This window comes from Arsukibacterium indicum (assembly GCF_019100565.1).
In the GTDB taxonomy this organism is placed as follows: domain Bacteria; phylum Pseudomonadota; class Gammaproteobacteria; order Enterobacterales; family Alteromonadaceae; genus Alishewanella; species Alishewanella indicum.
On record NZ_JAHRID010000002.1, the window covers coordinates 474850 to 532292 of the forward strand.

Genomic DNA, 57443 nt, shown 5'->3' on the forward strand with positions numbered 1-57443 from the left:
GTTAGTAATAGTGCCGATTTAATTGACGCCGTGCAGCAGGAAGTTGCCAGACAACTGGCTGAATTACCGCGTCAGCCTATCGCCCGGGCGGCACTCAGTCATAGCCGGTATATTTTGACGAAAGATCTTAATGAGGCGGTTGCAGTTACTAATGCCTATGCACCAGAGCATTTAATTGTGCAAACGGCGCACGATGAGCAGTTGATTGACCAGTTCAATAGCGCAGCCAGCATTTTTGTTGGCCAATGGACCCCGGAATCGGCTGGCGATTATGCCAGTGGCACTAACCATGTGCTGCCTACTTATGGTTACAGCAAAACCGTTTCCAGTTTGTCATTAACTGATTTTTATCGCCGGTACACCGTACAACAGTTATCAGCCGCAGGAATGCGTAATATTGGCCCTGCTATTGTCACGCTGGCTGAAGCAGAAAGCCTAGAAGCACATGCTAACGCAGTGCGTTTGCGCCTGGCAGCACTTAGCAACAACATAACAAATGACAACAATACTGGCGGAGATAAAGCATGTCTGAGCTAACCGTTTCTGAGGTAAACAGCCTGGCGCGGCAACTGGTTAAAGACCTGGTGCCTTATGCCTCAGCCCGCAGCAGCATGAGTGGCGGTGGTGTATGGCTTAATGCCAACGAAAACGCGCTGGCACCGGCCTATCAGCTTGATGGTACCTTTAACCGTTACCCGTCATGCCAGCCCAAAGCAGTCATTAATGCCTATGCGGCCTATGCCGGAGTGAGCGCCGACCAGGTGCTGGTAAGCCGCGGTGCTGACGAGGGCATTGAACTGTTGATCCGCAGCTTTTGCGAGCCAAAAACTGACAGCATTACCATTTGCCCCCCCACCTATGGCATGTATGCGATAAGTGCCGAAAGTAATCAGACGTCGGTAAATAAAGTGCTGCTTGATAACGAGCAGCTCGATCTGGACGGCATTTTTGCGACTAAGCCAAAACTGGTTTTTATCTGCAGCCCGAATAACCCGACCGGTGATCTGATCCCCCGCCAACAGATCATTGCGGTACTGGAGCATTTCAAAGGCAAAGCGTTAGTGGTGGTGGATGAGGCTTATATTGAATTTGCCCCTGAAGCATCTGTGGTGCCGTTACTTAGTCAGCACCCGCATCTAGTGGTGCTGCGCACCCTGTCCAAAGCCTTTGGCCTGGCAGGACTACGCTGTGGCTTTACCCTGGCCGCACCACAGATAATTAATGCACTGAAGAAAATGATAGCGCCCTATCCTATCGCAGAACCGGTAGCGCAAATTGCAGCCCAGGCGTTATCAGCCTCAGGCATAGCACAAATGCAGCAAAGCGTTGCCAGCATTAATCAGCTGCGAAGCGACTTTATTACCATGGCAGCGCACTGGCCGGGCGTACAGAAAATCTGGCCAAGTAATGCCAACTACGTATTGTTGCAGGTTGCCGATGCGGCAGACTGTGTCGCTGCGCTGATTAAGGCTGACATTCTAATTCGTAATCAGTCCAGTCAGCTGGGGCTGTCGCAGGTAGTACGGGTTTCGATTGGCAGCCCGGATGACATGCAGCGCCTGAGCGCAGCAATGCAGCAGTACTTTGCAGCTGACAATAATGTTTCAAAGAACCAACAAAAGAGAGAACGCGCATGAGTGGCCTGCCTATTTTATTTATTGACCGCGACGGCACCATGGTGGAAGAGCCGCCGGTAGACAAGCAGCTTGATAGTCTGGAAAAGCTGGCTTATGAACCCGGCCTGGTGCCAGCGCTGCTAAAACTACAGGCAGCTGGTTACCAGTTGGTGATGGTAACCAATCAGGATGGCCTGGGTACCAGCAGCTTTCCCCGTGATACGTTCGATGCACCACATGAAAAAATGATGCAGTTGTTAACCTCACAAGGCATTAAATTTGCTGATGTGCTGATTTGCCCCCATTTCGAAAAGGATAACTGCAGCTGCCGCAAACCAAAACTGGGGCTGGTAAAAGACTACCTGCAGCAGGGTAAGGTTGATTTTACCAATTCATTTGTGATTGGTGACCGGCAAACCGATGTACAACTGGCTGACAATATGGGCCTGCCCTCATTTTTGTATAACCGCGATACCCTGGGCTGGCCCGAGATAACCAATCGCCTGCTCAGCCGCGGCCGGCAGGCCACCGTGCGCCGGACAACCCGCGAAACCGATATTGAAATCAGCGTTGATCTGGATAGCAGTGGCAACAACAGCTTTAATACCGGGGTTGGTTTTTTTGACCATATGCTGGAGCAAATCGCCACTCACGGCGGTTTTTCGCTACAGGTAAAAGTTGCAGGCGACCTGCATATTGATGATCACCACAGTGTTGAAGACACGGCACTGGCATTGGGTCAGGCGTTGAAGCAGGCACTTGGCAACAAGCGTGGAATTAACCGTTTTGGTTTTGTGCTGCCTATGGACGAGTGCCGGGCTGAATGCGTGCTGGATTTATCCGGCCGGCCGTTGTTTAAATTCGATGCCAATTTAGGTGAAGGCAGTGTCGGTGGCCTGAACCTGGAAATGGTACCTCACTTTTTCCGCTCACTAAGCGATGCGATGCTAATCAGCCTGCACTTATCCATTACTGACGGCAACAAACACCATATGGTAGAAGGACTGTTTAAAGCCTTTGGCCGGGCGTTACGTCAGGCTATTACCATTTCTGGTGAAGCATTGCCAAGCTCTAAAGGAGTATTGTAATGCAGTTGGTGATTGTCGATACCGGCTGCGCCAATATCAGCTCGGTTTATTTTGCCTTTAAACGGCTTGCGGTTGAGGCGACGATCAGCCGTGATGCGGCAGTAATTAAAGCCGCCGATAAAGTGGTGTTGCCGGGTGTAGGCACTGCCCACAATGCCATGGCGCAACTGCAACATGGTGAGCTTATTGAAACCCTGCAAAGCCTGCAACAACCACTGTTGGGTATATGTTTAGGCATGCAAATGTTAACCAGCCACAGTATGGAAGGTGACGTGCCGTGTTTAAACCTGATCCCAGGCCGGGTCCTGCCGATGGAAAGTGCTGGCTTACGCTTACCGCATATGGGCTGGAATACTCTGCATAATATCAGCAGTCATCCGCTGCTGAGCGGATTTAGCTGCAGTGACTACGTGTACTTTGTCCATAGTTTTGCGGTTGCACCCGGCGAGCATGCCCTGGCACTGGCTAACTATGGTAGCGATTTTGCTGCAGTTATTGGCAAAGATAATGTGGCAGGTGCGCAGTTTCACCCGGAGCGCTCCGGTAAAACCGGCGCCCGCTTATTACAGAATTTTCTGGAGTGGCAATTGTGATTATCCCGGCAATAGATTTAATAGACGGTACTGTGGTACGCCTGTATCAGGGGCGCTACGACAGCACCACTGAATACCAGTACAGCCCGGTCAGCTTACGTAATCAGTATGCCCAGGATGGCAGTGACTGGCTGCATATTGTCGACTTATCAGGTGCTAAAGATGCCAGCAAGCGTCAACTTACTCTGCTGACAGAGCTGATGACAGCATCACCGCTGCATATTCAGGTCGGTGGCGGCGTGCGCTCTGAGCAGGATGTGATTGATTTACTCGACGCCGGTGCCGGAAGGGTAGTCATTGGCAGCCTGGCCATTCGTGAGCCAGAGCTGGTGCAGGGCTGGATCAGTAAGTACGGTGGCGAGCAGATAGTGCTGGCACTTGATGTAGCAATTAATGACAAAGGGCAGAAAACCCTGCCCTCGCACGGCTGGATTGAACAATCCAATATTACTTTAGAACAGGTGCTGGACGATTACATTGCCGCAGGTGCTAAGCATGTACTTTGCACCGATATCAGCCGTGATGGCACCCTGAGTGGCTCAAACGTCGCGTTATACCGCGAGCTGACCGTCCATTACCCGCAAATTCAGTGGCAGGCTTCAGGCGGTATTGGCTCATTAGCTGATATTAAGGCCTTAACCGGTAGTGGCGTGGCCGGGGTGATTTTGGGTCGCTCGTTACTGGAAGGTAAGTTTACCCTGAAGGAGGCCATAGCATGCTGGCAAAACGGTTAATTCCCTGTTTAGATGTGCGTGATGGCAAGGTGGTTAAAGGCGTCCAGTTTCGTAATCATGAAATTATCGGTGATATTGTACCTTTAGCTCAACGCTACGCCGAAGCCGGCGCTGATGAACTGGTGTTCTACGATATTACTGCCTCGAGCGATGGCCGGGTGGTGGATAAAAGCTGGGTGCGGCGAATTGCTGAAGTAATTGATATCCCGTTTTGTGTTGCAGGCGGCATTAAAAGTGTGGTCGATGCCGGCAAAATTTTGGAAATGGGGGCTGATAAAGTATCAGTAAACAGCCCTGCTCTGGCCCGGCCTGAACTGATTAGTGAGCTTAATCATGTATTTGGCCAGCAATGTGTCGTCGTTGGCATCGACAGTTTTTTTGATGTCGCTTCAGGCCAGTACCAGGTATATCAGTTTACCGGCGATGAGAGCCGGACCCAGAAAACCCGCTGGCTTACCCGAGATTGGGTGGCAGAAGTCCAGGCGCGGGGCGCCGGCGAAATTGTGCTAAATTGCATGAATCAGGACGGCGTGCGCCAGGGTTATGATATTGCCCAGTTAAAAAGTATTCGTGATGTCTGCAATGTACCATTAATTGCCAGTGGTGGAGCCGGTACTATGGAACATTTTACTCAGGTGTTTCAGCAAGCTGATGTCGACGGCGCGTTGGCAGCCAGTGTATTTCACAAAGCGATTATTGAGATTGCCGCGTTGAAAGCGAAATTGATTGCCGATGGCGTCAGCATCCGGCCGTAGAGAGAACTTATGAACGAACAACAAATCAGCCAGCTTAGCTGGTCCGAAAACCAGTTACTACCGGCAATAGTGCAACACGCCATTTCCGGTAAAGTACTGATGCAGGGCTATATGAACCCGCAAGCACTTGAACATACCTTGCAAAGCGGCCTGGTTACTTTTTTCAGTCGCAGCAAACAGCGGCTGTGGACCAAGGGCGAAAGTTCCGGCAATACGTTGCAACTGGTCAGTATTGCCAGCGACTGCGATAGCGATAGCATTTTAGTGCTGGCCCAGCCAGAGGGCCCTACCTGCCATGTTGGCACAGAAACCTGCTGGCACGACAATAAGGCCAATAGCCCGCAACTGAGCTTTTTATATGATTTAGAGCAGGTTATTAAAAGCCGTGAAGGGGCGGATCCGGTCAGCAGCTATACAGCCAGCCTGTTTGCTAAAGGGGTAAAACGAATCGCTCAGAAAGTCGGTGAAGAGGGTGTGGAATCGGCGCTGGCGGCAATGGCCGGTGACCGGGAAGAGCTGGCAAATGAAGCGGCCGATCTAATCTTTCACCTGCTGGTACTGCTGCGCAGCCAGAAATTAGAACTGAATGATGTCATCCAGGTATTACAACAACGGCATAAATAAGCGCTGCAGGGTAGCGCTGCAATTGCCCTACCCTGTCAATCTTACTTAATCTATCGACATCCAGTGCTGTACAGCAGAAGCCAGTTCGTCGGGGTGAAACTTGGCGATAAACTGATCGGCGCCAACCTTTTTCACCATTGCCTCGTTAAATACCCCGCTGAGTGATGAATGCAGCACAATATGGACATTTTTCAGATGCTCATGGGCTTTAACCTCGGCAGTCAGGGTATAGCCATCCATCTCCGGCATTTCTATATCAGAAATCAGCAGCGGTACCTGATCGGAGATGTCACCGCCTAACTCTTCAGCTTTGGCTGTCAACCAATCCAGCGCCGACCGGCCATCATTTACCAGCTCAACATTAATGCCAATTGAACTTAGCGCCCGTTTTACCTGATTACGAGCAACTGCCGAGTCATCAGCAACCAGCACAGTCAACGTAGATAAATCACGTTCTGATTTACGCTGCTTAATCGTTTCACTAACTTCCTCATCAGGAGGAGAGATTTCAGCAAATACTTTTTCTACATCTAAAATCTGCACCAGTTTATCGTCAAGCTGGGTTACCGCGGTCAGATAGTGACTGCGCCCTGCTCCTTTTGGCGGAGGCAAAATTTGCTCCCAGTTAATATTAACGATGCGATCAATACCACCAACCAGAAAGCCCTGAGTGGTGCGGTTATACTCAGTCACCAGGATATACGCTTTACTCAGATCCTCGATAGACTTACCACCGGTGGCTTTACTTAAATCGATAACCGTAACCGGTGTACCGCGCAAATGAGCAATACCCCGGACATGAGCATTTGCCCCCGGCATATCTGTCAATTGCGGGCATTGAATAACTTCCCGCACTTTAAACACGTTTATGCCATAGGGTTGCTGCCCGGTTAAACGGAAAATCAGTAATTCCAGACGGTTCTGACCAACAATATTGGTTCTCTGGTCAACCGAACTCATTAATGAACTCATGGTGTTTCCTCACTGCAACCTGGGTTGCTTTAAAATCAGGTCTCAAATTTTGAGCTGACAGTTACCAGCGATTCAGAAAGTACCCGCAAATCGTCTGATATACCATGCACACTCAACTGCAAGCTCTTGGTTTGGGCAAATGAACCTATCATTTTAGCGGTATTACTGGCGATTTGCTCGGCAACCATCGTTTGTTGTTCAGTAGCTGCAGCAATCTGGGCATTTAACATACTGATTTGCTGCACTTCCTGATTAATTTGCTCAATTGAACTGCCGGCATCAGCAGCAAGACTGGCTGAATGTTCGGCATTGCTTACCGCCTGGCTCATGATACTGACCGCGCCACTGACATTATCATTCAGTTGGCGTAAGACTTCCTGCACCATGGTGACTGATTTGGCGGTTTTAGACGATAAGTTACGAACTTCATCAGCGACCACCGAAAATCCCCGGCCGTGCTCACCTGCCCTGGCTGCTTCAATAGCGGCATTTAATGCCAGTAAATTGGTTTGATCGGCAATATCATTGATGCTTTTCAGAATGTCAGTCACATTTTTGGTTTTTTCCGCCAGTTCAGTAATCACATCCTGAGCATGTTTTATTTCATCAGATAAACCCTGCGAGTATTTCACAGCGTGACTGGTTTTATCCAACCCCAGTTTCGCCAGTTCGTTCGCTTTGCCGGCGCCGCTGGCTGCATCGTTTGCAGACTGGCTGATATCCTGTACCGATAACTGCATCTCCGCCATGCTGTGGCTGACGGTCTCAGAGTTATCTGATTGTTCCAGGGTCATTTTCTCCATGTTATTCATGCCTGAAGCCAGGTCTTTAGCACTGCGGTTAAGCGGCTCTATCGTTTTTGCCAGATCATTAAACGACGTTTGCAGCATCTGAATAAACAAATTAAATTGTTTCGCTACCACACCGAGCTCATCATTGCCAGTTACCGGCAAGCGGCTGCCCAGATTGCCTTTGCCACTGGCAAGTTCTGCCAGTGATACCCCAAGTGTGCGGGCTGAGTTGCTAATCCTACTGGCAATAAAATGCCCCAACCCTGCAGTTAACAGGATCAGGACACTGCCAAGTGCCAGAATCACTGTTAAAGCCAAATCCATATTGCCCGACATATCTTCAATTGCCTGGGAAAAGCGCGCATCGGCCTGCTGTTCAAACTCAGCAAACCGGCTGTTCAGACGCTCAAACTGTTCAGTTTTGGTCGCCACACTGGCCTGAATTTTGGCGAAATCAACATTACCGTCAATAAATTGCTGGGCAATACCACCGGCCAGCGTGGCGTAGGCGGCTGCATCCCGCTGCAATTCATCCAACAAACTCTGCTGAGAAGGATTCAGGGTTTTCAGACGGTTCAGGTTTTGCTGTAGCTTGTTGCTATGTTGTTGTGCTGTCGCCAGTAAATCGGGATCTGATAAGGTTACTGCCTGGGTAAAAAACTCATCCAGCGAGTTAAAACCTGAGTGCACCTGAGATGCCAGCTTCGACGTTTCATACATGTAATCCCGCATACTCTGGGTAGTAGCGTTATTTTTAGCGGTAAAATAAACGCTAACCGCTACTACCGTTGAAAATGCAATGACCGCCAGCCCGATAACCAACCAAATCTTCATTACTATCGACATATTTTTCATAACAATACTCTTTTCTGCCCGCCAGCATACTGACAGCAACGCCGCCGTCAGTTCAGGGTAAGAACCACTTTTACTGCATCTGTTACGCTGGCGACATCAACATAGCCAACCGCGTTCGGGTTTTGTGCTACATGTTCAATTACCGCAGCCTCTGTCGCAAGTTCCGGCGGCGGAGTTCCTTTGCCGGTAAATACCAGTTTTGACCAGTGGGCCTTTAACTGAGCGGAAGAGCGACCAACACCTTTTTCATCAAACTGACTGCGTAAAGGCGAGCTTTCGGCAATATTCACTGCAGCGAGTGCCGATGAGCGACCGGTATACAACCGGGTTAACTCATCCGTGGTCAGGGTGACAGAATTGGCCGGGTTAACAATTACTGCAATGTCAGCAATTGCCGGTATTGCTGTAACTGACCCACCAAGCAGTAAAACAATGGCTAAGAATCTGCTTAACATATAGGCTCCTTAAAAAACCAAGTCGATACCGAATGCCAATACACCGTTGCGCTGGCCGGTAGTGTCACTGTCTTCAGAACTATACTGAGCTTTAAACGCAGCCGAAGGATGAAAGTCGTAACGAACCCCCAGGTTCCAGGTGCTGGCATCCCGTTCCTGACTTGCTACCAACCCTTGCACCGGCACCAGCAATTGTGGTGGTAATACGCCTGTATAAGGCTGATAGATGCTGACTACGGCATCATTATTTTCGCGCTCATAGGAAATGTATGGCGTAATGCCATCAAAGCGTTTACCCAGTGAGACATACCAGTTTTTCTGGGTAGCAATAAAACTATTTTCAACTTCCACTCTGGTGTATTCAGCAACAGCGATCCAGTCACTATCATCGTACGTCAGACCAACCCCGATAAAATTAGAGCTTTCATCATCAATATCGATGGCTGTCACCAACGGCGTCAGGCCATTTGCCGCCAGCGCCTGATACAAATTGCCAACAGTAAAACCCGGTGCCAGTGTAACCGGTGAAGTATCAATACTGGTTTTACCTGTTAAATAAGCAAAGCGGGCGCTGAAGGCATCTTTTGCCAGCTCCCAGGTTATTCCGGTTACATTATCAATTTGCGCGCTAACCTGGGCGCCGCTAAGACTGGCATTGCCATCATAACCGCCAAAAATCAGCTGTAGGGTTGAATCGACACTACCAATCTGAGCCGTACGATAAAAGGTCAGCCCCTCTATGGTATCAAACCCCAGCCCATAGACACCTTGCGGCACCCGTAACCAGTCGTAGGCATAGCCAACATCTTTAAAGTCAGAGTATTTATAAAACGGTGTGCGCAGCCGGCCGGCATTAATCGTCATATTGTCACTGAGCTCGTAACTGATAAACGCCCATTCAAAGCCGACATCAAAATCGTCCCGCCCCCGCCCCAGCAACTGCGCCGTAACCGATAACTTGTCACCAAGATCAGATTTTACCTGTAGCGCTATCAGGCTCTCATTTTTGAAATCAAGGGTATCGTCATAACCATATAATCGCTCATCGCTGCCGGTAGTCATACCCGCTTTAATCGAAGCAAAACCATTAATTGTTGTATTGGGATATGCAGTAACAGGAATGAAAGCGACTGCAAGAGACAGGGCTAATAAACTTTTTCTCATTATTACCTCACTGAACAGGACTTACGGTTGATTTCAACTATCAGCAACAAATGTCGACATTACCGGTATGAAACAACTGGCTATTTTTCAGTACTAACCAAAACAAGCTTAGGCTATTACCCACAAAATAGGCATATCTTTTAGTTAATTTTATTTGATCCAGCACAAATTAAGTAAGGCGTTACTTTTTTGATGCTTTTTATTTCGAAAATTAACAAAAGCAACAGTCGGACGCGTAGAACCGGATGATCAACGGATAATTATCCGACTGCAAGTGCCGGTGGCTTGACAAGCTTAGAGCAGGCAGTGAGTATTACGGCGATCCGCGTACTGTGCGCTATAACTAAAAGTAAGAGCAACTATGAAAAAATCTCTGTTAATACTGGCTCTGGCCAGTAGTTTTGCCATGGCTGACGAGGGCATGTGGATGCCGCAACAGCTGCCTGATATTGCCAGTGAATTAAAAGCAGCCGGTTTACAGCTCGATCCGGCAAACCTGACTCAGCTTACCGAATTTCCAATGGCTGCCATCGTCAGCCTGGGTGGATGTTCAGCATCCTTTGTATCACCTGAAGGGCTGGTAGTGACTAATCATCACTGTATTTATAATAGCATCGCGCACAACTCCACCCCGCAGAACGATTTACTGGCCAATGGTTTTCTCGCATCAAACATGAATGATGAATTGCCCGCTGCACCGGGAAGCAGAGTTTATGTTACCAAAGCAGTAGACAACGTTACCGGACAGGTTATTGATGCGGCGACTGCCAAGCTCAGCGGTAAAAAACGAATTGATGCAATTGAACAGAATCAGAAAACACTGATTGCACAGTGCGAGCAGGATGAAGGCCATCGGTGCCGGGTTGCTGCTTATTACGGCAGCCTCGAGTACTACCTGATTAAACAACTTGAGATTAAAGACGTAAGGCTGGTGCACGCCCCTGCTGAGGGAGTTGGCAAGTTTGGTGGCGACACAGACAACTGGATGTGGCCTCGTCACACCGGCGACTATGGGTTTTTACGGGCCTACGTCAGTCCGGATGGTAAATCTGCGGATTACCATGCTGATAACGTACCTTATCAGCCGGACCATTATCTGAAGTTAGCCAGTGAAGGCTTACAGGACGGCGATTTTGTTATGGCGCTGGGTTACCCGGGCCGCACTAACCGGCATCGGCTGCCATCGGAAGTGAGTGAAACCTTTGAATGGAGCTATCCGAATACGGTACAGCAATTTAAAGATACCCTGGCCATCATTGCTCGGGTAACAGCCACTAATAAAGACGCTGAGCTTAAATATGCCAGCCGGGTTGCCGGTTTAAATAACTACATGAAAAACCGTCAGGGCATGCTGGATAGTTTCGCACAAAGTGATTTTTTGCAACGTAAAACCGCAGAGCATCAGGCGCTGACCAGCTGGGTAAACAGCAGCAAGGACAACAAAAAGGCTTATGCCAAAGATTTGGGCACGATTGAGAAGCTACTGGCCGAACAGCATCGGCAATCAAGAGCTGAGTACGCTTTAAATAATGCCACCCCACGACTGTTGAATGTTGCCCGTTCGCTGTACCGTTTGTCACAGGAGGGAACCAAACCTGATGCAGAGCGCAAAGCCGGCTATCAGCAACGTGATATTCCACGTTACAAAGCCTTTGTTGCTGGTATGGAGCGTAACTTTGACGTCAGCGTTGAAAAAGCACTGGATTTACATAACCTGACTAAATATGTTGCCTTACCCAAAAAACAACGCAATGCTGAGTTTGACAGCGCCCTTGGTATTAAAGGCAATATGAGTCAGAGTGAACTGACCGCGCTGATCGACAGCTGGTATGCCAATACCAGCTTAACTGACCTGAGCAAGCGCCAGGCATTAGTTGATGCCAGCCCCGACCAATTTACTCAGAACGCTGATCCCTTTGTGATGGCGGCAGTTGCCCTTTATAAATCTGACTTAAAACAGGAAGCCAAAGACGAAGAGCTTGCCGGTAAAATTCAGCAGGCCTACGCCAGTTATATGCGGGCAAAAATTGCCTTTATGCAGGACAAAGGTCAGGCTGTTTATCCCGATGCCAACAGCACATTACGGGTAACGTACGGCAATGTAACAGGCCGGGCCCATGGTAATGAAGACGGTAATGCCTGGGCGCCATTCACCACATTGCGTGGTATTGCAGCCAAGGCAACGGGTGAAGGTGAATTTAACGCGCCGGCAGAGCAGCTTGCAGCAATAAAAGCTAAAAATTACGGCCCCTATCTGGCACCAGAGCTAAATTCGGTACCCGTTAATTACCTGGCTACGCTGGACATTACCGGTGGCAATTCAGGATCAGCCATTTTAAACGCTAAGGGCGAATTTGTTGGCCTGGCATTTGATGGCACTCTGGATTCAATTATCTCTGACTGGGACTATAACCCGGCGAACACCCGTTCTATTCAGGTGGATTTACGCTTTATGTTATGGCAAATGCAACAGGTGGATAATGCTAAGGCCCTGTTGCAGGAAATCGGTGTTAACTAACTGCTGCTGATGCTTAGCTACCTTTTTGGCATCTTTTAGAAAAACCTCTGCCTGGCAGAGGTTTTTTTCATTAAAAAATACTGAAAACTGGTGAAGTCTGAGCCCGAGGGCTAAAGTAATAGTGACATGGCTAAACACAGTAAGTATTTGCAAAAAGAATCCAGCTTAATTCAAATGCTTGATCCTCTGGCCGCTGACTGGAATAACACGCAGCGCTCGGACCCCGACAATACCGCTCATTCTCTGGCGGCAGAAATTGATTTTTCCCGTTTAAACAGCCTGTTTGATCACATTTTGCAGGCGATGGGCATTGCTATAGCGTTGGTTGGCTTAGACGGCAAAATACTTGCCTCATCTAAATGGCAACGGGCCTGTATTCAGTTTCACCGGGCCAATGAAAACAGCCGGCAACGCTGCACCGAAAGTGATACCGACTTAGCAAGCCAGCTGCAACAAGGCAGTAACTATGCGTTGTATAAGTGCCGCAATGGCTTAACAGATTGCTCAAGTCCGTTGATCATTGACGAAGTACATGTTGCTAATTTATTTATTGGCCAGTTTTTTCTTTCCGAACCTGATATCGGCTTCTTTACCAGACAAGCCAAAGAACTGGGATTTGACATAGAGACTTATCTTAGCGCTATTGCTGAAGTGCCCATAGTGGCCGAAGAAAAACTACCGGCACTACTGAGCCTGCTCACATCGCTGGCCCAGCAAATCGCTGAGCTTAGTATGGCTAATCAGCGTTATATCCGTACTATCTCCTCCGTGGGCAAGCAGGTTGCTGAACGGACTCAGGAACTACAGTTGCAGAACCTGATACTCAGCATGATCAGTCAGGGAGCCAGCCTGGCTGATATACTGACCTGTATGGTGCAGCAAATTGAATTACTGCATCCACAAATGCACTGCTCGGTATTATTACTCGACCCCAGTGGTCAGTTTTTGCAACATGCTGCCGCCCCCTCGCTGCCTGATTTTTACAATCAGGCAGTTGATGGTCTGGCCATTGGCATTGGTCAGGGTTCCTGTGGCACCGCAGCTTTTACCGGAGAGCCGGTGATTGTTGAAGATATTAACAGCCATCCATACTGGCAGTCTTATCTGGCGCTAACCCAGGCAGCCAATCTGGCGGCCTGTTGGTCGCACCCGATAAAAAACGCCGAAGGCAAGGTACTGGGTACCTTTGGGGTGTATCACAACAAACCTTGCCAGCCCAGCAGCAGTCAGCGTCAGAAAATAAGCGAATATAGCCAGCTGGCGGAACTGGCGATTGAGCGTAGCTTGTCAGCAGAAAAAATTCGCCGGCTGGCATTTTATGATGACCTGACCGGCTTGCCAAACCGGCGGTTACTGGAAGAGCGGCTGCAACATGCCATTGTCAGCAGCAAACGCAGTAAAAACTATTGTGTACTGATGTTTATTGATTTAGACGATTTTAAACCGGTAAATGATTTGTATGGTCATAAAACAGGCGATCTGGTGCTACTCGAAGTGGCAAAGCGGATCAGGCAAGTTGTCCGTGAAACCGATACAGTAGGTCGATTTGGCGGTGATGAGTTTATCGTGCTGTTACACGAAATTGCCAGAACAAAAGCACATTGCCGGCGACGTGCAGAACAGATTGCGACAAAAATAGCCGCTACAATTAGCGACCCCCTTAGCATTGAGCATCAGGGAACCTTTACTCATCGTTGCAATAGCAGCACAGGCCTGGTGCTGTTTAGCGGCGAACAAACCGCCGCTGAGTTGCTGCTACGCCAGGCAGATGCGGCAATGTATCAGGCGAAAAGTCGGGGTAAAAACCAGCGTTGCTGGTTTCAGCCCTGAGTGCTGGCTTTCAGCAGACGCGCGGCCAGTCTGACAAAATCTGACGACGTCAGGATGCCGGTAATCTTATTATCAGAGTCAATAACCGGTAAGCAGCCATGGCGGTTGGCAACAAAATAGTCAGCAACTTCGGTCAGTGGCTGCTCAGCGGTGATGGCTGCAAAATCAGTGGCCATTAACTCACTGACCAGCACCTGCTTTTCTTTACGTTCCAGAGCTGCGGCACCGTACTGAGCCATTAAGCCCATTACTTTGGCTATCATTATTTTTTGGGTTAGCATCCCCGCCAGCTCACCATTAGCGTCAATTACCGGAATATGTCGCACATTCTTCTCGCGCATTAAATCGTGTGCATCTTTTAAACTGTCGCTGCGCTGCACACAAAGGGGGTCAGCAGTCATTAATTCAGCAACGGTGGCAATAGTCATAAAAAGAACTCCTTTGCGGATTAATATCATCGTCTGGCTACGCTACAGTTATAGCGAATTTTTCAGGACCTTGCCTGATGCCAGATCACGTTTTAGCGCAGTATCTGTAAGTTATTGACAAATTTGTCAGCTCAACGGCTATTTCCAGTAAACCGCGGCAACAGCAAACGAGTAATACTAACGGCCCCTGGCAGGTAAACGTCTACAAATAAAGTGTTACTAAATTTCACAAATGCCGGTGGCAATAAAAGGTATACTTAGCCCTGATATTTGATAAGGAGAGTCCATGTTTAAGCGCATGTTTCTGATGCTGATTATCGCTGGCCTGATTTTTGGCGGTATTTTCGGCTACAAGGCCGTTGGCAACTATTTTATGAACCAGTATTTTGACAGCATGCCGATGCCGGTAGCCACCATTACTGCAACTACAGTAACAACAGCACAATGGCAACCCTATGTCAGCGCTGTTGGCAGTTTTGCTGCAGTTAACAGTACCGAACTGTCTACCGAAGCCAGCGGCATTGTGACCAGCATTCAGTTTGACAATGCCAGTGAAGTTCGTCGCGGCCAATTATTGCTGACACTGGATGACAGCGTTGATCAGGCTGACTTAACCAGGCTTAGCGCCGCCAGCAAGCTGGCAGAACTGGAACTCAACCGGCTGCAAACATTGCTAAAGGATAAAGGTGTTTCAGAGCTGGATGTCCGCCGCCGCGAGAGCGAAGCAGCGCAGGCCCGAGCTGCTGTCGCCTCGCAGCAAGCGCGGATTGCCCAGAAAACGATTCATGCTCCTTTTGATGGCATTACCGGTATTCGTCAGGTTAGCCTCGGCCAACTGGTATCACCAGGTGACAATGTGGTGTCATTGCAATCGCTTGATCCGATTTATCTTAATTTCAGCTTGCCTGAACAGCAACTTGCCAGCATCAGTAAAGGCCAGCAACTGACGGTCAGCGTTGATGCCTGGACCGGACAGCAGTTCACTGGCGAAATTACCGCTATTGCCCCGGCAGTACGCCAGTCCAGTCGCAGTATTGAAGTGCAGGCAACCTTTGCCAATCCGGAACATAAACTGCGGCCTGGCATGTTTGCCCGGGTACAGATGGACACAGGCGAGAGTAGCGAAGTTACTCTGATACCGCAAACAGCCATTCAGTTTAATCCTTACGGTAACTCGGTATTTGTCATCCGTGACAATGATGGCAAGCTCACTGCGCACCAGAGATTTGTAAGCACCGGCCAGAGCAGAGGCGATGTTATCGCCGTAACAGATGGCCTGACTCCAGGCGACAGGGTGGCTACTTCGGGTTTACTGAAACTTCGCAACGGTGCCGAAGTACAGATCAGTGATAACGAACAGGCATCGCCTACTGCCGACCCGTCCCCAGAACCGGCTAACCAGTAAGGATTTATCATAATGCGCTTTACTGATGTCTTTATTAAAAAGCCGATTCTGGCGTCGGTTGTCAGTCTGTTTATTATTCTGTTAGGCCTGCGGGCCATCATGGATATGAATGTACGGCAGTTTCCGGAAATTCAGAATGCGGTGGTAACGGTTAATACCGTCTACGTCGGCGCTGATGCCGACCTTGTTCAGGGCTTTATTACCACACCGCTGGAGCGGGAAATTGCCTCAGCAGAAGGTATCGATTATCTGGTTTCCACTTCAGTCGCTGGCTCCAGTACCATTGAAGCTTATTTGCGGCTCGATTATCAGCCAAATGAAGCGCTGACCCAAATCGCTGCTCAGGTTAATAAGGTGCGTTCTGAGCTGCCGGAAAATGCCCGCGACCCGGTGATATCTCTGAAAGTAGGTCAAGACACTGCAGCAATGTACCTGTCGTTTTACTCAGAGGTACTGGGTAACAATCAGATTACTGATTATCTGGTGCGGGTGATTGAGCCTCAGCTGGCGACAATCCCTGGTGTACAGCGGGCGGAAATTCTGGGGGCCCGCACTTTTGCCATGCGGATCTGGCTGGACCCGGCCAAAATGGCCGCATTTGGTGTTACCGGCTCTGATATCAGTAACGCCCTGCGCAGCAATAACGTACTTGCCGCCCTCGGCCGCACTAAAGGCCAGATGGTGGCAGTAGATTTAAATGCTGCCACCGATTTACGCAGCGCAGAGCAATTCGCTGAATTAGTAATAAGCGCCGATAGCAACGCGCTGGTGCGCTTACAAGATGTTGCAACAGTAGAACTTGGGGCAGAAAGTTACGATAGCTCAGTTAGCTTTAACGGCCTGGCTGCAACTTTTATGGGCATTGAAATTTCACCTGATGCCAATGCATTAGATGTTATTGCTGCAGTCAGGGACGTGTGGGATCGCGATATTATTCCGCAACTGCCAGAAGGGCTGGATGCGAATATTCCGTATGACTCTACCGAATACATTGAAAATGCGATTGACGAAGTTGTAATTTCAATTGTGCTGGCGCTAGTCATCGTTATTCTGGTGATCTATGCCTTTTTAGGGTCGGTTCGCAGTGTCATTATCCCTGCCGTAGCGATACCGGTATCACTCATTGGCACCTTCTTTTTAATGTTGCTGCTTGGTTTTACTATTAACCTGCTTACCTTGCTGGCCATGGTACTGGCGATTGGCATAGTGGTAGACGATGCCATTATTATGCTGGAGAACATTCACCGTCATATTGAAGAGGGGAAATCCCGGACAGAGGCGGCCATACTCGGTGCCAGGGAGCTTGCCTGGCCTATTATCACCATGTCAACCACGCTGGTTGCAGTGTTTTTACCAATAGGCTTTGTTGGTGGCTTAACCGGCGTGCTGTTTGTCGAATTTGCTTTTACTCTGGCGGCATCCGTTATCTTATCGGGCGTTGTCGCCCTTACCCTGTCGCCGGTAATGTGCGCTTACATACTGAAGGCTCATCAGAGCGGCGAGCAGACAGAAAACTCTCTGGAGCACTGGCTGGATCAACGTTTTGATAAGTTAAGAAGTGGTTATCAGCGACAACTGCATGGCACCCTTAATTATTTGCCGGTGGTGCTGACTTTCGGTGCTATCGTGCTGGTGTCATGTTACTTTTTATTTGTAACCAGCCCGTCTGAACTTGAGCCGGCAGAAGATCAGGGCTTTGTGTTTTCAATTCTGGAGGCAGACAGTTTTGCTACTCTGGACTATCTGGAAAGGAATACCAGCCAATTAAATAAGCTGAGCGATGTCGCACCAGAGATTAAAAATATCTTTATTATCAATGGAACCGGTAGCACTAACAACGCCATTGCCGGCTTTGTGCTGGCACCATGGGACCAGCGCGAACGTACCACCGCAGCAGTGCTGGAGCAGAATATTCAACCCTTTATGGCTGAACTGCCGGGCATTAGCAGTTTTGCCCTGATCCCCCCTTCACTGCCGTCGCCGGGCGGCGGTACTCCGGTAGAGTTTATCGTCGGCTCAACCCAACCCTTTGCAGCCCTGCAAGAGGTTGTACAGGAAATGCTGGGCCGTGCTATGGCTTCTGGCCGCTTTATTTTTGTCGACAGTGATTTAAAAATAAACCGGCCCCGCCAGACAGTGCAGGTGGATCGCGAGAAAGCCGCGCTGATGGGCGTATCAATGCAGCAAATTGCCGCCGATTTAGGCAGTTTAATGTCGGGTGCCGACGCCGGTCGTTTTGCCCTGGATAACCGTTCGTACCGGGTTATTCCGCAGGTAGAACGCAGTGAACGGTTAAACCCGGAGCAACTTAAAGACTTTTATACCCGCAACCGTGATGGTGAGCTGGTGCCAATGTCAGCGTTAGTGACCCTGACCGAGTCGGTCCAGCCGCAGGCATTAAAAGGTTTTCAGCAGCTTAATGCGGTGAAAATATCTGGGGTGCCGCGTCCCGGGGTTCCGCTGGGAGAAGCGCTGGCAGTACTGGATCAGATCGCCGCTGAAGTTATGCCGGCCGGGTTCAGTGTTGATTACGCCGGTCAGTCGCGTCAGTTTAAAGCCGAGGGACAACAACTGGTTATCACGTTCTTTTTTGCGTTGATTGTTATCTTTCTAATCCTGGCGGCACAATTTGAATCCTTTAAAAATGCCGTCATCATTATGGTTACGGTACCAATGAGTGTCTGTGGCGCGCTGATTTTTACCAGTTTGGGCTTTACCAGTATCAATATTTATACTCAGGTGGGGTTACTGACTCTGGTGGGTCTGATTGCCAAGCACGGTATTCTTATTGTTGAATTTGCCAACCAGCTGCAAGTTGACGGGCGTAGTAAGCGTGAGGCTATTGAAGAGGCTACCGCTATTCGCTTACGGCCTATTTTAATGACTACCGCCGCGACTGTGCTGGCCATGATCCCATTACTGATAGCAACCGGCGCCGGCGCCGGTTCCCGCTACGCCATGGGCCTGGTTATCGCCAGTGGTATGACTATTGGTACGCTGTTTACCCTGTATGTGGTACCGGCAATGTACCTGCTGTTAGCAAGGGATTATCAGTTGCAACCAGAACCATCCGGTACAGCAGAGCCACTTAAAAGCTAAGCAAACGCTAAGCGTTGAATAAAGCCTGTCAGAACAAGCTGACAGGCTTTTTTTTGACCAGACTGATCGCTTTTCCCTGCAGCTCCGTTAATAGCCACGACAACTTTGTCCTGAATAATGTAACAGAAGGAAACATCATGAAAGTCTCACAATTACTTACCGGTTCGCTGTTGCTTGCTTCGTTTATGCTGACTGTGCAAGCGCACAATCATAAAAAATCGGCTGATATTGTCGACACTGCCGTTGCAGCCGGCGACTTTACTACCCTGGTAACCGCTGTTAAAGCAGCCGGTTTAGTTGACACCTTAAAAGGTGAAGGCCCTTTCACCGTATTTGCTCCAAATGATGCAGCCTTTGCCAAAGTGCCGGCTGCTGATTTAAATGCTCTGCTTGCTGACAAAGCAGCATTAAGCAACGTATTAACCTATCATGTGGTAGCCGGCAAAGTGATGGCCGCCGATGTTGTTAAACTGGATTCTGCTACTACAGTGCAGGGTCAGGATGTGGCTATTGAAGTTAAAATGGGCAAAGTTTATGTGAATGGCGCTGAAGTTATCGCTACCGATATTAAGACCAGTAATGGCGTGATCCATGTGCTGGACAGCGTGATAATGCCAAAAATGTAACTTGCGCTTTAAAGTTAGTGTTCGGTAATCACCGGTGGGGCTTGTTTGGCCTTGCCGGTGGTTAAAGAGCTCCCCAGTGACGCCACAATCACCAGTAAAATTGCCAGCCACTGCCACACTGTTAGTAATTCAGCCAGAAACAGCAACCCTGCCAGAGCGGCGATAGCCGGCTCCATACTCATAAACACACTGAAATTCTGCGAAGTCATATGACGCAGCGCCACCATTTCCAGGGTATAGGGCACCGCACTGGATAAAATACCAACCAGTAAACCCAGCGGTAATACCTGCCAGCTTAATAGCGCCATGCCCTGGGTTATTGCTCCTGCCGGCACCAGAACCAATGCCGCCACCGTCATCCCCAACGCAACCGTAATACCACCGGAGGCCTGCGAGCCGGTCTTTTTACCAAACAGAATATAGCCGGCCCAACAGGCACCGGCAGCCAGCGCCAGTACTACCCCTAGTGGATCAAGGGCATCAGCCCCACGCATATCAGGCAGTAACAATAAGATACCGGCAAAAGCGCAGGCAACCCAGAATAAATCCCGTTTACGCCGGGATGCCAGTAAAGCAACGGCCAGTGGCCCGGTAAATTCCAATGCCACACCAATTCCCAGCGGAATACGGGCTATCGCCAGATAAAACAGGATATTCATGCCGCCTAAACAAAGGCCGTACACAATAATAGCCTGCCAGTCACGGCCCTTCGGTAACGCCCGCCAGGGCCGGAATACCAGCCACAGCACTATGGCGGAGAAACCCAGACGCAAAGCAGTCGTGCCATCCGGCCCAATCAACGGAAAAAGCTGCTTCGCCAGCGAGGCACCGCTTTGAATAGTGATCATGGCCAGCAGCACACAGCCAATTGCCAGCAATAAGGTTTTATCAACAGTGCGCGCCATAGCAGCAGTCCGGATCGGCTCATCAAGCGGGAGCGTTATATTACCTGACACTGCCCCATCTTGCAGCAGCCTGCTTCGTTTTAGTACAGAATTAATGCCGCTACAAAAACCGTCAGAATATAACCTTCACAGATATTTCAAACCATTGTAAAGAGTTAAGCGCAAACTGCCGGTTGCGTTCCAGCCAGATACCAACTGGCACAGGATCTGCTTAGTTTAAGGTAACCGACTTATTGCCTTTCCGGTTTTCTGTGATTGAGGACGACATGATGAGTAAGCTAACCTTAAGAAATCACCCGCTGCGCGATGTATTGGACAAAGAGCTTCGCCAACGCACTTTTCCGGCGTTGAGCACACCCTGTCGCTTATGCCATTTTACCTTTACTGTTGCAAATGCGTCACGCCAACTGGAATTCAGCCTGATGCAGCAGCAGGCTGAGCTGCAAGGTGCCCTTTTGAAAGAAACCGATCAGGACCTTAATATATCGTTATTTGCCGGCACACTGCGCTGGGAAAGGCACGGTGAGTTTTCAAGCTATACTTTTATTCTGCCCGGCACAGCGCCGGCGCTATTCGACGACCCCCTTAGTTTTCTGCCAAGCAGAGACTGGTTTGATGAATTGCCCGGCCAGGTGTTCCGGGTAGTGCAACTGACGGTTATTCCGGCCGCTGCCCTGCCTGCCAAAGGAGAAATAAACCGGTACTTCAACGATGAAACCTGCATCAGCAGCATGCTGGCGAACGAAAAAGCGCGGATCTGGACTGATTTTCAGAAGCATGCGGAGGGCGCAGGCAGACTATTACTGGTGGACTATGGCTTAAGCCCTGCCCGACTTGGCAGGCTGGCCCAGCAGTTGTTTGACCTGGGTAACTACCGTAAATTGTCCCTGTTGGGATGGCCGGTTGCCCGCCAGGCTTTGCATAAACTGAACAATCTGGAGCAGCAATTATCCGGGCTGACTCAACGCATAGAGCAGGAGCGGGATAACGATGAGCTACTCCTTAATCAAATCAGCCAGCTTGCCGCCCAGACCGAACATTTGATTGCCGAAACCAGCTCCAGACTGGCGGCAACTGCAGCTTACTATCAACTTACTCAGGACAGGCTAAAAGCCCTGGACGAAACGCCGCTTACTGATTTAATTTCGCTGCAGGATTTTACAGAGCGCAGACTTACCCCGGCATTTCGGACCAGTGAGTCGGTACAGGCAAGGCAAACGGCGTTAAGTGCAAGGCTTGGCCGTTCTACTGAACTGCTGCGCACCCGGATAAACTTAAAACTTGAGCAGCAAAACCAGCAATTACTGGTCTCAATGGACAAAAAAGCCCGGCAGCAACTGAAACTGCAACAGGTGGTGGAAAGCCTGTCTTTTGTCGCTATTTGCTACTACGGCGCACAACTGGCGGATAAAGCACTGCAAGCCGCCGCATTCTGGCTGCCGGAACTTAATCTCAGTCTGTGGCGCGCAGTCAGTCTGCCAACAGTTATACTTGCAGTTGCGCTACTGTTACTGTTCCTGAGCAGACAATTAAAAAAGGATCAGACAGACTGAATCACTTGCTTGAGATTTAGCCGGCATAGTGCTTTACTGGCAATCTAAGATCAGATGGATAAAAGCAATTGCAACCATTTACAGCAAAAATCTGCTGGTGCTTGTTATTGCTGTGCCTGCCATTACCCTGCGCGACACAGCAGAACACGGACAAAGATGTTGATCCAAAGCCTAAGCGCCAGCTGAAACTCAGTCCAGAAAGCCAGCAAAGCGCTCAGCCGGTAGCAGCTAAAACTGCTGCAGCCAAAAGTATTGCGGTGTTCAAATCCAGTCAGGCAGATGGCACCGTGTTGTTTTCCGACAGACGGCCGCTAAACAGGCCATATCAGCAACTGCATTTTGATTGTTTCGCCTGCGACCCGGATTCAGCAGTTAACTGGCATAAAACGCCATTGTTTGTCCGCCAGTACAACCGGATTATTGACAAAGTGGCACTGGAGCAGCAACTCGAACCCGCGCTGATCCGGGCTGTGATTCACGCAGAATCAGCGTTTCAGGCTGCTGCCTTGTCTAAGCGTGGTGCTATGGGTTTAATGCAGCTAATGCCTGAAACAGCAGCCATGCTGGGGATTGCAGATCCGTTATCACCGGAACAAAATATTCTCGGAGGCAGTACCTATCTGGCCAGTTTGCTAAAGCAATATAATGGTGACTTAACCCTGAGCCTGGCCGCCTATAATGCCGGGCCAGGTAACGTAAGGCGCCACCAGGGCGTGCCGCCGTTCGCCGAAACGCAGGCCTATATCAAGCGGGTTTTAATATTACATAAGCGCTATAAACAAGCCGCCTGATGGCGGCTTGTAAGTCACAAAAATCTATAAGCTATTGCCGGTTATTTATCGTCTTTATTCTCAAAACCTTCCAGCGTCACACCAGACAAAAAGCCAGCGCCTTTGGTTTCATTGTTACGCAGTTTGATCATCAGACGTAAATCATTCGGCGAATCAGCATGATGAATGGCATCGGCATAACTGATATCGCCACGCTGATACATATCGTACAACGCCTGATCAAAGGTTTGCATGCCCAGCTCTCGGGATTTACTCATTACCGCTTTAATTTCACCTACTTCGCCGCGGGCGATTAAATCGGCCACCAGTGGTGAGTTAAGCAATACTTCGATTGCTGCCTGCCTGCCCTGACCATCAGCGGTAGGGATCAGCTGCTGCGCTACTATTGCCCGCAAATTCAGAGACAAGTCAAACCGCAGTTTATCGTGCATTTCTTTTGGCACTAAATGCATTATCCGATCAATTGCCTGGTTGGCGTTGTTGGCGTGCAGGGTAGCAATACATAAATGGCCCGTTTCGGCAAACGACAATGCATACTCCATGGTGTCCTGACTACGGATTTCACCAATCAGAATAACATCGGGTGCCTGGCGTAAAGAGCTTTTCAGCGCGGCTTCAAATGACTCAGTATCAATTCCCACTTCACGCTGGGTTATCAGGCTTTTCTGATGCTCATGCACAAACTCAATTGGATCCTCAATAGTAAGGATATGCCCCTTAGAGTTTTTATTACGATAGCCCAGCAACGCTGCCAGTGACGTTGATTTACCGGTACCGGTACCACCAACAAACAGCACCAGGCCACGCTTTGACATAATAATGTCTTTCAGAATAGGCGGCAGGCCCAGTTCATCGGCATTAGGGATAGTAGTAACAATGCGCCGTACTACCATGCCAGCCTGATCCCGTTGCCAGAAGGCAGAGATCCGGAAACGGCCGGCATCATTGGCAATGGCGAAGTTACATTCTTTGCTATGATTAAATTCGTGCTGTTGCTTTTCGTTCATTGCATCGAGCACCAGTTCCAGCGATGCAGCATCAGTCAGCGGCGTATCATCAATAGGCGTCAATTCGCCATTTATCTTTGCTGCAACCGGCATACCGGCTGTAACAAACATGTCAGAGGCGCCCATTTTTACCATTTTGGTTAAAAAATCTGTCAGTTCCATGCCGTTAATTCCAATCTGTCAATTTCAACCCGTTTATACCAACTAACGGCTCTAAATCCGGCCCATAGCGCCAAAGGTATTTTTGTCCTGAGCTTTGCTTTGTGCATCTTTTTGCGAAATTAAGCCCCGGTTTACCAGGTTAAGCAGACATTGATCCATGGTTTGCATGCCATGAGCGGCACCGGTCTGAATAACTGAATACATTTGAGCAATTTTGTCTTCGCGGATTAAGTTACGGATAGCCGGCACCCCGACCATAATTTCGTGCGCTGCAATCCTGCCGCCACCAATTTTCTTTAGCAGCGTTTGCGAAATAACCGCCCGCAGCGATTCTGACAACATCGAACGTACCATGTCTTTCTCTTCACCGGGGAACACGTCGATGATCCGGTCAATAGTTTTGGGGGCAGAGGTGGTGTGCAAGGTACCAAATACCAGGTGACCGGTTTCCGCCGCCGTCATTGCCAGGCGAATGGTTTCAAGATCCCGTAATTCGCCGACCAGAATAACGTCCGGATCTTCCCGCAGCGCTGAGCGCAGTGCATTACTAAAGCTATGGGTATCACGATGCACTTCACGCTGGTTAACCAGACATAATTTGTTGTTATGAACAAATTCAATCGGATCTTCAATAGTTAAAATATGGTCATGGCGCATGGTGTTAATGTAGTCCACCATTGCTGCCAGCGTCGTACTTTTACCGGAACCCGTTGGCCCGGTTACCAGCACCAGCCCCCGCGGGTTTTCGGCAATTGTCTTGAAAATATCCGGCGCGCCCAAATCATCTAATGTAAGCACTTCGCTCGGGATAGTCCGGAACACCGCCGAGGCGCCGCGGTTCTGGACGAATGCATTAACCCGGAACCGTGCCAGGTTCGGAACTTCGAATGAAAAATCTGATTCCAGGTTCTCTTCGTATTCCTTGCGCTGTTTGTCGGTCATAATTTCATAGACCAGCGCATGAACTTCTTTATGGGTTAAAGGTGGTATATTAAGTTTACGCACATCGCCATCAACCCGGATAAGCGGTGGCACACCAGCGGAAAGGTGTAAGTCTGACGCCTTATGCTCAACACTAAAGGCTAATAATTCGGTAATATCCATGACAATTTCTACTCCAACTTGCCAACAAATATGAATAACATAGCAGAACAACTGAGCGCCGCCTATCAGAACATCGCAGAAAATTGCGCTAAGCTCAGCCGTGAACTGGCCAGCGTGCAACTGATTGCGGTAAGTAAAACCAAACCGGTGGCCGCAGTCATCTCAGCCTATCAGGCGGGACAGCGGCAGTTTGGCGAGAATTATCCGCAAGAGCTGGTTGCCAAAGCTGAGCAACTCAAGGATTTATCAGCGCTGGAATGGCATTTTATCGGACCATTGCAGTCGAACAAAACCCGGCTGGTGGCAGAGCACGCCAGCTGGGTGCACAGTATTGACCGCCTTAAAATAGCGCAGCGCTTATCAGCGCAGCGTCCTGCCGACCTGAAACCACTACAGGTATTATTGCAGATAAATATCAGTGCTGAGGACAGCAAAGCTGGTATTGGTGCCGATGCGCTGCCGGCTTTAGCCAAAGCTGTTGCTGATTTACCTGGCCTGACGCTGCGGGGATTGATGGCAATACCTGCTCCTGGTGACAGTAAGCGCGCGTTTGCGGCGATGCAAAAGCTGTCAGAAAACCTGCGGCAACAACATCCTGAGGCCACTGAGTTATCGATGGGTATGTCTGACGACTGGCCACTGGCTCTGCAATATGGTGCAACTATGATACGATTAGGCACCGCAATTTTTGGCGCAAGGACTTATGAAAGAAATGAATGACAATACCGTTGCCTTTATCGGGGCTGGTAATATGGCACGTTGTGTTATTGCTGCCATGGTAAATGCAGGCTATCCGGCAACTAACATTATTGCTGCTAACCGCAGCCAGCCCAAACTTACCGCCCTGGCTGCAGACTATGGCATAAATACTACCCTGGACAATATTGAAGCGGTAACCAAAGCAGATATTATTGTGCTGGCAGTAAAACCACAAATGATGCAGGACTTGTGTGAACTACTAGTACAACAAGCCCCGGAAATACAGGAAAAGCTGTTTGTGACAATAGCGGCTGGCATCGAAGTAAAACGCTATGAGCAGTGGCTGGGCGAGGTAAGGTTAGTTCGTGCAATGCCTAATACCCCGTCGCTGGTGGGCCAGGGCGTAACCGGCTTATTCCCCAGTCGCTGCTCGAACTATGAACGGGCCTTTGTTGATCATATGTTCAGCGGTACCGGCATGAATGTCTGGCTGGACACCGAAGCACAGATTAACCACATTATTGCCGTTACCGGCAGCTCACCGGCTTACTTCTTCTTCTTTATGCAGTCGATGCAGCAGGTAGCTGAACAACTGGGTTTCGCCCCGGAGCAAGCCAAAGCCATGGTTGCTAAAACCGCGTTGGGCGCCGCTACCATGGCGTTACAAAGCGATGAAAGCTTTGCTCAGTTGCGGGCTAATGTAACCTCGAAAGGCGGCACTACGCACGAGGCGGTAACCACTTTTGCACAGCAGGGCTTGGAAAAAATGGTTGCCGACGCCATGTATGCAGCAATAAAACGTGCTGAAGAAATGGCGCAACAAATTTAAGCTGCCGGAGACCCCATAATGCAGGCCATGCTGTTTTTAATTAATACTGCTTTTAACTTACTGCTGATGATCGTTATTCTGCGGGTTTGGCTGCAACTGGTCAGGGCTGATTTTTACAACCCGTTCAGCCAGTTTATAGTTAAAGCCACCAACCCGGCGGTATTGCCACTGCGCCGGCTGATCCCAAGCATCGGTGCACTTGATACCGCCACGGTAGTATTGGCGTATCTGGTAGCAGTAGCTAAACTTATCGTATTACAACTGGTTTTGGTTGGCAGTATTCAGATACCGGCAACTTTCATCAGTGGCTTGCTGGTAGTGATAAAAGAAACCCTTAACCTGCTGTTCTGGATTCTTATTATCAGGGCCCTGCTAAGTTGGTTCAGTCAGGGCCATAACCCGATAGAGCTGGTTATGCATCAACTGACAGAACCGTTGCTGAGGCCGGTCCGGCGGATAATCCCGCCAATGGGCGGTCTCGATTTATCAGTTTTAATAATGATAATGGCAATTCAGTTTATTAATCTGTTACTGAGTGACCTATTCCGGGGCCTGTAATTCAGGCCGCGCGTCAGCAAGTAAGCCTTACAACAGGAGTGATATTATGAAAACGTCAGGTTTTTCAGCATTTCGTTATTCAGTGCTATTAGGTCTGTTCATCATGCTGGCGAGCGCAAAGCTTAGTGCAGAACAAATGAAACAGCTAGGCAACTGGGATGTTCACTATATGGCGCTTCCTGCCACGTTTTTAACACCGGAAGTTGCTGTAGAATACGGCATTCAGCGTAGTAAGTTTAATGGTGTTATTAATATTTCGGTACTGGACAGCAAAACACAGCAAGCACAACAGGTTGCCATTAGCGGTATAGCGAAAGATTTATTTGGCCGCCAACGCCAGCTGGAATTTAATCAGGTTATGGAAGGCGACGCCGTTTATTATCTGACGACAGTGCCCTATCAAAATGAGCAGCAGTATAATTTCACTATCACTATTAGTCAGGGTGATCAGCAACAGCAGCTGATGTTCAGCCATACTTTCTTTGTTGATTAAACTTATTACTTACTCTGAAGCCTGGAAAAAATGCAAAAAATTGTTCTCGCCAGCTCCAATAAAGGCAAAATAGCGGAGCTTAGCAGCCTGCTGTCACCCTGTAACTTTCAGATTGTGCCACAGCAGGAGCTTGGTGTGGTAGACGCCGATGAATCCGGCCTTTCATTTATTGAAAACGCGATTATCAAAGCCCGGCATGCGGCACTGGCAACAGGCTTGCCGGCGATTGCCGATGATTCTGGCCTGGCGGTTGATGCGCTCGCTGGTGAACCTGGTATTTATTCTGCCCGTTACAGTGGCGAAGCCGCCACTGACAGTGAGAATATCAGTAAGCTACTTAAGGCTTTGCAGCAAGTGCCACCAGAGCGGCGCAAAGCCCAGTTTCACTGTGTGCTGGTGTTTATGCGCCACGCCAGTGACCCTACGCCGATTGTTTGCCATGGCATCTGGCCCGGCAGTATCAGTAACCAGATCAAAGGTGATGGTGGCTTTGGTTACGATCCGGTATTTATTCCGGCGGGCCAAACCGTCACTGCAGCTGAACTGAGTAAAGCCCAAAAAGCTGCTGTCAGCCATCGCGGCCAGGCCCTGCGCCAGTTGTTAAAACAAATAACAACGCAGCAGGCAGGCTAAATGGGCCTGCAGTTACCACCGCTTTCGCTGTATATCCATATTCCCTGGTGTATTCAAAAATGTCCTTACTGTGATTTCAATTCGCATGCGGTTAAGCAGGGCATTCCCGAGCAGGAGTACATTGCCCATTTGCTGGCCGATTTAGATCAGGATCTGAAACTGGTGACCGGCCGACCTGTCAGCAGCATCTTTATTGGTGGCGGCACGCCCAGTGTGTTTTCGGCCGCAGGTATCCGCGCAATCCTGCAAGGTGTCAGGCAGCGCCTGAGCTGCACCAATGATATGGAAGTGACGATGGAGGCCAACCCCGGCACGGTTGAAGCTGAGCGCTTTGCGGGCTACGTTGCTGCCGGCGTGACCCGTTTTTCAATTGGGGTACAGAGCTTTCAGAGCGCTCAATTAAAAGCCCTTGGCCGCATTCACGACTGTGACGAGGCAATCCGGGCAGCTAAACTTGCCAGTAACCTGCCGCTACACAGCTTTAATCTGGATTTAATGCATGGCTTGCCTGAGCAGGATATCAGGGGCGCCCTGGCCGATTTGCAACAGGCGATAGCACTAGCGCCGCCTCATATATCCTGGTACCAGTTAACCATTGAGCCCAATACTGCCTTTGCCTCACGCCCGCCAGTGCTGCCGGCAGATGACACCTTATGGGATATTCAGCAGCAGGGTCTGGCCTTATTGCAACAGCACGGCTATCAGCAATACGAAATATCAGCCTATGCCAAACCGGGCCATCAGTGCCGGCACAACCTGAATTACTGGCGTTACGGCGATTATCTGGGTATCGGCTGCGGTGCGCATGGCAAAATAACCTTACCAACGCGCAATACAATTGTCCGTACCGTTAAAATAAAACATCCGAAAGGTTATATGGATATTGGCCGCGGTTATCTGGATAGCAAAGAGCAGGTGCCGGCAGAAGACAGACCGTTTGAATTTTTTATGAACCGGTTTCGTTTGCTGGAGCCCTGCCCGCATTCGGATTTTACCGCCTATACCGGTCTGCCTCTGAGCAGCGTAGCACCGGCAATTAACACTGCAGTGGCGCAGCAGTTGCTGCTGGATACGGGGCAGCACTGGCAAATTACCGACAAAGGTGCCCGTTACCTGAACGATCTCCTTACGCTTTTTATTGATTAGTTCAGCTGTAACCATTTTACCGGCGGGCATCAATCAATAACATCTGGTAACGGATAATAATGACAACACAGGACCTACTATGAAAAAGACAACTTTTCGCGCTCTCGCTATCATTCCGCTGGCTGTCAGCCTGGCATTAGCAGGAGGCTGCGGTCCAAAAACCACTCAGCCAGGGTTGACCGGGGAACAAACTGCAACAGCTCAGCTGGATGTTAACGAGCAGGCAAATCAGCTGTTCGAACAAATTTATATGGAGCAGGTTCGTCATGATCCGGTATTGCAAACCCGGTTAGGCATTAAAGACGATTATGACAAATGGCAGGACTTAAGCGACGCCGCCTATCAGGCAGAGCAGGCCATGTTCCGCAGTCAGCTTGAATTACTCAATACTATTGACCCACAACAGCTGGAGCCCAACACCGCCCTGAGTTATCAGTTGTTAAAGCAGGACCTGCAAAACAATCTGGAAGATAGCAAGTGGCGTTTGTACAGTTATCCGGTAAACCAGATGTATGGCATTCATTCACTGGTGCCATCATTGCTGATTAATCAGCACAAAATTGAAGATGTCAGCGACGCAAAAGCGTACATTAGCCGTCTGAACAACGTGCCGGTGTTGTTTGAGCAGCTGCAGCAGCAACTGACTGTGCGCGCTGAAAAAAATATTATTATTCCGCAGTTTGTATTTGAGCATGTTATCAGTGCCAGTGAGAATGTAATTAGCGGCGCGCCTTTTAATCCGGGTGATGACAGCACCCTACTGTCTGATTTTAAAAAGAAAGTTAACGCTTTGCAGCTTTCGGAGGCTGAACAGAAGTTGCTGCTGGATGAAGCCCGCGTTGCGTTGCTAACCAGTGTTGGCCCCGCGTACCAGAGCCTGATTAGTTACCTGCAGGATTTAAAGCAACAGGCTACTACTGATGATGGCGTCTGGCGTTTTGCAAATGGCGCTGATTTTTATCAGAACCGGCTTAAGCGGATCACCACAACCGATTTAACTGCAGAGCAAATTCATCAGCTGGGACTGGCTGAAGTTGCCCGCATTCACGATGAAATGCGCGCCATTATGCAAAAGGTTGGCTTCGATGGCAGTTTAGCCGAGTTCTTTGTTTTTATGCGTGAAGACCCGCAATTTTACTACCCTGACACCGCTGAAGGCCGTGCTGCCTATCTGGCGGAAGCAACCCGGGTGATTGACGATATGAAAGGCCGGCTGGATGAATTGTTCCGGGTAAAACCCAGTGCAGATATGATTGTCAAAGCGGTAGAGCCGTTCCGGGAAAAAAGTGCCGGCAAAGCGTTTTATCAGCGGCCATCAATGGATGGCAGCCGCCCGGGCGTGTATTACGCCAATTTGTATCAGATGCAGGATATGCCGACTTATCAGCTGGAAGCACTGGCCTACCATGAAGGTATTCCAGGCCACCATATGCAACTGGCAATTGCTCAGGAACTGGAGGATATGCCCAAGTTCCGCCGCTTTGGTGGTTACACCGCTTATATTGAGGGTTGGGGCCTGTACAGTGAAGTGTTACCGAAAGAAATTGGCTTGTATCAGGACCCATACTCCGACTTTGGCCGGCTGGCGATGGAGTTGTGGCGTGCCTGCCGCCTGGTAGTTGATACCGGCATTCACGCCAAAGAATGGACGCGCGAGCAAGCCATTGCTTATCTGATTGAAAACACGCCAAACTCAGCAACAGATGCCACTAAGGCAATAAAGCGTTATATTGTAATGCCAGGCCAGGCTACCGCTTATAAAGTTGGCATGATTAAAATGATGGAACTACGCGAAAAAGCCAGAAACGCACTGGGTGAGCGTTTTGATATCAGGGATTTTCATGATGTAGTGCTGCGTAACGGCGCCGTGCCACTGGATGTTCTGGAGCAACTGGTCGACGAGTATATTGCCGCTGCTAAAGGTAACTAATTTACTTAATTAACCTCACTGCATCGCCGGATGTGGTGGAATGATAGATCAAACAGCCGGACATCCCCTGCCCGGCTGTTTTTTTATTAAGTCTGTATTTGTTCCGGTTTAATTTTCATTGCGCTGGTAAAGTTTACAAAAATGGCCTTACTGCTGGCTGCTGTAGTAGGCGCTGTGTACAGTTGTCTCCGAAGCCGCAGCAATAAATAATCTTTGTTGATTTTCATTGATATTGGCGCAACGCCATACTGTACAAGCCTTGTAGCTTAACCTCATGACGAGAGATTGCTGCACATTGTGCTCGCATTGCGCTCGCATTGTGCTAGCGGCATAAAAAGTGCTTCCCATACAAAGAGACTAGGCAATAACAGAGGATTAATTTTATGCCTGTTACCGCTACTGACCCCATTAAAATCATTTTTGCAATCATTCTGCCGCCGCTGGGTGTGTTTCTTGAAGTCGGCCTTAAAGGCCATTTCTGGCTTAGTATTCTGCTTACCCTGCTCGGTTTTATACCCGGTATCATCCATGCACTTTATGTCATTCTGAAACACTAGGAGGAATAATGTCCAGCCCTGAACATAAACAGAAAATCTGGGATCTGATTAAACATATTAAGACAGGTATGCTTACCACCCATCATGGCAACGAACTTCGCGCCCGACCCATGGTATTGGTGCAGGATGAATATGACGGCACGCTGTGGTTCTATACCGATCTCAAATCTGAAAAAGTATTTGAAGTAGAGCGCGACCACGATGTCTGTCTGAGCTTCGCCGACCCTGACAATCAGGTTTATGTATCACTAACCGGCGTTGGCAAGCCAACCCGGAATAAAGAGTTGATTAACAAGTACTGGAACAGTTTTGTTGCGGCCTGGTTTCCTGAAGGTAAAGACTCAGCCAATGTCGGTATGCTGGAAGTTAAAATACTAAAGGGCGAGCACTGGGACAGTAGTAGCAGTGCCATGGTAAAAAGTGTTAAAACAATGACAGCCAAAATTAAAGGTGAGCAGCCCGATTTAGGCGAACATGAGAAGTTCGGCACCAAAAAAGGCAGCTAAGCCGGTCACCAGCCAGAGCCGGATCTGGCTCTGTTGCCTGTTTATGTTGCTTGAGCCAGTTGTAAAGGCTGTTATCTGATACGCCCAAGCGCTCAGACACTTCTTTGACGGAATAACCGCGTTCTGTAATTTGTTTTATTGCTTCGGCTTTGAATTCTGGTGTAAACCGTTGTTTGGTCATGATGCTCTCTTAAAGTTGCATTTTAACCTAAGGAGTGTCTAATGTTTTAGGGGAAGACCACTCTGAGATATAACGGCTACATGAGATCATGTCAGCAGAAACCTCGGTTCAACACTAAGTGAATCGTAGGGCATTTACTGAATTTCATATAAAACCGTGGTCAATTTTACTTGACCACTTCACCTGCTGTAAAATTTCAGAAATTAAGGCGCAGCATAATCTGTATAAACGTAATTGACTGAAATTGGAGCTGCTTATCATTTTGAGTTTTTTAACGTTAAATACCCATCATAATTTTCAGGAAACTTCGTTTTGACGTAATCGTCTATGGCTAAAAATGGTAATTGTTTACTTGCTTCAGAAAGGTACTTGAATAAAGAATCATTATTTCTTGCATCTTCATTATTCCAATAAGACATCATTTCTTCAAACTTTGCTTTAGCAAGCAGTTCCAGTCCAGTTTCATTTGATAACGCAGCGTTAGCATACACTAAAGATTCTAGTGCTTCTTTTACTTGAGACGGCATTTTTTCTCTACCATCTATCCAATACGCGTTTGGGTTTTCGCCAGAACTAAAATTAAAGTCAATATGATAATACGAAACTATTTTTTCGATTTCTTTAACCGTATTTACAAAATTTAAAACCCTAAGTGAATTTATGTTTATAGGATTTTCTGATTTTATTGGATGATTTTCCATTTTGCTGTTCAATAACATAATTGAAATTTCATCAAATCGGTTTAATGAAGTAAAGACCAACTCGCTTTTACTAGGGTAACCTTGTGTTAATAGTGTTTCAAACTCTTCATTGCTTGGACGATTTATTAAATTAAAAAGCAATGAGTTTACACCTATGACTTTATCTTTTTCACTCTCCGAAAGAGACTTGAAATATCTATCAAATTTTAAATCATCTGCCGTTTTCTCCGCTAGCTTTGGATGTGAATTTAAGTCGGTATTTGTTAGTCGTGCAACGTTATTTTGGGGGCTTTCTATAGTGTTAGCATCAATAAACTTACTATCAATGGTGTTAATGGGTTTATTGAAGTAAAGTATAATAAATATAACTGACAGCGGAACTGCTACGTAAAGTCCATATTTTGCCATTTTCATTTTTGGGCTCGATAATTTTCTTTCTGACTTAGCAATTGGCATTGAAATCATCCTTAAAATTCCTGCAAGTATTCTGAACTACAGCGTTTTGTTTTGCTGGGCCGCCAAGAACACGCACGGCACTAACATACAACCCTGCAAAATCTCCACATCTTAGCTCACCGGAGCATGCTGATAGCAGATTTGAAGCAAAAGCATCATCGCAAGAACGTTGAGAGCTACCTGATGCATAGCAGATGTCGTGATTATTACAAGCACTTGTGAAATCATAACCAGCTCTTGGGCTATTAACATTTCCGCTAAAACCGTCTAAACCGCGAACTTCGAGTAGGGTAACTGCTGCTGATTCGAATATCGAGCCTGTACCGCAACCATTCGAAATTGGTGGAATATGCATGTTCCTAATGTAGGAGTACGTTTGGTCTCCGGGCCAATATTGATTGCCACGGAATTGATGACAGGATTGGGGCTCTCTGGAGCGTAATGTTTGACAAAAAGTATTTTGAACTTCTTGGATTAATTGTTCGTCACCGATGGAATCTACTTGGGATTGATATTCAGTTATGGCTGCTGCAATGCTATTTGCTAGATTGGAACACTCTGAACCTGAGCACAAAACACTAAAGCCATTATCATTTGGCCTCTGCCCAACAATAGTAATTCGTTCAACACTTAGGGCTTCAGCAGTAAAAATTGTCAGTAAAACTGAAAATACTAGTGATTTTTGTCTATCCTTACTCACATTAAACATCCTTATTTGTTAACTCATTAAAGCCATTGTGGCTCTATAGATTCAGTTGTTAGGGAGGGTTACTGCTTAGTAAATTTGCAGTTAAATTAATATACTTAAAAAAATCATTTCGTCAATATATTTAACTTTATGTATTTTTAATTTTTCGTCAGATTCTTGGCGTGAAATTTTTATCCTATTCGTCACTTTTAATTTTACTTACCGAATTTTTACAGCTATTGGGTTTTCAATTCGACTAGCTTAATTGGTGTGGCTCTGGAATGTACTAAGTTGCGCTTGTTCGACGCAGATAGACTAAATCAACACAAACGTCAACGTAAGGATTGTTAAATAGGTAGTAATCCTTTTGAACTTCACCGGCTCAGAAAAATGCAGTGACATATCCATTTTACTGTAAATTTCGAGGGCTTTTATTGCCTCATCTTTGTTTGGGATGGCTGCAATTTTGTCTAATATTTTTCGGCTCAAACTATTTTTATCAATGCTACCACCATATAAACTGCAGGCGGGTTCGTTCTCAACGCGCGAAATAGCCTCAGCAACGCTTTCCTCATTGGTTAACGTTGCGCTGGCTTTTCGACAAATATAACCAAATCTTTTCCATGCCATAAGCTTTTAGTCCGTAGGGTAATTAAGAAACGTCTCGCCAAGGTAAAGCTAACAATTAGCTTTTTCGAATTTCTGAATGCAGCTTTAGGACCTGATCACCATCTGATTGCACAATCAGATAAGCCGGGTCGTTGTCACTGGCATCTCTGGTGACCTCTGTACCTTTTATGGTCCTGGTTATTTTATCTCTGAATACTTCCCGGGTATAGCCTTCGGCCGTGCCGTTACCCCTGTCCCACTCAACCTTGGTATTAGTTTGATATGCGTCACTCATCGTTGTGTACCCGTTCTGTCGTCAATTTCACTGCGCTTGCTACCAAAAGCCAGCACCAACGCTGATATGTTAAATGTTAAAATAACCGTCTTGAAAATTAAGATCCCCAATTGGTTTATACCAAGAAAACTGACCAGCAGCGCAAGCAATACAACCAGTACCATAATGATTACAAACGCGAGCAGATTAAAACCGTTAACATGACTAATTTTAACCAGGGCTTTGCTAAACAGCCCATACGCTAATAAAAGACCTAAAACGGCAGAAATAAGATATGACATCATCGAGAATACTGATGGCTGAGCAGCACCTGCAAAAAGCTCAACGACATAAAAGGTCACCGGTATAACAACCAGTAACGTCCAAAACCACTGCCTGGCTGATAAATCTTTCATCTTATTCTCCTTAATTTATGTAGCAGAACTTTCTTTGCGCTTTTTAGTTAACTGAGTCTATTCTTGCACCTTAATGTAAATAAAGTATTTTTAAACTGCAGGGCTTTTATTTCATTAGCTTTTGACTTGCTCCCGTCAGGTGCATCGAAAAGTACCAAACACCGTTACATTATGCATAAATCGCTCTGCTTTTGGCGATTTTCTGAGCGCCAGCATGTTGTTGTCAGCGTTAACTGCGTAAGTCATTTGCCCGGCACCGTGGTTTGTTAGTATGCTGACAGCTTGAAGAAGACGCTGCTGGGGTTGGAGAAACAACATGATTTTAATCAATTATTTTGAGCCGGAAACCAATAACTGGCAAACAATTAGTTTTGCCAGGTTGCCCCAGCAACTAAGTGCCGATGCCAGGGTTTGGCTTAATCTGAACGAAGCGACCCCCGAGGAAATCCAACAGGTGCTGCAACGTTTTGCGGTTTCTCCTACTCTGGCTGAAGACTTCAGCCGCCAGCGCCACCCTCCAAAACTGGAAACACAACCTGAAATCAGCCTGCTTATTTTGCGAGGCTATGCCGACCCTGATTTCAGCGAATATACCAGCAGTGCTCAGGTTAACTTGTTATACTCTAAGCAGGTTTTAATAAGTTTGGTGCGATGCCACAGCCCGTCTCTGCTGGCACAACTTACCCCCGAAATTGTTACCATGCAAAACCAGAACCTGTCCGATTGGGTAAAACACTTTATTTTGACAGTCTCGGGAAGTTATCTGGAAAAGCTGATTGCCTTTGAGGACGAGTTAAGCGAACTGGAAGACAATATGCTGCAGCGGGGCAGCGACGAGCAAATGGCGTTAATGATGCGTTACCGCTCTGTGCTTCGCAAAATAAACCGCAATCTGGCATACCAGAAAGATATTTTCGCTGATGCGCTTTATGAAGAGAAAAGCCCGTTGTTAAACCAGTTCAGCGCGCCGGATGTTCGTGATTTTTATGAAAAGTTCGAGCGGCTACATAGCATGACCGATTTATACTACGATCAACTCAGCGATTTGGTAGAGGGGTACATGTCTACCACGTCGCACCAGATTAACGAAAGAATGAAAGTGCTTACCATGGTAAGTACGATATTTATACCACTGACCTTTATTGCCGGTTTGTACGGGATGAACTTTGTTAATATACCCGAGTTGGCAAACCCTAATGGTTACTTTTATGCGTTATTGGCCATGGCCGTGCTGGGAGTAGGCGGCCTGCTCTGGTTTAAGTTTAAAAACTGGTGGTAATAAGGATTTACAATGGCAGAAAACCCGCTACTGGATATTGAGGATATTGTCCGCGGCAGCTTTACTGATGAAGACAGCAGCTCGCTGATCGAAAAAATCAGTCAGCTGGAGCCGGAAGAAATTGCCCTGGTGTTGGAGGCAATGCCAGTTGAACAACGGGTTAGTACCTGGCTAGACCTGCACCCGGACGATCAGGTTGCGGCCCTCACTTACATGCGGGTTGATGCCCGGGACAATATCTTTAAACAGCTTGATGAGCAGCAACTGCGTACCCTGGTCGAAGGGATGGAAGTTGACGACTTGATTGAGTTGCTGGATGAATTACCACAACGGATCTACAACTATGCCTGTTCGCGACTGGATGCAAGCCAGCGCAGCTGGTTAGAAACAGCATTAACCTATGGTGATGATCAGTGCGGTCGGTATGCAGATCATGACTTACTGATCATTAATAAAAATGCCAAGGTTCGGGATGCCATCAGGATGTTTCGTAAGCTGGCCGACGATTCGGAATATCAGGACGCACTGTTTGTTATTGACCGAACTGGTCGTTATGCCGGGCTGGTGCATGCAACCGCCCTGCTTGGCCAGCCCAGCCATTTACCTGTTGAAAATTTTCTGGATAAAGACGCACCGCTGGTAAGGGGTGAAATGGAGCTGGAACAAGGCTCTGATATCGTTTCCCGCTCTGGTTACACTGCATTAGCAGTGGTGGATGCTGATGATAAACTGCTTGGCCGCTTGTCCATAGGTGAAGCATTGGAGAACGTCCGCCGAGCGCTGGAGAGCCAGTTTATGCATACGGCCGGTCTGGATGAAGAGGAAGATTTATTTGCACCGGTATTTGACAGCGCTAAGCGGCGCGCCTTATGGCTTGGTATTAATCTGTTAACGGCCTTTCTGGCTGCCTGGACTATCGGTTTGTTTGAAGCCACCTTGCAGCAGGTTGTGGCACTTGCTGTATTAATGCCTATTGTTGCCAGCATGGGCGGCATTGCTGGCAGCCAGACTTTAACCCTGATGATCAGGGGTTTAGCACTTGAACAGATAACCCCGCAAACTTACCTTATGCTGTTTCGAAAAGAGCTGGGCGTCGGTGCTATCAACGGTGTGTTGTGGGCATTAGTTATTGCCGTTATTACTTACTTCTGGTTTGGTGACTGGATTATTGGCTCAGTTATTGGCCTTGCCATTGTTATTAATATTATTGCGGCAGCCATATCCGGGGTATTTATCCCGATCTGGCTGGAAAAGCTGGATATTGACCCCGCGCTGTCGGGCTCTGTAATTCTGACCACGGTAACGGATGTTGTTGGCTTTTTCGCCTTTCTGGGCCTGGGCTCGTTGTTTTTATTGGCTTAATCTTTGCCGGGCACTTGCATCATATTTAACTGATTTTATACGGAGAACGCATGAAAATTGCGATACTATCGCGAAATGCCGAACTGTACTCGACCAAAAGGCTGGTAGCCGCAGCCGAAGCAGCTGGCCATCAGGTTCAGGTTATCGATCCGTTAATGTGCTATATGAACATTAACCGTACAAATTCGTCTATTCACTATAAAGGAGAGGTACTGGACGGTTTTGATGCCGTTATTCCGCGTATTGGTGCCTCTATCACTTTTTATGGCACCGCGGTGTTACGTCAATTTGAAATGATGGGCGTGTATTCACTGAACGAATCAGTCGCTATTGGCCGGGCCCGTGATAAATTACGCTCTATGCAGTTACTGGCACGTCAGGGCATCGGTTTGCCAATAACCGGTTTTGCAGACAAGCCCGGCGATATTCCTGATTTAATTGATATGGTGGGCGGCGCCCCGCTGGTAATTAAATTGCTTGAGGGTACCCAGGGCATCGGTGTGGTGCTGGCAGAAACCCGCACCGCAGCCGAGAGCGTGATTGAGGCCTTTATGGGTCTTAATGCCAATATTCTGGTGCAGGAATATATACAGGAAGCTAAAGGGGCAGATATCCGCTGCTTTGTAGTCGGCGACAAAATTGTTGCTGCGATGAAACGCCAGGCAAAAGAAGGTGAGTTTCGTTCAAACCTGCATAGGGGCGGCTCTGCCACCGTGGTGCGCTTAACCCCCGAAGAGCGCAGCACCGCCGTGCATGCCGCTAAAACCATGGGTTTAAATGTGGCTGGGGTAGATTTGCTGCGTTCAAACCATGGTCCGGTGGTGATGGAAGTAAACAGCTCGCCGGGCCTTGAAGGCATTGAAAGTGCAACCGGTAAAGATGTCGCTGGCTTGATTATCGGCTTTTTAGAAAAAAAAGTGGCAGCCCATAAAACCCGGCGTAACGCTAAAACAAAAGGAACAGGTTAATGACAAGCCGGGCTGCGTTTACTCTGGGTGGCGATAAAATTGCCGCCGGTAGCAGGGCGGTGGTTGATATCCCCTTCGGCAAGCTATACACCCATACCGAACTGAATATTGGGGCACATGTTATTCATGGCCGTCAGGACGGGCCGGTATTACTGATTGCCGCCGCCTTGCATGGCGATGAAATTAATGGCGTGGAAATTTGCCGACGCTTACTTAAACTGCCGCGCCTAAACCGGATCAAGGGCACATTGATCGTGGTGCCCATTGTCAATACCTACGGTTTTGTCCAGCAATCACGTTACCTGCCCGACCGTCGTGATTTGAACCGCAGCTTTCCCGGCAGCGAAAAAGGCTCGCTCGGCAGCCGTATGGCCTTTCAGTTTACCGATAAAATTCTTAAATGCTGTACCCATGCTATTGATCTTCACACCGGTGCCATTCACCGGGCCAATCTGCCACAGGTGCGGGCCAGCGCTAAAGATAAAACCGCGCTGAGAATGGCAGAGGTGTTCAATGCCCCGGTAATTATCAAAGCCGCCAGTCGCGATGGCACTATGCGGGGCACCGCCAACAACCTTGGCATTCCAATTTTATTGTACGAGGCTGGTGAAGCACTGCGCTTTGACGAGCAATCAATAAAAATTGGCGTCAGGGGTATTGTTAACGTGATGCAGGATTTAGGCATGCTAAGCGGCAAAACCAAGGCGCCGAAAAACCGCTCGGTATTCTCAAAGAAAAGCAGCTGGGTACGGGCTGAACACGATGGCATTGCCCGTTATTATGTAACCTTGGGCCAAACCGTAAAAACCGGTGATGTCATGGCGCATATTTACTCACCCTACTCTGACTTTGAAGTCGCTATTGAGGCAACATTTGATGGTGTGGTAATTGGCCGCAACAACCTGCCATTGGTTAATGAAGGTGAAGCATTATTTCACGTGGCGGAAGTCAGTTCGCTGGACGAGGCTGAGAAAACGCTGGACGCAATAAGCGATGAAGTCGACAACGCTATGCCGGCAGCGCTTCGCGACGAATATGGCGTGGTATAAGATTGCCAGTTGTTTAGTTTTTCTCGGTGACTACGTCATACTGGCTTAACAACGGTACCCGCTGTTGCAGGCTGGTTTCAATCTCATCCAGTTCCCGCATCCGCTGACAAAAAAGTGCCGACTTTGCTTCAAGCTCAATAACTTTTTCATCCAGCCCAAAGCTGATGTTATCAACCAGTTGCTCTACCGACTCCAGCCCCTGGCTGTCAGTACGCTCAAAGTTGCTGTCAGACTGGCGCAGCGCATCACGCAATGCGCCCCACACAGCGCCAACAGTATGGCGGGCAAGATTACTTAACTGCGGTTTTAATTCCTGGTTTAAGAAGTGATCAATTTCGTTCAGGCTTTGTGGCGCCAGATAAAAGAATTCGCCGGTCCGAACAAAGCGCGACATAAACTGAAAAGTGGTTTCCCGGATGACGGCCTGCCATTCCGCCTGTTGTGACTTACTTCCCAGGCCAGACAACATCGATTCGATACTCGACAGTCCCACTTCCACGCCATCTACAGCAATCGTAACAATTTCAGGAACAAACTTACGTAAGCCCTGACTGTATTGTTCAAGCAGTTCAGTATCTTCTGCGGTTAAATGCACCCATTCACCCGCCACAAATAGCTGCCGATCATTGTTAATCTGGACATAGGTACGGGTATTTTGCATAAACCGGATATGATCTGGCGCGATCAATAACCCATACCGAAACGCCATATTACAATCGGCAGCCGCAGCCGACGATAAACACAGTAACGCCATCAGCAGTATAGCTTTCACAACAGCAATCTCTTTAAACACACTTGTACAGCCTAATAGATACCCGCCGCAATAACACTGCTTTGTGCCGCATGGCGGGTACTGTTTGTCGCGAATCAGTAATTACAGCGGCTTATTTTACAGTGGTTCAATAGAAGGATGTCCGTCAACTAATACCACTTTGGAGGGGCCGTACTCACGCCGGCTTCTGACCTGCTCTTTACCGAAATGAATTTCAACGGCGGAAAACAATTGCTGGCGCACCACTATCAGTAACTCTGCCAGCTTTTCCTGACGTTGCGCTTCCAGAATTTTAATGTCGTTAATCAAAGATACCGCCAGCTCTTTATGCTCGTCAAACTTAGCAACCAGTTCCATCCGGCGCATTTCAATCTGGGCATTACCTTCTATTTTTTTCAGTTTTTCAAGCTGCTGTCTCAGGTCTTCCATTTCAGTCCGTTCAGCGGCTACACTGGCCCGCAATACCTCTTGCTTTTCAACAATCGGATCAAGCTGTCTGTTCAACTTAACCTGGACAGCACTGCTGGACGGCGCGCCGAGGTTGCCACAGAACAGGCCCTGATCCAGATAAAAATAGCCGCCTACTAATTTACCGTTAGGGTTATCTTCCGGCCCGGCATAAACAATTGCAGCTTCTACTGCACAGTGCATAAGTTGCTTACTGACATACAAGTTGCCACCACAGCTGATCCGGCTGTATTGCGCCAGATTACACTGAATATCACCGCCGGCTTTGAGCTCGGTACTGTATTCACTTTGCTGATCTGCCTGGGCCAGTTGATGGCCGATAACTGAGCCACTAATGGTAATGTCACCACCGGCTTCAATTAATGTGCCTTCTACCATGCCTTTAACAAAAACATTGCCGCCCGCAACCACTTTCATGCCTTCGGTAACATTCCCCGTCACCACCACCGAGCCCCGAAACACAATGTGGCCCGTGGCAAGGTCTACGTTTTTAACGGTAAACACTTCATCTACCGTTGCTCCGGCGTCTATCACCCGCGGTAAGCCATCCCGGGCAGCTAGCAGCAAATCGCCATCAGCGGGGGCCAGTTCAACCCCTTCACCAAGTTGCCATTCCAGGTGCAGTCCGGGTGTGGCAGGAATCATTTCCCCGTTGACCAACATACCAGCCACGCCGGGCGTTGGTGGGTGCCGGCGCATAATAGCTTCACCGGTTCTGATGGCTGGAATCACTCCAAAATCACGCAAATCAGCCTTTTCGTCGGTTTTTACAACAGGTCGGTTTCTACGACTTGCCATTTCAGCCAATAGCGGTTCAAAGCGGGAATTAGCGCCCGGTACCATCGCCCGCCCGCGGGCAATCAACAGTTTTACTTTACTGCCAGGCTCCGCTTTTGCAGCATAAGACACCAGCTTTATAATTTGTTCTTTGCTAAAACCAAATACAATTCCGTTGGCCTGCGCACTTTTCACCAGATCGTTGGCTGAGACAGGCGCACCGCCCCAGGCCGCTGTTATAATGGCTGTTGCCATCATTTTGTCTTCGCTTATATCGAAAGTAAGTTCAGCATCACGCTTTTCTGCAATTCGATAGCTCAGTTCCTTGCTGTTTTCTGCCAGCAGGTTTTCTTTGATTTTTTGCTGAATTTGCTGATATTCAACCAACAGGTTGGTAAGTTGGTCTTGCAGCACCAGACACCGTTCATAACCATTATTATTAATATGTTGCTGAATTTCGGCGGCACTGATGGCATTTAACGAGACGGGCACCGTTATTTTTATTGTGTTATTGTGCTCTGAAAATTGCATGTAGGTAGTCTGCCTGAACTACGACAAAAGTATTATGCTTAATGAACCAAATATCAGGCAGAAAGGCAAGCCCTTACTGCATTTCAGGGCCTTAGAAGCTAAAAAAACTAAATATAATTGTCCTGATGGATCCTAATAAACAAATCTGTACCTTTCTTGCTGTAATCGACTTTATATTCTTTATTGTTTAATGCCTGCACAAATAATAAGGTTTTTGTTTCGCCGAATACGTCAGTACTGGAAATATCGACAATTTCCATATAACGCTCTTTTGCCTCAACTTTATTGGTCGGTACCGTGTCCTGAAACATTTTTACGCCATGCCGGGTTATGATCAACGGCGGATCGTTATCATCATTGATTACAATTAAATCAAGTTTTTTATTTTTATGGATCAGGGTATTACGACCACTAACCAGAAATGCTTTATCGTAACTGTTCATGCACCGTCCTGCCAGAAAAGAGGTTTGGCTTATTATGATACACAGTCTTCGGTGTGTCTAGGTCGCTGTATTCTGTATTATTTGTAAGCGTGCGTTATTAATTTGCCGGCAAAGCTCTACCGTCTGTTCAGCCGTAAGCGAACTGGGCACAAATAAGTCAAAGCCACTGGCCTGTGCCAGACGCTGCATTCTCTGACCAAAAACCGCTTTTATTCCACTGTAACGCTGGTTTGCTGTGGCAAAAATATCTTTCTCAGCAAGTAATTCACTGGCGCACTGGCCGCTGGCACAGCTTTGTTTAACGGCAGAAATAAACAATGGCCGCTGCTCTGTCATCAACCGCACGGCCAGCCGTAAGCCAAGTGATTGCAATACCGCGTCATAATCCGTTACTTTAAAGCCAATAAAAGACAAGTCCTGCTGTTCCAGTTGTGGCACAGCACAATACATAAAACTGCTCCATGGCAACAGCCAACTGCCATAACGATGGTAATAATGCACGCCCTGTTCATCACATCTGAGAAAGTGCCTGGGCTCTGCCAGCTTGGCAAAACCCAGAAATACGGCCATTAAAGCGCCAATGTATGCCAACGCCAGCCATAGAGTAAACTGCCCGGCAAACAACACAGTAAAGACGACCAGGCCCAGCAAGGCCCCAAGCCCCGACAATAATAAACGGGCGCCGCCCTGATGACTCGACTGACTCACTAAAATAGGTTCCATCTCCCCCCCTGGCACTGGTTCATTCTGGCCTTAGCGCCTTTAAACTCTCTGTACAGCAGCAACTGTTATACTGGATCAGGACAAAGTAGTCCGGAATACGACCAACGCCGCGGTGATTGCGATAACAGATCATCTGTTTCACCATTTAAAACATACAATACACTTAAAGAGTTTTCATGCAGTAAACGGAGTCCTTGTGACAAAAATTCATTCTCGTTTGATCTGGGTTATCTTGATCGCCCTGGCAGTATTCCTTGGCTACCTATACTGGCAGCAACAACAAAGCCCAACAGCTGGCAGAGGCGCTGGAGCGCCTGTCGCAGTCAGTACCGCCAAGGTCTCCGTTAAACCTATGATCCGCCAGATTACCTCACTAGGCAGCGGTATAGCTAATAACTCGGTGCAAATTGTCGCTCCCGCCAGTGATTTCCTGATTGAATTGAATATTCAGGAAGGTAAACAAGTTAAAGCAGGTGAAGTTATTGCCCGCCTGAATAATGTACAACAGCTGGCCAGGGTAACCGAATTGTCTGCGGTACTGACCGATCAGCGCCGCCAGCTCGACAGATTACAAAATCTGGCTACTACCCAGGCAACAGCTCAATCATTGCTGGACGAGCAGCAAACCCGGGTCAATACCACCCTGGCACAACTGGATATTGCCAAAGCTCAGCTAAATGAACTGACTATTCGCGCCCCGTTTGATGGTTATCTCGGGCTACGTCAGGTTAGCCAGGGTGCGTTTGTAAATGCGGGTACAGTATTAACCACTCTCGACGATTTAAATACCCTGAAAGTAGAGTTCAGTGTCGCTGAACATTATCTGGCTGACATTAAGCGGGGTATGCCGGTAAATGTTACCAACGTAGCCTATGGCGATGTCGATTTTAAAGGCGAAGTCAGTGCAATTGATACCCGGCTTGACCCTATTACCCGTTCAATCAGAGTGCACGCGACACTGGATAACAGCGACTTACGTTTGCGACCCGGTATGCTGCTCAATGTTAAAGTTGAGCTGGCAAACATTCCTGCGTTGCAAATCTCAGAGCGGGCGTTAATACCACAACAAAATAAACAGTTTGTGTTCGTGGTAAATAGTGATAACACGGTTAACCGGCGTGAAATTGCAGTTGGCCAGCGCATCCCGGGCTGGGTTGAAGTTACCTCAGGGCTGGAAGCAGGCGAGGAAATCGTGGTCGAAGGTATTCAGAAACTGCGGCCGGGTCTGGTTATCAACCGAGTCGGAGCACGATAATGCTGTTATCAGATTTATCGGTAAAACGGCCGGTTTTTGCCACCGTTGTCAATTTGTTGCTGGTAGTATTCGGTATTGTTTGCTTTACCATGCTACCACTGCGTGAATTCCCTGACATAGATTCTCCGATTGTCAGCATCAATACTAATTACCCGGGCGCCTCGGCAGAAATTGTTGAAACCAAGATTACTCAGTTGCTGGAAGACAGGATCAGCGGCGTTGAAGGCATCAAAAGTATTAATTCTAACAGCCGCAACGGCCGCTCCAGTATTACCATCGAATTTAATGTCGAACGTGATATCGACTCAGCCGCCAATGATGTCAGAGACCGGGTATCCCGGGCCTTAAATAATCTGCCTGACCAGGCCGACCCGCCTGAAGTATCCAAAGCCAATGCCGACGAGGATACTATCGCCTGGTTTGTACTGAACAGCGAAAACATGTCTACCCTGGAACTGACTGACTACGCCAACCGCTATATTGTAGAGCGCTTTTCCGTGGTTGATGGTGTGGCACGCATCCAGTTAGGTGGCTCACGCGATTATGCTATGCGGGTTTGGTTAGATCGGGATGCGATGGCAGCCCGTGGCGTTACCGTGCAGGATATTGAAAGTGTGCTGCGGAACGAAAACGTCGAGTTGCCAGCCGGCAATATTAAATCATTCGATCGTGATTTCACGGTGCGGGTGATCCGCACTTACAAAACCGAGCAGGACTTCCGGCGTTTGGTAATTAAAAGGGGTGACAACAACTACCTGGTTCGTCTCGGTGAGATAGCAGACGTGATGCTAACGTCTGAAGATGAAGAAAGCGAGTTTCGTGGCGATGGCAAAAACTTGCTAGGCATTGGCATTATTAAGCAGTCCAAGGCCAACACCCTGGAAGTAGTTAAAAGCGCCCGGGCAGAAATGGAACGAATTAAAGCGCAGCTACCTCAGGGTACCACCATTGAACCCGGGTATGATTCGTCATTGTTTATTTCTGAGTCGATAAAAGAAGTTTACAACACGCTTGGGATTGCCATGGGAATGGTCGTGCTGGTTATTTTCCTGTTTCTGGGCAATATCAGGGCAACCTTTATTCCTGCTATTACGGTACCGGTAGCACTTGTTGCAGCAGTTACCGTATTGTTTGCACTGGATTTCTCAATAAACCTGCTTACTCTGCTGGCAATGGTACTGGCGATTGGTCTGGTAGTTGATGATTCTATAGTGGTACTGGAAAATATTTACCGGCGGATTGAAACCGGAGAGGCGCCGCTGTTGGCGGCCTACCGCGGTGCCAGAGAAGTGGGCTTCGCGGTTATTGCTACAACTCTGGTGTTAATATCGGTGTTTGTGCCCCTGGTGTTTATGCAGGGGCAACTGGGAAAACTGTTTACTGAATTTGCGTTGGCTATTGCCGCAGCGGTTGCGTTCTCCAGTGTCACCGCTCTGACGCTGTCGCCAATGTTATGCAGCAAACTGTTGCAGCACCGTAAGCGCGAATCAAAACTCGGTCAGGCATTACATCGTGGCTTCGCCAGGCTTGAAAATGGCTATCGCAATCAACTTAATATTGTTACCCAGACCCGCTGGCCGGTATTGGCTGTGGTAGCACTTTGCTTTGTCGCCAGCTACCAGCTGGTTAAAATGCTGCCTTCCGAGCTTGCTCCTACTGAAGATCGTGGCACTTTCTTTATTTCGATGACACCAGCAGAAGGCGCCAGTTATCAGAGTAACAGCCGCAACATGCGGTTAATTGAAGATATTCTGATGCCTTATTATGAAAACGGTGAGTTTAACCGGCTATTGATCCGGGTTCCTGGCTGGGGTGGTAGCGGCGGCATTGCTATTGTTGGCGCAGAAAACTGGAATAATGGTAAAAGACGCACTGCTGAACTGATGCCGGAAGTGGCCGCTAAAATAAATGAATTACCTGACGTGCGCGCCTTTACCTTTATGCGCAGTGGTCTGGGTGGAGGCGGCGGTGGCAGCCGGCCGGTACAATTTGTGCTGCAGGGCAATACCTATGAAGAACTGGCCCGCTGGCGGGACATCGTGATAAATAAAGCCAGTGCGAATCCCGGCCTGCTGATGCTGGACCACGATTACAAAGAGACGGTGCCACAAGTATTGGTAGAGATTAATACTGAACGGGCCGGTGATCTTGGCATCTCTGTTGGCGCGATAGGCCGGGCGCTGGAAGCGATGCTCGGTGGCAGACGGGTGACCACCTTTTTAGATCGGGGCCGCGAATACGATGTTATTCTGGAAGGCTGGGATGATGATTTCCAGGCACCCGGTACCATCAAAGACGTATTTATCCGTTCAGACAGCAGCGGTCAGCTAATTCCGCTGGATAACCTTGTTATCCTGCGTGAGGAGGCGACAGCGGCGGCATTGAACCGCTACAACCGTATGCGCTCAATTACTATTTCTGCCAGTCTGGCACCGGGTTACAGCCTGGGTGAAGCACTGGAATACCTGGAAACCATAGTACAGACTGAAATTCAGGATACAGTGGGTATCGACTACAAAGGCGAGTCACAGCTGTTTCAGGAAAGTGGCGAATCAACCTTACTCGTTTTTATGCTGGCGCTGGTGATTACTTACCTGGTTCTGGCTGCACAGTTTGAAAGCTTTATCCACCCGCTGGTTATTATGATCACGGTACCGTTGGGTCTGGTAGGTGCATTATCTGGTTTATACTTTTTTGATATGTCACTGAATATCTACAGCCAGATTGGCCTGGTAATGCTGATTGGACTGGTCGCTAAAAACGGCATTCTTATCGTCGAATTTGCTAACCAGCTGCGCGATGCAGGAGTAGCGTTTGAGGAAGCAGTGCGTCGGGCAGCAATTCAGCGTCTGCGGCCGATAACCATGACATGTTTTACCACTATTATGAGCAGCTTGCCGTTAATTATTGCTACCGGCCCGGGTTCAGAAAGCCGGATGGTAATAGGTATGGTAATTTTCTGCGGAGTTGCCTTAGCCACGCTGCTCACATTGTATGTGGTACCAGTAACTTACATTGCCATAGCACGCAATACCGGTTCACCAAGGGCACTTAGTCAGCAATTAGCTCGGTTGGAGCAGCAGTCTCCTGACGAGCACGCTGCTGATGAGGTCGTGCCTAAATAGGCATTGCTTCAGGCAGCACCACCCAATGAAGTTAACTTAGAACGGCAAAATTGTACCATCCCAGTTCAGTAGCTTACCGCTGAGCTGGGGGGTTAACTTTGCCGCTACCTCTGCCAGGCGGTCAGCGGTGGCCGCTGCAGATTGCAGCTGCCCGGCAGGCACGTTTGCCTGAAACGGCGCAGACAGTGCAGTGTCGGTGGTGCCCGGATGCAAACTAACCAGGGTTGCCGTTTTATTGTAACGGCCTAGCTCAATACCAGTGGTTTTAACCAGCATATTCACCGCAGCTTTGCCTGCCCGGTAGCTATACCAGCCGCCCAGCTCGTTATCCGTTATGCTGCCCACTTTAGCGCTAAGCACAAGTATTTTAACGTCAGGTTGTTTAGTCAGATAGCCAAAAAGTGCTTTTAAATACATAGCGGGTTGCCATACGTTAATAGCAAAACTTTTCTGCATCTGGTCAGCTGTCAGCTGCCTTAACGTTTTCTCGGGGCCATGTTGATTATCATGCAGCCAGCCCTGACAAATAAAAATGATACTTGGCTGCAAAGTTATTGCTTCTGCAACCGCCTGATTCACCATGCTCTCTGCCACATCGCCTGCCGCTGTGGTCGCAAGCTGTAACCAGTTCAGTGCCGGCTGCGCTAATGCAGCCGGACAACTACTGCGGCTAATTGCCTGCACCTGATGTCCCAATGCTAGATAGTGCTGCACCAGCCCCAGGCCGATACCACTGCCGGCACCAATAATTAAAACCTGTTCAGACATCTGCCGATACCTCTCTAGCTGCAGCAACGCCGCTTAAATATGCATTCTCAACCCGCCCTCCCAGCATCCAGTCGCCGGCAAAGGCCAGCTTTAGGCCCGCGTGATAATCGGGCTTAATTTGGCTGACAGCAGGATTAATCTGGGCGTATAGCCAGCGATGCGTCGTCGCATTACTGACAGTAAAGGTCTGCTGAAAAATCAGTTCCATCTCAGCTTTGGCAAGCGCAACCAGCTCTTGCGGTTCAGCTCTTAAGTGCACGGCTGTAGATTGCGCACTAAAATGTACCAGCCAGTTATCAGCTTTATTCACCCTGCCGGGCTTACTGTTTTGCCGGGCCAGCCAGCTAAGATTGCCTTCTTTTACAAAAATGGCGTCAGCTGCGGTTGCTATCGGCGCGGCCAATTGCAAACTCACTGCCCAGCAAGGCAGTAATACCTGGGGCTGTAATTGAGTAATTAATTGATGAATATCACTATAACCCGGCTCAGCAGGCATAAAGGTTGTCGCCAGCAAAGTTTGCAGCTGTACTGGTGGTAGCGTCAATATCAGGGCCTGATACGGGCCAAAACTGTTATTGTGTTGGTCAAACAAATACCAGCCGGCTGCCTCAGTTTGAGTTTGTAAGCCCGACGAAACGAAACGTAGCCGGCTTATCCGACAGTTCAGATGCACTGACTGGCCGGCAAGCAAGGCTTTTACCGGTGTGTGCATAGAAGGATTACCAATAAAACGGGAGGTGGTATCCGCCGACGCAGTCAGGCGGCCAAGCTCGTACTTATAGCAATCTGCTGGCCAGCACGTCACAACTTCTGTTGCCAGCCACTGTTCAACCTGTTGTTTAAAAAGCGGCGTGCGGGCAGTAAAATATTGTGCACCTAAATCAAGATAGCCGTGTTCCTGACGTTTAGAGCTCATCCTGCCACCAACAGCACGGCTTTTATCAAACACCTCAACAGAAAAGCCCATCGCCCTGAGGGTACTGGCGGCGGCAGCACCTGCCATACCGGCTCCAACTACTGCCACTGTCATAAAAGCAACCTTGATTAGCAAACCACAATAACCTTTACTACGTTATGCTTTAAACAGTCGATCTGTCAGAACATCGTCAAACTTTCATTAACATTGACCATCAGACAGACTAACAACCCTATCGGAGTAACAATGAGCAATGAAATCGCCACTTTTGGCGCCGGCTGTTTCTGGTGTCTTGAATCAGCACTGAACCAACTTAAAGGGGTGGATAAGGCACTCAGTGGTTATATGGGCGGCCAGACAGCTAACCCGGATTATCGCAGCATCTGTACCGGCACCACCGGCCATGCTGAAGTGGTACAGGTAAGCTTTAACCCGGATATAATCAGTTTTAAACAGTTATGTCAGATATTTTTTGCGTTGCATGATCCCACCCAGCTTAATCGGCAGGGCAACGACATTGGTACTCAGTATCGCTCTGTTGTGTTCTTTCATAGTGAACAGCAAGCGGCAATAGTCCGAGACCTGATTGATGAGTTAACCACCGGAAACATGTTTGATAAGCCTATTGTGACAGAGCTAAGCCCGGCCAGCACGTTTTATGTCGCCGAAGACTATCATCAGGGATATTTTTTGCAAAATCCGCAACAAGGCTATTGTCAGTTTATTGTTGCGCCGAAGATGGCAAAGTTTCGGCAGCTTTTCAGCAGCCTGTTGCGATAAAAAAACCGCCAACCTGCTTACGCTCTGGTTGGCGGTTTTTTATCAGGCACTGTAATTATGCTTTTTAGCTTTTGAGAACAGTCGCGACCGATTTCGCAAAATAATCGATATTGCTATGATTTAAACCAGCAATACTTACCCGGCTTGAACCCACCATGTAAATACTGAACTCCGCTTTTAAACGGTCAATTTGTGCTCTATTAATCCCAAGGAAGCTGAACATACCATGCTGACGGGTAATAAAGCTAAAATCGTCTGTTACGCCTTCTGCCGCTAATTTATCAATAATCAGCTGCCGGTAGTCATTTATCCGGTTGCGCATTTCAGCCAGTTCCTGATGCCATAAGGCAGTCAGCTCCTTGCTGTCGAGAATATGGCTGACAATTATTGCACCGTGTGCCGGCGGCATTGAATAAATACTGCGCACGACACTTAGCAGATTAACCCGGGCAATTTCAGCCACCTTACTGTTTTCGGTCACGATGCTTACCGCACCGATCCGTTCCCGATACAAGCCAAAGTTTTTTGAGCAAGAACTGCATAGCAGCAGCTCAGGCACATTATCCGCCAGATAGCGTAAACCTGCAGCATCTTCATCCAGGCCGGTTCCAAAGCCCTGATAGGCCATATCAACCAGAGGAGTAAAGCCCCGTTCTCTGGCAATAGCAGTAAAACGCTGCCACTGCTCAAAATTTAAATCCATACCGCTGGGGTTGTGGCAGCAGGCATGGACCAGCACCACGTCACCAGCCGGAATATTATTTAAATCAGCAAACATTTGCTCGCTTTGCAGGCCTTTAGTCTCGTAATCGTAATAAGCGTATTCTTTAACCTTCAGGCCTGCTGCCTGGAACAGCGAAATATGGTTAGCCCAGGTTGGTGTCGTCACCCAGATAGTGGCGCTCGGGTTTGCCCGTTTAATAAACTCCGCCGCAACCCGCAGTGCCCCGGTGCCACCTGGCGTATGCGCTGTGGTCACCCGATTGGCCAGTAACACCTGATGGGCCTGGCCAAATGCCAGTTTTTCAATATGGCTGTTAAATGTCAGATCGCCCGCCATACCGATATAGGTTTTGCTGTCTTCCTGTTTTAAGCGCAGCGCTTCCGCTTCTTTGACACATTTAAGTACCGCGGTATGACCCTGCTCGTCTTTATAGACACCTACCCCAAGATCAACTTTGTTTGGGTTAAGATCTGCTTTATATTCGGCCATCAGGCCCAGAATAGGATCAGTGGCAACCGTTTGTAACTGAGAAAACATATGGTTCTACCTGGTTAAAATGTTCTGTAAAAGTAAGCTGCCCGCTTACTTGCTCGGGTAATTTGCTAAGGTAAATTGTTGTGATAAATAGTTATGGTAAATAATCCGGCACTACCATACAAACCGCCACCAGTAACGCCATGGCAGCAGGTGTAAAGATGGCTTGCTGAAAATGTTCAGCGTCAACAATACCAGCTATTTTGCCTGATTGGTCAAACAGAGGCAAACAGGCTTCAGCCTGTACTTTCGGATCGCAGGTATAATACTCGCCACCCGCCGCCAAATAAGCTGGCACACTGTTAATCACCCGGGCCCGACCTGACAAACCAACCGTGCTGTTATTACTGATTTTGGCAAATTCGCTGGTAAGCGGAAATTCGGCCCGCGACGGTGCGCCATAATAAGCCAGTTTAACCAGTACCGGCTCAGCTGTCATGTTAATACGGGCCTGATAAATACCAAACCAGTCCTGTGCACTGTGCTGTTGGTAATAATCGGCAATGGCACTTAACTTACTTAGCGCAAGCTGGTTGGCCGGCGTTTGACCGCCCAGAATGGGGAGCAATGAATACGGCTCAGCAGCCAGCTGCCCGAATAAACTGCAGGCACCGCCCTCACCCAGCTCCGGCACCTGAAACTGCCAACGCACAGAGCCGTCCGCAGTTTTAAGATAGTCTGTTAAGGCCTGACGCTCCCGCTCAATATCGGCGCTGATATCACCGTATTCATCCAGCAAACCACTTCGTTGTAAATATTCATATGCCTGCATACTTCACCGGGCTATAGCCATCCAGATTTCCAAAATACGCGCTATTTTAGCAGAAGCGTTTGAAAAGCCAAGCCAGCCAGAGAAAAACTTGCTGGTATCGCTTTGGCTCGGTAAGCTGACGCAATTGTTAGCTTACCCTGATTGTTACGGTAAACCTTATGGCACAAAAAATTTCCCTCGCCGACTGGCAGCAACAGCTGGGTCGCTCTGAAACTGAACCGAAAACTAGAGCTGCCGATAGCCAGCCCACCGATAACGCGGCTCTGGTATACAGTACAGCAAGCGGAAAGGTTGCCGTACAAAAAAGCGCTGATGTTGGCGGTACTGCTTTTGCGGATGGAGCAATAAGGCTGCGCCGGGAGAAAAAAGGCCGTGGCGGTAAAACAGTACTGACGATCAGCGGTATTGCCAGGCCGGCAGCTGAACTTACCGATATATGCAGCGCGCTAAAGAAAAAGTGCGCCTGCGGTGGTGCCGTAAAAGACGGTATTATTGAAATTCAGGCCGATAAAAGGCAACTCATCGAGCAGCATTTAACTCAACTCGGCTTTAACGTGAAATGGGCCGGTGGTTAAAACAGAACCGGCGTTAGCCAGCATTAGATACAGGAATTACTATGCAACAATTATCACCAGCCGATCTGCATATCTTACTGGTTGAGCCATCAGATACTCAACGAAAAATTATCAGCCACCACCTTAAACAGGAGCAGGTTCAGCACATTAGTGAAGCAAATACAGTCAATGCCGCCTTCTTAAAGCTGAATGAGCATCAGCCCGACTTAATCGCCTGTGCCTTGCATTTTGCAGATGGCACCGCTCTTGATTTACTGCAGAAGATTAAGCAAATTCCTAAATTAGCCGAAATTCCGTTTATGCTGGTATCCAGTGAAACTCGCAAAGCAACCCTGGAAGAATTTAAGCAATCCGGAGTTGTAGCGATCCTACCCAAACCCTTTACTACTGCTCATTTGGGTAAGGCATTAAACGCGGCCATCGATTTGTTAAGCCCCAGCGAGCTGGAACTGTCATTGTTTGATGTGCATGACATTCGGGTATTGGTGGTGGATGACAGCAGGTTGGCTCGCAATCATATAAAACGGGTGCTAAGCAACCTGGGCATTCAGCATCTGACCGAAGCAGAAGATGGCCGCGAAGCTATAGCCATTTTAAAACAGCAGATGTTTGATCTGGTGGTTACTGACTATAACATGCCCGAGGTAAACGGCCGCGAACTAACCCAGTACATCAGGGAAAACAGCCAGCAATCACATATTCCGGTGTTAATGGTAACCAGTGAAGCTAATGACACTCATTTAAGCAACATTGCTCAGTCAGGCGTTAACGCCATGTGCGATAAACCATTTGAACCTGAACTGGTAAAGGCACTGCTGTTTAAATTGCTGGAACAGTAGAGCAGGCAAGCTAAACTGGCAGCTTAAGCTGCCAGTTTATGACGGTTATTGACGATTATAATCCTTACCAAACACCTTATTAAAATAGCTATCAGCCTTCCACATGGGCCGCTGAGGGTTATTAGCGATTTCCAGGGCAATATTAAAATTAATATCGGCAAATACGGCACCGGCATCATACCTGATTGGACCGTACTCTTTGCTTAAACTGGCAATATCATCTGATGGCTTGTGGTAATGATTAGCAAAAAAGCTGCCCCAGATTTTCGCGCCATCCTGCTTAGGATCTTTTGAGGTAAATCCTGTCATTAAAAACACCGCAGGCACCCCTTGTTTCACCAGGGTGAAATGATCTGAACGGGTAAATATCGCCTGCTCTGGCATCGGATCAGCACTTAACGCAATGCCTTCTTTGCCGGCAGCACTGGCAACAATGTATCCCAGCGTAGAATGGTTTGCCCCAAAGGCGATTAAATCGGCGAACGGATACAATAGCACCGGCATATCCAGATTAACATTGGCAACCAGACTTGCTATCGGCCGGGTTGGGTTATTGGCGAAATAATCTGCCCCTAACAAGCCTTTTTCTTCGGCAGTAACCACCACAAACAGCACAGAACGTGCTGGTTTCACTTTAAGCTCACTGAACATGCGTGCCGTTTCAAGTAAAATGGCCATACCGGCGGCATTGTCCATCGCGCCGTTATTTATTTTGTCTTTTGAGCGTAAGTCATTGCTAAAACCAATATGATCTGAGTGCGCAGTAATCACCACATACTCATCCCGCAGCTTTGGATCGCTGCCCTCCAGCATGGCAATGACATTAGGGCTGCTGATTTGCTGATGGGTACTGCTGCCACTTAAACTGGCCTCACTGCTCAAGGCAAAACCACGTGGCTGCTCACCGGCCTCAAGCATCGCGAATATCTCTGCCAGACTCTGTTGTTCCTGCTCAAATAAGCGGGCAGCAGCCTCAGGGTGCAGATAGGCTCCTGCCTGTAACCGGTTGTCAGTTGCTCCAGGCTCACCGGCTGCATTTAACCAGGCAAGGCGTGGGGTATTAAGATACAGCAGGCTATTAGCGTAGGGTCTGGTTTTTTCCTGCTGTGGGGTATGAATAGTTATAACACCAATAGCACCGCGCTCTGCAGCCAGCTTACCTTTAATGCTGCCCAGGTAAGCCCGCTCCTCGCTTGGCAATGAAGCCGGTAACCCCGCCAGTTGCACAACAATTTTGCCACTGACATCAAGCCCGGCGTAATCATCCAAAGCAAACTCTTCGGACACCAGGCCATAACCGACAAACACTAAAGGAGCAGTAACAGCAACCTCAGTCTGGTTAACTGAAGCACCACTGAAAAACTGCTGCGGATAACTGAGCTGCCACTCGCTGTCGCCCTGACGAAAACTCAGTTTAACACTCTCCTGCTCGACCCGGGCCGAACGTAGTGGTACCTGCTGAAAATAACTGTTGTTATCCCCTGCCGGCGCTAAACCCAGCGCCTTAAACTGGCTGGCGATGTAATTAGACGCAATCTGATGGCCACGGCTACCAGTATCACGCCCTTCCAGCTCGTCGCTGGCTAAAAATTGCAGGTGAGCTTCAATCGCTGCAGGACGGGCACTAAGCTGTTGCTCTGACGAATCATTAGTGCCCGAGCAGGCGCCTAATAGCAGCGCCAATGTGACGCCACTGCATAATTTATAAAACATGGATTCTCCACAAATAAAAGTGCCAGCGTTCACTGGCACCGGTGTTCAAATACTCTGGAATTACTCAGCACTGTTATAACGCTGCTTAAACCGTTCGTGCAGTTGTTTATGGTGATTAGTTAAATCAACTTCACGGCCATCAATCCATAAATGTTCAATTTTATGGCCACGATAGTCAAAAATATCACCATCAGACACCACCAGACTGGCGCTTTTACCCACTTCAATACTACCCAGGCTATCCGAGACTCCGGCAATGGCGGCAGCATCCAGGGTCAGCGCCCGTAACGCATCTGCGGTACTTAAGCCATAACGGGTAACGTGACCGGCAGCAAATACCAGATTACGGGTGTCCCAGAAGCCATCTAACGACAATGCGATTCTCACTCCTGCCTGACGCAGCTGACCTGGCACCGAGAAGGCCTGATCATAAGCTTCATCACCACGTGTTGGCAGGCCATATGGGGCGGTATAGATTACGTCCACTTTAGCTTTTGCAAGCTCATCAGCTAACCGCCAGCTGTCCCGGCCACCAACAATGACCAGCCGCACCTGATACTTATCAGCCAGCTGCATAGCCTGGCGGATTTGCCGCGGGTCGTCGGCATGGACAAACAATGGCAATTCGCCGGCAAAAAAAGTCAGCATGGCATGCCAGCGCGAGTCTTTACCGCTATTTAAACCCGCTTGCTCAGCCAGGTAATAGGCGTGCGCCTGCTCAAAATACCGGTGCAGCTCGGCCAGTTGCTTTTGCTGGTTTTCCCGTTGTTTCTCCGCGCTATCTCGTACCCACCAGCCATTCTGAATACTCATCCGGGGCCAGTTAACGTGCAAGCCGACATTGGCCTGTACCGTTGCATCCTGCCAGTTCCAGGCATCCAGCTGCATCAGTGCTGATCTACCGGTTAGCATGGCGCCATCCGGATAAATCAGGCTGTGACTAAAACCATTGCTGCGAATAGTCGGGATCACCACAGAATCGGCATTATAAGCAATCTGTACCTGTAAATCCGGGTTAGTAGAGCTGGTTTCGCGGTCATCGCGGGTTGCCCTTACTGCTTCAACCTCAATCAGTCCAAGTTGGTTAATCAACGCGATTAAACCCGGATAAAGGTGTTTGCCGGTTAAATCCAGCTGCCTGGCATCAGCCGGCACTGCTAAATTGGCTCCGATCGCCGCTATTTTGCCATCAACCAGCAATACATCCTGCTTTACTGGCGCAGCACTAACACTATGTACCATGGCATTTTGCAGCAACAATGGCTGTTGCTGTTTACTGCCGGGTACCGGGTTTACTGCAGCTGCTGTTGATGAGAGCA

The 57443-nt window shown here is 48.5% G+C and carries 55 protein-coding genes and 1 pseudogene (1 of these 56 running past the window's edge); 32 read left to right on the forward strand and 24 right to left on the reverse strand.

Annotated elements, in window-relative coordinates:
- The 7 genes from KQY15_RS19010 to hisIE all read left to right on the forward strand — a co-directional run.
- Positions 1–537, forward strand: a 537-nt coding sequence (locus tag KQY15_RS19010) for a histidinol dehydrogenase (protein ID WP_254795481.1), incomplete at its 5' end; no start/stop codon positions are given.
- Entirely contained in the window at positions 525–1637 is a 1113-nt protein-coding gene (gene hisC, locus KQY15_RS06760; protein WP_217668421.1) for a histidinol-phosphate transaminase, read from the forward strand. The genes KQY15_RS19010 and hisC, both read left to right, overlap by 13 nt.
- Entirely contained in the window at positions 1634–2704 is a 1071-nt protein-coding gene (gene hisB / locus KQY15_RS06765; RefSeq protein WP_217668422.1) for a bifunctional histidinol-phosphatase/imidazoleglycerol-phosphate dehydratase HisB, read from the forward strand. The genes hisC and hisB overlap by 4 nt, the downstream gene beginning before the upstream one ends.
- Positions 2704–3297, forward strand: a complete 594-nt coding sequence (gene hisH / locus KQY15_RS06770) for an imidazole glycerol phosphate synthase subunit HisH (protein WP_217668423.1) — start codon at positions 2704–2706, stop codon at positions 3295–3297. The genes hisB and hisH overlap by 1 nt, the downstream gene beginning before the upstream one ends.
- Complete coding sequence (hisA, locus tag KQY15_RS06775; RefSeq protein WP_308160228.1) at positions 3285–4031, forward strand: 1-(5-phosphoribosyl)-5-[(5-phosphoribosylamino)methylideneamino]imidazole-4-carboxamide isomerase; 747 nt, start codon at positions 3285–3287, stop codon at positions 4029–4031. The genes hisH and hisA overlap by 13 nt, the downstream gene beginning before the upstream one ends.
- On the forward strand, positions 4013–4786 hold the full coding sequence (gene hisF, locus KQY15_RS06780) for an imidazole glycerol phosphate synthase subunit HisF (RefSeq protein ID WP_217668424.1): 774 nt from the start codon (positions 4013–4015) through the stop codon (positions 4784–4786). The genes hisA and hisF overlap by 19 nt, the downstream gene beginning before the upstream one ends.
- A gap of 9 nt (positions 4787–4795) precedes the next feature.
- Entirely contained in the window at positions 4796–5410 is a 615-nt protein-coding gene (gene hisIE, locus KQY15_RS06785) for a bifunctional phosphoribosyl-AMP cyclohydrolase/phosphoribosyl-ATP diphosphatase HisIE (RefSeq protein WP_217668425.1), read from the forward strand.
- Between the two features lie 45 nt (positions 5411–5455).
- On the opposite strand, the gene KQY15_RS06790 is transcribed toward hisIE, so the two are convergent.
- From KQY15_RS06790 to KQY15_RS06805, 4 genes are read right to left on the reverse strand one after another with little or no spacing between them, the layout of a single operon-like run.
- Entirely contained in the window at positions 5456–6382 is a 927-nt protein-coding gene (locus tag KQY15_RS06790; RefSeq protein WP_217668426.1) for a chemotaxis protein CheV, read from the reverse strand.
- Between the two features lie 35 nt (positions 6383–6417).
- Positions 6418–8028, reverse strand: a complete 1611-nt coding sequence (locus tag KQY15_RS06795) for a methyl-accepting chemotaxis protein (protein ID WP_217668427.1) — start codon at positions 8026–8028, stop codon at positions 6418–6420.
- Positions 8029–8075: 47 nt separating this feature from the next.
- A complete protein-coding gene (locus tag KQY15_RS06800; protein ID WP_217668428.1) occupies positions 8076–8483 on the reverse strand; it encodes a type 2 periplasmic-binding domain-containing protein in 408 nt (135 codons plus the stop codon).
- Between the two features lie 9 nt (positions 8484–8492).
- Entirely contained in the window at positions 8493–9647 is a 1155-nt protein-coding gene (locus tag KQY15_RS06805; RefSeq protein ID WP_254795483.1) for a porin, read from the reverse strand.
- Between the two features lie 361 nt (positions 9648–10008).
- Between KQY15_RS06805 and KQY15_RS06810 the strand changes: the two genes are divergently transcribed.
- Positions 10009–12165: a S46 family peptidase gene (locus KQY15_RS06810; protein ID WP_217668429.1), complete on the forward strand. Its 2157-nt coding sequence runs from the start codon at positions 10009–10011 to the stop codon at positions 12163–12165.
- A gap of 126 nt (positions 12166–12291) precedes the next feature.
- Positions 12292–13995, forward strand: a complete 1704-nt coding sequence (locus KQY15_RS06815) for a PocR ligand-binding domain-containing protein (protein ID WP_217668430.1) — start codon at positions 12292–12294, stop codon at positions 13993–13995.
- Here the strand turns inward: KQY15_RS06815 and KQY15_RS06820 are convergent.
- On the reverse strand, positions 13986–14423 hold the full coding sequence (locus tag KQY15_RS06820; protein ID WP_217668431.1) for a CBS domain-containing protein: 438 nt from the start codon (positions 14421–14423) through the stop codon (positions 13986–13988). The genes KQY15_RS06815 and KQY15_RS06820 overlap by 10 nt on opposite strands.
- A 286-nt stretch (positions 14424–14709) precedes the next feature.
- On the opposite strand from KQY15_RS06820, the gene KQY15_RS06825 reads away from it, so the two are divergent.
- The 3 genes from KQY15_RS06825 to KQY15_RS06835 all read left to right on the forward strand — a co-directional run bounded on the left by KQY15_RS06825 (position 14710) and on the right by KQY15_RS06835 (position 19553).
- The gene (locus tag KQY15_RS06825) at positions 14710–15828 is read left to right on the forward strand and encodes an efflux RND transporter periplasmic adaptor subunit (protein ID WP_217668432.1); all 1119 of its coding nucleotides are present in this window, start codon (positions 14710–14712) and stop codon (positions 15826–15828) included.
- A gap of 12 nt (positions 15829–15840) precedes the next feature.
- The gene (locus KQY15_RS06830; protein ID WP_217668433.1) at positions 15841–18927 is read left to right on the forward strand and encodes an efflux RND transporter permease subunit; all 3087 of its coding nucleotides are present in this window, start codon (positions 15841–15843) and stop codon (positions 18925–18927) included.
- A gap of 137 nt (positions 18928–19064) precedes the next feature.
- Complete coding sequence (locus KQY15_RS06835; RefSeq protein WP_254795484.1) at positions 19065–19553, forward strand: fasciclin domain-containing protein; 489 nt, start codon at positions 19065–19067, stop codon at positions 19551–19553.
- 14 nt (positions 19554–19567) lie between these two features.
- On the opposite strand, the gene KQY15_RS06840 is transcribed toward KQY15_RS06835, so the two are convergent.
- Positions 19568–20458 (reverse strand): EamA family transporter, encoded by an 891-nt coding sequence (locus tag KQY15_RS06840; RefSeq protein WP_217668434.1) that lies wholly within the window; start codon positions 20456–20458, stop codon positions 19568–19570.
- A gap of 269 nt (positions 20459–20727) precedes the next feature.
- Between KQY15_RS06840 and KQY15_RS06845 the strand changes: the two genes are divergently transcribed.
- Positions 20728–22011, forward strand: a complete 1284-nt coding sequence (locus KQY15_RS06845; protein WP_217668435.1) for a DUF3422 family protein — start codon at positions 20728–20730, stop codon at positions 22009–22011.
- Between the two features lie 68 nt (positions 22012–22079).
- Entirely contained in the window at positions 22080–22802 is a 723-nt protein-coding gene (locus KQY15_RS06850; protein ID WP_217668436.1) for a lytic transglycosylase domain-containing protein, read from the forward strand.
- A 41-nt stretch (positions 22803–22843) separates the two neighbouring features.
- On the opposite strand, the gene KQY15_RS06855 is transcribed toward KQY15_RS06850, so the two are convergent.
- Together KQY15_RS06855 and KQY15_RS06860 are read right to left on the reverse strand one after the other, a co-directional pair.
- Positions 22844–23971 (reverse strand): PilT/PilU family type 4a pilus ATPase, encoded by a 1128-nt coding sequence (locus tag KQY15_RS06855; RefSeq protein ID WP_217668437.1) that lies wholly within the window; start codon positions 23969–23971, stop codon positions 22844–22846.
- 51 nt (positions 23972–24022) lie between these two features.
- Positions 24023–25075, reverse strand: coding sequence for a type IV pilus twitching motility protein PilT (locus tag KQY15_RS06860; protein ID WP_217668438.1), 1053 nt, complete (start codon positions 25073–25075; stop codon positions 24023–24025).
- 30 nt (positions 25076–25105) lie between these two features.
- Between KQY15_RS06860 and KQY15_RS06865 the strand changes: the two genes are divergently transcribed.
- The 9 genes from KQY15_RS06865 to KQY15_RS06905 all read left to right on the forward strand — a co-directional run bounded on the left by KQY15_RS06865 (position 25106) and on the right by KQY15_RS06905 (position 32426).
- On the forward strand, positions 25106–25795 hold the full coding sequence (locus KQY15_RS06865) for a YggS family pyridoxal phosphate-dependent enzyme (protein ID WP_217668439.1): 690 nt from the start codon (positions 25106–25108) through the stop codon (positions 25793–25795).
- Positions 25779–26603 (forward strand): pyrroline-5-carboxylate reductase, encoded by an 825-nt coding sequence (gene proC, locus KQY15_RS06870; RefSeq protein WP_217668440.1) that lies wholly within the window; start codon positions 25779–25781, stop codon positions 26601–26603. Before KQY15_RS06865 ends, proC begins: the two co-directional genes overlap by 17 nt.
- Before the next feature lie 18 nt (positions 26604–26621).
- Positions 26622–27161, forward strand: coding sequence for a YggT family protein (locus KQY15_RS06875; RefSeq protein WP_217668441.1), 540 nt, complete (start codon positions 26622–26624; stop codon positions 27159–27161).
- 46 nt (positions 27162–27207) lie between these two features.
- Entirely contained in the window at positions 27208–27654 is a 447-nt protein-coding gene (locus KQY15_RS06880) for a DUF4426 domain-containing protein (RefSeq protein WP_217668442.1), read from the forward strand.
- Positions 27655–27684: 30 nt separating this feature from the next.
- On the forward strand, positions 27685–28287 hold the full coding sequence (rdgB, locus tag KQY15_RS06885; RefSeq protein WP_217668443.1) for an RdgB/HAM1 family non-canonical purine NTP pyrophosphatase: 603 nt from the start codon (positions 27685–27687) through the stop codon (positions 28285–28287).
- Entirely contained in the window at positions 28288–29433 is a 1146-nt protein-coding gene (hemW, locus tag KQY15_RS06890; RefSeq protein ID WP_217668444.1) for a radical SAM family heme chaperone HemW, read from the forward strand.
- 79 nt (positions 29434–29512) lie between these two features.
- A complete protein-coding gene (locus KQY15_RS06895; protein ID WP_217668445.1) occupies positions 29513–31363 on the forward strand; it encodes a DUF885 domain-containing protein in 1851 nt (616 codons plus the stop codon).
- Between the two features lie 383 nt (positions 31364–31746).
- Positions 31747–31920 carry a YqaE/Pmp3 family membrane protein gene (locus KQY15_RS06900; protein WP_217668446.1) on the forward strand — a complete coding sequence of 58 codons (174 nt, stop codon included), beginning with the start codon at positions 31747–31749 and terminating at the stop codon, positions 31918–31920.
- Positions 31921–31928: 8 nt separating this feature from the next.
- Complete coding sequence (locus tag KQY15_RS06905) at positions 31929–32426, forward strand: pyridoxamine 5'-phosphate oxidase family protein (protein WP_217668447.1); 498 nt, start codon at positions 31929–31931, stop codon at positions 32424–32426.
- A 22-nt stretch (positions 32427–32448) separates the two neighbouring features.
- Here the strand turns inward: KQY15_RS06905 and KQY15_RS19150 are convergent.
- The 6 genes and pseudogenes from KQY15_RS19150 to KQY15_RS06935 all read right to left on the reverse strand — a co-directional run.
- A pseudogene (locus KQY15_RS19150) lies at positions 32449–32607 on the reverse strand (transposase); the annotation flags it as partial.
- Positions 32608–32864: 257 nt separating this feature from the next.
- On the reverse strand, positions 32865–33764 hold the full coding sequence (locus KQY15_RS06915) for a hypothetical protein (RefSeq protein WP_217668448.1): 900 nt from the start codon (positions 33762–33764) through the stop codon (positions 32865–32867).
- Positions 33751–34464 (reverse strand): phospholipase, encoded by a 714-nt coding sequence (locus KQY15_RS06920; protein WP_217668449.1) that lies wholly within the window; start codon positions 34462–34464, stop codon positions 33751–33753. Before KQY15_RS06920 ends, KQY15_RS06915 begins: the two co-directional genes overlap by 14 nt.
- Positions 34465–34767: 303 nt before the next feature.
- On the reverse strand, positions 34768–35082 hold the full coding sequence (locus tag KQY15_RS06925; RefSeq protein ID WP_217668450.1) for a hypothetical protein: 315 nt from the start codon (positions 35080–35082) through the stop codon (positions 34768–34770).
- Positions 35083–35137: 55 nt separating this feature from the next.
- Entirely contained in the window at positions 35138–35356 is a 219-nt protein-coding gene (locus tag KQY15_RS06930) for a hypervirulence associated TUDOR domain-containing protein (protein WP_217668451.1), read from the reverse strand.
- Positions 35353–35751, reverse strand: a complete 399-nt coding sequence (locus KQY15_RS06935) for a hypothetical protein (protein WP_217668452.1) — start codon at positions 35749–35751, stop codon at positions 35353–35355. The genes KQY15_RS06930 and KQY15_RS06935 overlap by 4 nt, the downstream gene beginning before the upstream one ends.
- Positions 35752–36067: 316 nt before the next feature.
- Between KQY15_RS06935 and KQY15_RS06940 the strand changes: the two genes are divergently transcribed.
- The 4 genes from KQY15_RS06940 to KQY15_RS06955 are packed head-to-tail and all read left to right on the forward strand — an operon-like array spanning position 36068 to position 40409.
- Positions 36068–37030, forward strand: a complete 963-nt coding sequence (locus KQY15_RS06940) for a magnesium transporter CorA family protein (protein ID WP_217668453.1) — start codon at positions 36068–36070, stop codon at positions 37028–37030.
- Between the two features lie 12 nt (positions 37031–37042).
- Positions 37043–38392: a magnesium transporter gene (mgtE, locus tag KQY15_RS06945; protein ID WP_217668454.1), complete on the forward strand. Its 1350-nt coding sequence runs from the start codon at positions 37043–37045 to the stop codon at positions 38390–38392.
- Positions 38393–38442: 50 nt separating this feature from the next.
- Positions 38443–39360, forward strand: coding sequence for a 30S ribosomal protein S6--L-glutamate ligase (gene rimK / locus KQY15_RS06950; RefSeq protein ID WP_217668455.1), 918 nt, complete (start codon positions 38443–38445; stop codon positions 39358–39360).
- Positions 39360–40409 (forward strand): succinylglutamate desuccinylase/aspartoacylase family protein, encoded by a 1050-nt coding sequence (locus tag KQY15_RS06955; protein WP_217668456.1) that lies wholly within the window; start codon positions 39360–39362, stop codon positions 40407–40409. Before rimK ends, KQY15_RS06955 begins: the two co-directional genes overlap by 1 nt.
- Before the next feature lie 13 nt (positions 40410–40422).
- On the opposite strand, the gene KQY15_RS06960 is transcribed toward KQY15_RS06955, so the two are convergent.
- From KQY15_RS06960 to KQY15_RS06975, 4 genes are all read right to left on the reverse strand, one after another.
- A complete protein-coding gene (locus tag KQY15_RS06960; protein WP_217668457.1) occupies positions 40423–41181 on the reverse strand; it encodes a DUF2884 family protein in 759 nt (252 codons plus the stop codon).
- A 117-nt stretch (positions 41182–41298) separates the two neighbouring features.
- The gene (locus tag KQY15_RS06965; RefSeq protein ID WP_217668458.1) at positions 41299–42957 is read right to left on the reverse strand and encodes a FapA family protein; all 1659 of its coding nucleotides are present in this window, start codon (positions 42955–42957) and stop codon (positions 41299–41301) included.
- A 107-nt stretch (positions 42958–43064) separates the two neighbouring features.
- Complete coding sequence (locus tag KQY15_RS06970) at positions 43065–43400, reverse strand: hypothetical protein (protein WP_217668459.1); 336 nt, start codon at positions 43398–43400, stop codon at positions 43065–43067.
- Between the two features lie 57 nt (positions 43401–43457).
- Positions 43458–44123, reverse strand: coding sequence for a DUF2982 domain-containing protein (locus KQY15_RS06975; RefSeq protein WP_217668460.1), 666 nt, complete (start codon positions 44121–44123; stop codon positions 43458–43460).
- A 196-nt stretch (positions 44124–44319) separates the two neighbouring features.
- Here KQY15_RS06975 and KQY15_RS06980 point away from each other — a divergent pair, with 196 nt between their 5' ends.
- Together KQY15_RS06980 and KQY15_RS06985 are read left to right on the forward strand one after the other, a co-directional pair.
- The gene (locus KQY15_RS06980; protein ID WP_308160229.1) at positions 44320–45378 is read left to right on the forward strand and encodes an efflux RND transporter periplasmic adaptor subunit; all 1059 of its coding nucleotides are present in this window, start codon (positions 44320–44322) and stop codon (positions 45376–45378) included.
- Positions 45378–48503, forward strand: coding sequence for an efflux RND transporter permease subunit (locus KQY15_RS06985; protein ID WP_217668461.1), 3126 nt, complete (start codon positions 45378–45380; stop codon positions 48501–48503). The genes KQY15_RS06980 and KQY15_RS06985 overlap by 1 nt, the downstream gene beginning before the upstream one ends.
- A 36-nt stretch (positions 48504–48539) precedes the next feature.
- Here KQY15_RS06985 and KQY15_RS06990 read toward each other — a convergent pair whose 3' ends face one another.
- Both KQY15_RS06990 and KQY15_RS06995 read right to left on the reverse strand, forming a co-directional pair.
- The gene (locus KQY15_RS06990) at positions 48540–49271 is read right to left on the reverse strand and encodes an SDR family NAD(P)-dependent oxidoreductase (protein ID WP_217668462.1); all 732 of its coding nucleotides are present in this window, start codon (positions 49269–49271) and stop codon (positions 48540–48542) included.
- Entirely contained in the window at positions 49264–50301 is a 1038-nt protein-coding gene (locus KQY15_RS06995; RefSeq protein WP_217668463.1) for an NAD(P)/FAD-dependent oxidoreductase, read from the reverse strand. The genes KQY15_RS06990 and KQY15_RS06995 overlap by 8 nt, the downstream gene beginning before the upstream one ends.
- Before the next feature lie 132 nt (positions 50302–50433).
- Here KQY15_RS06995 and msrA point away from each other — a divergent pair, with 132 nt between their 5' ends.
- The gene (gene msrA, locus KQY15_RS07000; protein ID WP_217668464.1) at positions 50434–50967 is read left to right on the forward strand and encodes a peptide-methionine (S)-S-oxide reductase MsrA; all 534 of its coding nucleotides are present in this window, start codon (positions 50434–50436) and stop codon (positions 50965–50967) included.
- Between the two features lie 64 nt (positions 50968–51031).
- Here msrA and KQY15_RS07005 read toward each other — a convergent pair whose 3' ends face one another.
- Together KQY15_RS07005 and KQY15_RS07010 are read right to left on the reverse strand one after the other, a co-directional pair.
- Positions 51032–52228 (reverse strand): amino acid aminotransferase, encoded by a 1197-nt coding sequence (locus KQY15_RS07005; protein ID WP_217668465.1) that lies wholly within the window; start codon positions 52226–52228, stop codon positions 51032–51034.
- A 91-nt stretch (positions 52229–52319) separates the two neighbouring features.
- On the reverse strand, positions 52320–52997 hold the full coding sequence (locus KQY15_RS07010) for a GAF domain-containing protein (RefSeq protein ID WP_217668466.1): 678 nt from the start codon (positions 52995–52997) through the stop codon (positions 52320–52322).
- Positions 52998–53155: 158 nt separating this feature from the next.
- On the opposite strand from KQY15_RS07010, the gene KQY15_RS07015 reads away from it, so the two are divergent.
- Together KQY15_RS07015 and KQY15_RS07020 are read left to right on the forward strand one after the other, a co-directional pair.
- A complete protein-coding gene (locus KQY15_RS07015; protein WP_217668467.1) occupies positions 53156–53572 on the forward strand; it encodes a translation initiation factor in 417 nt (138 codons plus the stop codon).
- A gap of 41 nt (positions 53573–53613) precedes the next feature.
- Complete coding sequence (locus tag KQY15_RS07020; protein WP_217668468.1) at positions 53614–54411, forward strand: response regulator; 798 nt, start codon at positions 53614–53616, stop codon at positions 54409–54411.
- A 45-nt stretch (positions 54412–54456) separates the two neighbouring features.
- Here the strand turns inward: KQY15_RS07020 and KQY15_RS07025 are convergent, their stop codons facing one another.
- Together KQY15_RS07025 and KQY15_RS07030 are read right to left on the reverse strand one after the other, a co-directional pair.
- The gene (locus KQY15_RS07025; RefSeq protein WP_217668469.1) at positions 54457–56124 is read right to left on the reverse strand and encodes a M28 family metallopeptidase; all 1668 of its coding nucleotides are present in this window, start codon (positions 56122–56124) and stop codon (positions 54457–54459) included.
- 60 nt (positions 56125–56184) lie between these two features.
- On the reverse strand, positions 56185–57443 hold the 3' portion of the coding sequence (locus tag KQY15_RS07030; protein WP_217668470.1) for an amidohydrolase family protein. It continues 64 nt past the right edge of the window; the window shows 1259 of its 1323 coding nt (coding positions 65–1323); the start codon falls outside the window, past its right edge; it ends in the stop codon at positions 56185–56187.

Coding starts and splice junctions, on each gene's coding strand:
- KQY15_RS06795 (WP_217668427.1), bottom strand. CDS start 8,028: ATGAAAAATATGTCGATAGTAATGAAGATTTGGTTGGTTATCGGGCTG.
- hisB (WP_217668422.1), top strand. CDS start 1,634: ATGAGTGGCCTGCCTATTTTATTTATTGACCGCGACGGCACCATGGTG.
- KQY15_RS06815 (WP_217668430.1), top strand. CDS start 12,292: ATGGCTAAACACAGTAAGTATTTGCAAAAAGAATCCAGCTTAATTCAA.
- KQY15_RS06955 (WP_217668456.1), top strand. CDS start 39,360: ATGACAAGCCGGGCTGCGTTTACTCTGGGTGGCGATAAAATTGCCGCC.
- KQY15_RS06985 (WP_217668461.1), top strand. CDS start 45,378: ATGCTGTTATCAGATTTATCGGTAAAACGGCCGGTTTTTGCCACCGTT.
- KQY15_RS06855 (WP_217668437.1), bottom strand. CDS start 23,971: ATGGAACTGACAGATTTTTTAACCAAAATGGTAAAAATGGGCGCCTCT.
- hisH (WP_217668423.1), top strand. CDS start 2,704: ATGCAGTTGGTGATTGTCGATACCGGCTGCGCCAATATCAGCTCGGTT.
- KQY15_RS06895 (WP_217668445.1), top strand. CDS start 29,513: ATGAAAAAGACAACTTTTCGCGCTCTCGCTATCATTCCGCTGGCTGTC.
- KQY15_RS06835 (WP_254795484.1), top strand. CDS start 19,065: ATGAAAGTCTCACAATTACTTACCGGTTCGCTGTTGCTTGCTTCGTTT.
- rdgB (WP_217668443.1), top strand. CDS start 27,685: ATGCAAAAAATTGTTCTCGCCAGCTCCAATAAAGGCAAAATAGCGGAG.
- KQY15_RS06875 (WP_217668441.1), top strand. CDS start 26,622: ATGCAGGCCATGCTGTTTTTAATTAATACTGCTTTTAACTTACTGCTG.
- KQY15_RS06970 (WP_217668459.1), bottom strand. CDS start 43,400: ATGAACAGTTACGATAAAGCATTTCTGGTTAGTGGTCGTAATACCCTG.
- KQY15_RS06905 (WP_217668447.1), top strand. CDS start 31,929: ATGTCCAGCCCTGAACATAAACAGAAAATCTGGGATCTGATTAAACAT.
- KQY15_RS06900 (WP_217668446.1), top strand. CDS start 31,747: ATGCCTGTTACCGCTACTGACCCCATTAAAATCATTTTTGCAATCATT.
- KQY15_RS06990 (WP_217668462.1), bottom strand. CDS start 49,271: ATGTCTGAACAGGTTTTAATTATTGGTGCCGGCAGTGGTATCGGCCTG.
- KQY15_RS07020 (WP_217668468.1), top strand. CDS start 53,614: ATGCAACAATTATCACCAGCCGATCTGCATATCTTACTGGTTGAGCCA.
- KQY15_RS07005 (WP_217668465.1), bottom strand. CDS start 52,228: ATGTTTTCTCAGTTACAAACGGTTGCCACTGATCCTATTCTGGGCCTG.
- hemW (WP_217668444.1), top strand. CDS start 28,288: ATGGGCCTGCAGTTACCACCGCTTTCGCTGTATATCCATATTCCCTGG.
- KQY15_RS06800 (WP_217668428.1), bottom strand. CDS start 8,483: ATGTTAAGCAGATTCTTAGCCATTGTTTTACTGCTTGGTGGGTCAGTT.
- KQY15_RS06830 (WP_217668433.1), top strand. CDS start 15,841: ATGCGCTTTACTGATGTCTTTATTAAAAAGCCGATTCTGGCGTCGGTT.
- KQY15_RS06825 (WP_217668432.1), top strand. CDS start 14,710: ATGTTTAAGCGCATGTTTCTGATGCTGATTATCGCTGGCCTGATTTTT.
- KQY15_RS06805 (WP_254795483.1), bottom strand. CDS start 9,647: ATGAGAAAAAGTTTATTAGCCCTGTCTCTTGCAGTCGCTTTCATTCCT.
- msrA (WP_217668464.1), top strand. CDS start 50,434: ATGAGCAATGAAATCGCCACTTTTGGCGCCGGCTGTTTCTGGTGTCTT.
- KQY15_RS06975 (WP_217668460.1), bottom strand. CDS start 44,123: ATGGAACCTATTTTAGTGAGTCAGTCGAGTCATCAGGGCGGCGCCCGT.
- KQY15_RS06880 (WP_217668442.1), top strand. CDS start 27,208: ATGAAAACGTCAGGTTTTTCAGCATTTCGTTATTCAGTGCTATTAGGT.
- KQY15_RS06790 (WP_217668426.1), bottom strand. CDS start 6,382: ATGAGTTCATTAATGAGTTCGGTTGACCAGAGAACCAATATTGTTGGT.
- KQY15_RS06915 (WP_217668448.1), bottom strand. CDS start 33,764: ATGCCAATTGCTAAGTCAGAAAGAAAATTATCGAGCCCAAAAATGAAA.
- hisIE (WP_217668425.1), top strand. CDS start 4,796: ATGAACGAACAACAAATCAGCCAGCTTAGCTGGTCCGAAAACCAGTTA.
- rimK (WP_217668455.1), top strand. CDS start 38,443: ATGAAAATTGCGATACTATCGCGAAATGCCGAACTGTACTCGACCAAA.
- KQY15_RS06935 (WP_217668452.1), bottom strand. CDS start 35,751: ATGAAAGATTTATCAGCCAGGCAGTGGTTTTGGACGTTACTGGTTGTT.
- KQY15_RS06860 (WP_217668438.1), bottom strand. CDS start 25,075: ATGGATATTACCGAATTATTAGCCTTTAGTGTTGAGCATAAGGCGTCA.
- KQY15_RS06995 (WP_217668463.1), bottom strand. CDS start 50,301: ATGACAGTGGCAGTAGTTGGAGCCGGTATGGCAGGTGCTGCCGCCGCC.
- KQY15_RS06810 (WP_217668429.1), top strand. CDS start 10,009: ATGAAAAAATCTCTGTTAATACTGGCTCTGGCCAGTAGTTTTGCCATG.
- KQY15_RS06965 (WP_217668458.1), bottom strand. CDS start 42,957: ATGCAATTTTCAGAGCACAATAACACAATAAAAATAACGGTGCCCGTC.
- KQY15_RS06865 (WP_217668439.1), top strand. CDS start 25,106: ATGAATAACATAGCAGAACAACTGAGCGCCGCCTATCAGAACATCGCA.
- hisF (WP_217668424.1), top strand. CDS start 4,013: ATGCTGGCAAAACGGTTAATTCCCTGTTTAGATGTGCGTGATGGCAAG.
- KQY15_RS06845 (WP_217668435.1), top strand. CDS start 20,728: ATGAGTAAGCTAACCTTAAGAAATCACCCGCTGCGCGATGTATTGGAC.
- KQY15_RS07025 (WP_217668469.1), bottom strand. CDS start 56,124: ATGTTTTATAAATTATGCAGTGGCGTCACATTGGCGCTGCTATTAGGC.
- KQY15_RS06925 (WP_217668450.1), bottom strand. CDS start 35,082: ATGGCATGGAAAAGATTTGGTTATATTTGTCGAAAAGCCAGCGCAACG.
- KQY15_RS07010 (WP_217668466.1), bottom strand. CDS start 52,997: ATGCAGGCATATGAATATTTACAACGAAGTGGTTTGCTGGATGAATAC.
- KQY15_RS06840 (WP_217668434.1), bottom strand. CDS start 20,458: ATGGCGCGCACTGTTGATAAAACCTTATTGCTGGCAATTGGCTGTGTG.
- KQY15_RS06930 (WP_217668451.1), bottom strand. CDS start 35,356: ATGAGTGACGCATATCAAACTAATACCAAGGTTGAGTGGGACAGGGGT.
- hisC (WP_217668421.1), top strand. CDS start 525: ATGTCTGAGCTAACCGTTTCTGAGGTAAACAGCCTGGCGCGGCAACTG.
- KQY15_RS06940 (WP_217668453.1), top strand. CDS start 36,068: ATGATTTTAATCAATTATTTTGAGCCGGAAACCAATAACTGGCAAACA.
- KQY15_RS06820 (WP_217668431.1), bottom strand. CDS start 14,423: ATGACTATTGCCACCGTTGCTGAATTAATGACTGCTGACCCCCTTTGT.
- KQY15_RS07015 (WP_217668467.1), top strand. CDS start 53,156: ATGGCACAAAAAATTTCCCTCGCCGACTGGCAGCAACAGCTGGGTCGC.
- proC (WP_217668440.1), top strand. CDS start 25,779: ATGAAAGAAATGAATGACAATACCGTTGCCTTTATCGGGGCTGGTAAT.
- mgtE (WP_217668454.1), top strand. CDS start 37,043: ATGGCAGAAAACCCGCTACTGGATATTGAGGATATTGTCCGCGGCAGC.